The sequence below is a fragment of the Jujubicoccus corallicola genome, assembly GCF_047345645.1.
Lineage (GTDB): Bacteria > Pseudomonadota > Alphaproteobacteria > Rhodobacterales > Rhodobacteraceae > JBLEFH01.
In genome coordinates this window covers 110,800-165,718 of the sequence record NZ_JBLEFH010000007.1, presented here as the reverse complement: position 1 = coordinate 165,718, position 54,919 = coordinate 110,800, and the positions used below count along the sequence as shown (strand labels likewise).

The 54,919-nt window shown below is 61.5% G+C and carries 57 protein-coding genes and 1 tRNA gene (2 of these 58 running past the window's edge); 21 read left to right on the top strand and 37 right to left on the bottom strand.

Going from position 1 to position 54,919, the window contains the following annotated elements; genetic code table 11:
- Window positions 1-878, bottom strand: the 5' end (the start) of a protein-coding gene (gene mfd / locus ACMA5I_RS11800; RefSeq protein ID WP_525886473.1) for a transcription-repair coupling factor. Its footprint begins 2,548 nt before the window's first position; the window shows 878 of its 3,426 coding nt (coding positions 1-878); its start codon is at window positions 876-878; the stop codon falls past the left edge of the window.
- Complete coding sequence (locus ACMA5I_RS11795) at window positions 872-1,378, bottom strand: hypothetical protein (RefSeq protein ID WP_525886472.1); 507 nt, start codon at window positions 1,376-1,378, stop codon at window positions 872-874. Before ACMA5I_RS11795 ends, mfd begins: the two co-directional genes overlap by 7 nt.
- A gap of 102 nt (window positions 1,379-1,480) precedes the next feature.
- Between ACMA5I_RS11795 and hemB the strand changes: the two genes are divergently transcribed.
- Together hemB and ACMA5I_RS11785 are read left to right on the top strand one after the other, a co-directional pair.
- Complete coding sequence (gene hemB / locus ACMA5I_RS11790; protein WP_525886471.1) at window positions 1,481-2,473, top strand: porphobilinogen synthase; 993 nt, start codon at window positions 1,481-1,483, stop codon at window positions 2,471-2,473.
- Between the two features lie 60 nt (window positions 2,474-2,533).
- Window positions 2,534-3,163: a YSC84-related protein gene (locus ACMA5I_RS11785; RefSeq protein WP_525886470.1), complete on the top strand. Its 630-nt coding sequence runs from the start codon at window positions 2,534-2,536 to the stop codon at window positions 3,161-3,163.
- 54 nt (window positions 3,164-3,217) lie between these two features.
- Here the strand turns inward: ACMA5I_RS11785 and ACMA5I_RS11780 are convergent, their stop codons facing one another.
- Window positions 3,218-4,075 (bottom strand): NAD(P)-dependent oxidoreductase, encoded by an 858-nt coding sequence (locus ACMA5I_RS11780; RefSeq protein ID WP_525886469.1) that lies wholly within the window; start codon window positions 4,073-4,075, stop codon window positions 3,218-3,220.
- 73 nt (window positions 4,076-4,148) lie between these two features.
- Between ACMA5I_RS11780 and ACMA5I_RS11775 the strand changes: the two genes are divergently transcribed.
- The gene (locus tag ACMA5I_RS11775; RefSeq protein ID WP_525886468.1) at window positions 4,149-6,605 is read left to right on the top strand and encodes a penicillin acylase family protein; all 2,457 of its coding nucleotides are present in this window, start codon (window positions 4,149-4,151) and stop codon (window positions 6,603-6,605) included.
- On the opposite strand, the gene ACMA5I_RS11770 is transcribed toward ACMA5I_RS11775, so the two are convergent.
- From ACMA5I_RS11770 to ACMA5I_RS11720, 11 genes are all read right to left on the bottom strand, one after another.
- Window positions 6,606-7,826, bottom strand: coding sequence for an aminotransferase class V-fold PLP-dependent enzyme (locus ACMA5I_RS11770; protein ID WP_525886467.1), 1,221 nt, complete (start codon window positions 7,824-7,826; stop codon window positions 6,606-6,608).
- On the bottom strand, window positions 7,823-8,410 hold the full coding sequence (locus ACMA5I_RS11765) for a hypothetical protein (RefSeq protein ID WP_525886466.1): 588 nt from the start codon (window positions 8,408-8,410) through the stop codon (window positions 7,823-7,825). The genes ACMA5I_RS11770 and ACMA5I_RS11765 overlap by 4 nt, the downstream gene beginning before the upstream one ends.
- Window positions 8,407-8,961 (bottom strand): YIP1 family protein, encoded by a 555-nt coding sequence (locus ACMA5I_RS11760; protein ID WP_525886465.1) that lies wholly within the window; start codon window positions 8,959-8,961, stop codon window positions 8,407-8,409. The genes ACMA5I_RS11765 and ACMA5I_RS11760 overlap by 4 nt, the downstream gene beginning before the upstream one ends.
- Complete coding sequence (sufD, locus tag ACMA5I_RS11755; protein ID WP_525886464.1) at window positions 8,948-10,210, bottom strand: Fe-S cluster assembly protein SufD; 1,263 nt, start codon at window positions 10,208-10,210, stop codon at window positions 8,948-8,950. Before sufD ends, ACMA5I_RS11760 begins: the two co-directional genes overlap by 14 nt.
- Window positions 10,211-10,966: a Fe-S cluster assembly ATPase SufC gene (gene sufC / locus ACMA5I_RS11750; protein WP_525886463.1), complete on the bottom strand. Its 756-nt coding sequence runs from the start codon at window positions 10,964-10,966 to the stop codon at window positions 10,211-10,213.
- Window positions 10,953-11,747, bottom strand: a complete 795-nt coding sequence (locus tag ACMA5I_RS11745; protein WP_525886462.1) for an FkbM family methyltransferase — start codon at window positions 11,745-11,747, stop codon at window positions 10,953-10,955. Before ACMA5I_RS11745 ends, sufC begins: the two co-directional genes overlap by 14 nt.
- Window positions 11,748-11,807: 60 nt before the next feature.
- A complete protein-coding gene (locus tag ACMA5I_RS11740) occupies window positions 11,808-12,077 on the bottom strand; it encodes a hypothetical protein (RefSeq protein ID WP_525886461.1) in 270 nt (89 codons plus the stop codon).
- Entirely contained in the window at window positions 12,070-12,255 is a 186-nt protein-coding gene (locus ACMA5I_RS11735; protein ID WP_525886460.1) for a hypothetical protein, read from the bottom strand. The genes ACMA5I_RS11740 and ACMA5I_RS11735 overlap by 8 nt, the downstream gene beginning before the upstream one ends.
- Before the next feature lie 62 nt (window positions 12,256-12,317).
- Complete coding sequence (sufB, locus tag ACMA5I_RS11730; protein WP_525886459.1) at window positions 12,318-13,835, bottom strand: Fe-S cluster assembly protein SufB; 1,518 nt, start codon at window positions 13,833-13,835, stop codon at window positions 12,318-12,320.
- Window positions 13,832-14,878: a cysteine desulfurase family protein gene (locus tag ACMA5I_RS11725; RefSeq protein ID WP_525886458.1), complete on the bottom strand. Its 1,047-nt coding sequence runs from the start codon at window positions 14,876-14,878 to the stop codon at window positions 13,832-13,834. Before ACMA5I_RS11725 ends, sufB begins: the two co-directional genes overlap by 4 nt.
- A complete protein-coding gene (locus ACMA5I_RS11720; RefSeq protein WP_525886457.1) occupies window positions 14,875-15,333 on the bottom strand; it encodes an Rrf2 family transcriptional regulator in 459 nt (152 codons plus the stop codon). Before ACMA5I_RS11720 ends, ACMA5I_RS11725 begins: the two co-directional genes overlap by 4 nt.
- Before the next feature lie 153 nt (window positions 15,334-15,486).
- Between ACMA5I_RS11720 and ACMA5I_RS11715 the strand changes: the two genes are divergently transcribed.
- Entirely contained in the window at window positions 15,487-16,137 is a 651-nt protein-coding gene (locus ACMA5I_RS11715) for an alpha/beta hydrolase (RefSeq protein ID WP_525886456.1), read from the top strand.
- Between the two features lie 114 nt (window positions 16,138-16,251).
- Here ACMA5I_RS11715 and ACMA5I_RS11710 read toward each other — a convergent pair whose 3' ends face one another.
- Window positions 16,252-17,325, bottom strand: coding sequence for an anhydro-N-acetylmuramic acid kinase (locus tag ACMA5I_RS11710; RefSeq protein ID WP_525886455.1), 1,074 nt, complete (start codon window positions 17,323-17,325; stop codon window positions 16,252-16,254).
- Window positions 17,326-17,392: 67 nt separating this feature from the next.
- Between ACMA5I_RS11710 and tyrS the strand changes: the two genes are divergently transcribed.
- Complete coding sequence (gene tyrS, locus ACMA5I_RS11705; protein ID WP_525886454.1) at window positions 17,393-18,622, top strand: tyrosine--tRNA ligase; 1,230 nt, start codon at window positions 17,393-17,395, stop codon at window positions 18,620-18,622.
- 53 nt (window positions 18,623-18,675) lie between these two features.
- Here tyrS and ACMA5I_RS11700 read toward each other — a convergent pair whose 3' ends face one another.
- The 5 genes from ACMA5I_RS11700 to ACMA5I_RS11680 are packed head-to-tail and all read right to left on the bottom strand — an operon-like array spanning window position 18,676 to window position 21,718.
- Window positions 18,676-19,227, bottom strand: coding sequence for a peptidylprolyl isomerase (locus tag ACMA5I_RS11700; RefSeq protein ID WP_525886453.1), 552 nt, complete (start codon window positions 19,225-19,227; stop codon window positions 18,676-18,678).
- The gene (locus ACMA5I_RS11695) at window positions 19,217-19,708 is read right to left on the bottom strand and encodes a peptidylprolyl isomerase (protein ID WP_525886452.1); all 492 of its coding nucleotides are present in this window, start codon (window positions 19,706-19,708) and stop codon (window positions 19,217-19,219) included. Before ACMA5I_RS11695 ends, ACMA5I_RS11700 begins: the two co-directional genes overlap by 11 nt.
- A gap of 54 nt (window positions 19,709-19,762) precedes the next feature.
- Entirely contained in the window at window positions 19,763-20,266 is a 504-nt protein-coding gene (gene coaD / locus ACMA5I_RS11690; protein ID WP_525886451.1) for a pantetheine-phosphate adenylyltransferase, read from the bottom strand.
- 58 nt (window positions 20,267-20,324) lie between these two features.
- Window positions 20,325-20,762 carry a CBS domain-containing protein gene (locus ACMA5I_RS11685; protein ID WP_525886450.1) on the bottom strand — a complete coding sequence of 146 codons (438 nt, stop codon included), beginning with the start codon at window positions 20,760-20,762 and terminating at the stop codon, window positions 20,325-20,327.
- 50 nt (window positions 20,763-20,812) lie between these two features.
- Window positions 20,813-21,718, bottom strand: a complete 906-nt coding sequence (locus tag ACMA5I_RS11680; RefSeq protein ID WP_525886449.1) for a LysR family transcriptional regulator — start codon at window positions 21,716-21,718, stop codon at window positions 20,813-20,815.
- A gap of 90 nt (window positions 21,719-21,808) precedes the next feature.
- Here ACMA5I_RS11680 and ACMA5I_RS11675 point away from each other — a divergent pair, with 90 nt between their 5' ends.
- The 4 genes from ACMA5I_RS11675 to mmsB all read left to right on the top strand — a co-directional run bounded on the left by ACMA5I_RS11675 (window position 21,809) and on the right by mmsB (window position 26,486).
- On the top strand, window positions 21,809-23,308 hold the full coding sequence (locus ACMA5I_RS11675) for a CoA-acylating methylmalonate-semialdehyde dehydrogenase (RefSeq protein WP_525886448.1): 1,500 nt from the start codon (window positions 21,809-21,811) through the stop codon (window positions 23,306-23,308).
- A 118-nt stretch (window positions 23,309-23,426) separates the two neighbouring features.
- Window positions 23,427-24,578: an acyl-CoA dehydrogenase family protein gene (locus ACMA5I_RS11670; protein WP_525886447.1), complete on the top strand. Its 1,152-nt coding sequence runs from the start codon at window positions 23,427-23,429 to the stop codon at window positions 24,576-24,578.
- Window positions 24,571-25,617: a 3-hydroxyisobutyryl-CoA hydrolase gene (locus tag ACMA5I_RS11665; protein WP_525886446.1), complete on the top strand. Its 1,047-nt coding sequence runs from the start codon at window positions 24,571-24,573 to the stop codon at window positions 25,615-25,617. The genes ACMA5I_RS11670 and ACMA5I_RS11665 overlap by 8 nt, the downstream gene beginning before the upstream one ends.
- Complete coding sequence (mmsB, locus tag ACMA5I_RS11660) at window positions 25,614-26,486, top strand: 3-hydroxyisobutyrate dehydrogenase (protein ID WP_525886445.1); 873 nt, start codon at window positions 25,614-25,616, stop codon at window positions 26,484-26,486. The genes ACMA5I_RS11665 and mmsB overlap by 4 nt, the downstream gene beginning before the upstream one ends.
- A gap of 66 nt (window positions 26,487-26,552) precedes the next feature.
- On the opposite strand, the gene ACMA5I_RS11655 is transcribed toward mmsB, so the two are convergent.
- From ACMA5I_RS11655 to ACMA5I_RS11645, 3 genes are all read right to left on the bottom strand, one after another.
- Window positions 26,553-27,041, bottom strand: a complete 489-nt coding sequence (locus ACMA5I_RS11655; RefSeq protein ID WP_525886444.1) for a hypothetical protein — start codon at window positions 27,039-27,041, stop codon at window positions 26,553-26,555.
- 126 nt (window positions 27,042-27,167) lie between these two features.
- Complete coding sequence (uvrA, locus tag ACMA5I_RS11650; protein ID WP_525886443.1) at window positions 27,168-30,002, bottom strand: excinuclease ABC subunit UvrA; 2,835 nt, start codon at window positions 30,000-30,002, stop codon at window positions 27,168-27,170.
- A 127-nt stretch (window positions 30,003-30,129) separates the two neighbouring features.
- Window positions 30,130-30,702: a lytic transglycosylase domain-containing protein gene (locus ACMA5I_RS11645; RefSeq protein ID WP_525886442.1), complete on the bottom strand. Its 573-nt coding sequence runs from the start codon at window positions 30,700-30,702 to the stop codon at window positions 30,130-30,132.
- A 299-nt stretch (window positions 30,703-31,001) separates the two neighbouring features.
- Here ACMA5I_RS11645 and ACMA5I_RS11640 point away from each other — a divergent pair, with 299 nt between their 5' ends.
- Window positions 31,002-31,514: a single-stranded DNA-binding protein gene (locus ACMA5I_RS11640; protein WP_525886441.1), complete on the top strand. Its 513-nt coding sequence runs from the start codon at window positions 31,002-31,004 to the stop codon at window positions 31,512-31,514.
- 56 nt (window positions 31,515-31,570) lie between these two features.
- Here ACMA5I_RS11640 and ACMA5I_RS11635 read toward each other — a convergent pair whose 3' ends face one another.
- Genes ACMA5I_RS11635 through ACMA5I_RS11625 form a run of 3 tightly spaced genes read right to left on the bottom strand, consistent with a single transcriptional unit; the run spans window position 31,571 to window position 33,506 of the window.
- Entirely contained in the window at window positions 31,571-32,545 is a 975-nt protein-coding gene (locus ACMA5I_RS11635) for a glutathione S-transferase family protein (protein WP_525886440.1), read from the bottom strand.
- Between the two features lie 13 nt (window positions 32,546-32,558).
- Window positions 32,559-32,873, bottom strand: coding sequence for a GNAT family N-acetyltransferase (locus ACMA5I_RS11630; RefSeq protein WP_525886439.1), 315 nt, complete (start codon window positions 32,871-32,873; stop codon window positions 32,559-32,561).
- Between the two features lie 48 nt (window positions 32,874-32,921).
- Window positions 32,922-33,506: an NADPH-dependent FMN reductase gene (locus tag ACMA5I_RS11625; RefSeq protein ID WP_525886438.1), complete on the bottom strand. Its 585-nt coding sequence runs from the start codon at window positions 33,504-33,506 to the stop codon at window positions 32,922-32,924.
- 187 nt (window positions 33,507-33,693) lie between these two features.
- Between ACMA5I_RS11625 and ACMA5I_RS11620 the strand changes: the two genes are divergently transcribed.
- Both ACMA5I_RS11620 and ACMA5I_RS11615 read left to right on the top strand, forming a co-directional pair.
- Window positions 33,694-34,290, top strand: a complete 597-nt coding sequence (locus ACMA5I_RS11620; RefSeq protein ID WP_525886437.1) for a hemerythrin domain-containing protein — start codon at window positions 33,694-33,696, stop codon at window positions 34,288-34,290.
- An 85-nt stretch (window positions 34,291-34,375) separates the two neighbouring features.
- Window positions 34,376-35,197: an aldo/keto reductase gene (locus tag ACMA5I_RS11615; protein WP_525886436.1), complete on the top strand. Its 822-nt coding sequence runs from the start codon at window positions 34,376-34,378 to the stop codon at window positions 35,195-35,197.
- 79 nt (window positions 35,198-35,276) lie between these two features.
- Here the strand turns inward: ACMA5I_RS11615 and guaB are convergent, their stop codons facing one another.
- The 4 genes from guaB to metF form a co-directional block, all read right to left on the bottom strand.
- Window positions 35,277-36,731, bottom strand: coding sequence for an IMP dehydrogenase (gene guaB, locus ACMA5I_RS11610; protein WP_525886435.1), 1,455 nt, complete (start codon window positions 36,729-36,731; stop codon window positions 35,277-35,279).
- A gap of 39 nt (window positions 36,732-36,770) precedes the next feature.
- Window positions 36,771-37,511: an SAM-dependent methyltransferase gene (locus ACMA5I_RS11605; RefSeq protein ID WP_525886434.1), complete on the bottom strand. Its 741-nt coding sequence runs from the start codon at window positions 37,509-37,511 to the stop codon at window positions 36,771-36,773.
- Window positions 37,508-38,614, bottom strand: a complete 1,107-nt coding sequence (locus tag ACMA5I_RS11600) for a Ppx/GppA phosphatase family protein (RefSeq protein WP_525886433.1) — start codon at window positions 38,612-38,614, stop codon at window positions 37,508-37,510. Before ACMA5I_RS11600 ends, ACMA5I_RS11605 begins: the two co-directional genes overlap by 4 nt.
- A gap of 101 nt (window positions 38,615-38,715) precedes the next feature.
- Entirely contained in the window at window positions 38,716-39,564 is an 849-nt protein-coding gene (gene metF, locus ACMA5I_RS11595; RefSeq protein ID WP_525886432.1) for a methylenetetrahydrofolate reductase [NAD(P)H], read from the bottom strand.
- Between the two features lie 122 nt (window positions 39,565-39,686).
- On the opposite strand from metF, the gene ACMA5I_RS11590 reads away from it, so the two are divergent.
- The 5 genes from ACMA5I_RS11590 (at window position 39,687) to ACMA5I_RS11570 (ending at window position 44,371) form a co-directional block, all read left to right on the top strand.
- The gene (locus ACMA5I_RS11590) at window positions 39,687-39,983 is read left to right on the top strand and encodes a virulence factor (RefSeq protein WP_525886431.1); all 297 of its coding nucleotides are present in this window, start codon (window positions 39,687-39,689) and stop codon (window positions 39,981-39,983) included.
- Window positions 39,980-40,903, top strand: coding sequence for a dihydropteroate synthase (locus tag ACMA5I_RS11585; protein WP_525886430.1), 924 nt, complete (start codon window positions 39,980-39,982; stop codon window positions 40,901-40,903). The genes ACMA5I_RS11590 and ACMA5I_RS11585 overlap by 4 nt, the downstream gene beginning before the upstream one ends.
- The gene (locus ACMA5I_RS11580) at window positions 40,860-42,875 is read left to right on the top strand and encodes an ASKHA domain-containing protein (RefSeq protein ID WP_525886429.1); all 2,016 of its coding nucleotides are present in this window, start codon (window positions 40,860-40,862) and stop codon (window positions 42,873-42,875) included. Before ACMA5I_RS11585 ends, ACMA5I_RS11580 begins: the two co-directional genes overlap by 44 nt.
- Before the next feature lie 46 nt (window positions 42,876-42,921).
- A tRNA-Gly gene (locus tag ACMA5I_RS11575) sits at window positions 42,922-42,995 on the top strand.
- An 83-nt stretch (window positions 42,996-43,078) separates the two neighbouring features.
- Window positions 43,079-44,371, top strand: coding sequence for an esterase-like activity of phytase family protein (locus ACMA5I_RS11570; RefSeq protein WP_525886428.1), 1,293 nt, complete (start codon window positions 43,079-43,081; stop codon window positions 44,369-44,371).
- A gap of 55 nt (window positions 44,372-44,426) precedes the next feature.
- On the opposite strand, the gene ACMA5I_RS11565 is transcribed toward ACMA5I_RS11570, so the two are convergent.
- Window positions 44,427-44,972, bottom strand: a complete 546-nt coding sequence (locus tag ACMA5I_RS11565) for a DUF992 domain-containing protein (protein WP_525886427.1) — start codon at window positions 44,970-44,972, stop codon at window positions 44,427-44,429.
- Between the two features lie 157 nt (window positions 44,973-45,129).
- Between ACMA5I_RS11565 and ACMA5I_RS11560 the strand changes: the two genes are divergently transcribed.
- Window positions 45,130-46,737, top strand: a complete 1,608-nt coding sequence (locus ACMA5I_RS11560; protein WP_525886426.1) for a peptide chain release factor 3 — start codon at window positions 45,130-45,132, stop codon at window positions 46,735-46,737.
- Here ACMA5I_RS11560 and ACMA5I_RS11555 read toward each other — a convergent pair.
- The 3 genes from ACMA5I_RS11555 to ACMA5I_RS11545 form a co-directional block, all read right to left on the bottom strand.
- The gene (locus ACMA5I_RS11555; protein ID WP_525886425.1) at window positions 46,734-47,387 is read right to left on the bottom strand and encodes a hypothetical protein; all 654 of its coding nucleotides are present in this window, start codon (window positions 47,385-47,387) and stop codon (window positions 46,734-46,736) included. The two genes, ACMA5I_RS11560 and ACMA5I_RS11555, sit on opposite strands and share 4 nt — an antisense overlap.
- A gap of 143 nt (window positions 47,388-47,530) precedes the next feature.
- Window positions 47,531-47,875: a dihydrodipicolinate reductase gene (locus tag ACMA5I_RS11550; protein ID WP_525886424.1), complete on the bottom strand. Its 345-nt coding sequence runs from the start codon at window positions 47,873-47,875 to the stop codon at window positions 47,531-47,533.
- A 54-nt stretch (window positions 47,876-47,929) separates the two neighbouring features.
- Window positions 47,930-48,769 carry an arsenate reductase/protein-tyrosine-phosphatase family protein gene (locus ACMA5I_RS11545; protein WP_525886423.1) on the bottom strand — a complete coding sequence of 280 codons (840 nt, stop codon included), beginning with the start codon at window positions 48,767-48,769 and terminating at the stop codon, window positions 47,930-47,932.
- 61 nt (window positions 48,770-48,830) lie between these two features.
- Here ACMA5I_RS11545 and ACMA5I_RS11540 point away from each other — a divergent pair, with 61 nt between their 5' ends.
- From ACMA5I_RS11540 to ACMA5I_RS11530, 3 genes are all read left to right on the top strand, one after another.
- Entirely contained in the window at window positions 48,831-49,793 is a 963-nt protein-coding gene (locus ACMA5I_RS11540) for a DMT family transporter (protein WP_525886422.1), read from the top strand.
- Between the two features lie 126 nt (window positions 49,794-49,919).
- Window positions 49,920-51,410, top strand: a complete 1,491-nt coding sequence (locus ACMA5I_RS11535; RefSeq protein ID WP_525886421.1) for a DEAD/DEAH box helicase — start codon at window positions 49,920-49,922, stop codon at window positions 51,408-51,410.
- An 84-nt stretch (window positions 51,411-51,494) separates the two neighbouring features.
- Window positions 51,495-52,343, top strand: coding sequence for a VPLPA-CTERM sorting domain-containing protein (locus ACMA5I_RS11530; protein WP_525886420.1), 849 nt, complete (start codon window positions 51,495-51,497; stop codon window positions 52,341-52,343).
- A gap of 29 nt (window positions 52,344-52,372) precedes the next feature.
- On the opposite strand, the gene ACMA5I_RS11525 is transcribed toward ACMA5I_RS11530, so the two are convergent.
- The 3 genes from ACMA5I_RS11525 to ACMA5I_RS11515 all read right to left on the bottom strand — a co-directional run.
- Complete coding sequence (locus ACMA5I_RS11525; protein ID WP_525886419.1) at window positions 52,373-52,942, bottom strand: NADPH-dependent FMN reductase; 570 nt, start codon at window positions 52,940-52,942, stop codon at window positions 52,373-52,375.
- Between the two features lie 184 nt (window positions 52,943-53,126).
- Window positions 53,127-54,797 (bottom strand): ribonuclease J, encoded by a 1,671-nt coding sequence (locus ACMA5I_RS11520; RefSeq protein ID WP_525886418.1) that lies wholly within the window; start codon window positions 54,795-54,797, stop codon window positions 53,127-53,129.
- 8 nt (window positions 54,798-54,805) lie between these two features.
- Window positions 54,806-54,919 carry the end of a type III pantothenate kinase gene (locus ACMA5I_RS11515; protein WP_525886417.1) on the bottom strand. 669 nt of this gene lie beyond the right edge of the window, so the window shows 114 of its 783 coding nt (coding positions 670-783); its start codon lies off the right edge, out of view; it ends in the stop codon at window positions 54,806-54,808.

Genomic DNA, 54,919 nt, shown 5'->3' with positions numbered 1-54,919 from the left:
CGCGTCTGATATTGCGTCGCGATTTCCTCGCTCCGCGCCGCGCGCATCGCCGGGATCTGGTCGTCCAGCGTCACCGGCGCGCCCGGCAGGAAGGTAAACAGCGTCTCCAGATCTTCGTAAAAATAGCCGAGCCAATGCTCCATGCCCTGATGCTTGCGCCCGGCGGAGACCGCCTCATAAAGCGGGTCGCTCGCTACCTGCCCGAAGGCGGTGCGGTAGTTTTGCCGAAACCGGGTGATCGTCTCCTCTTCAAGGATCACTTCGGAGACCGGCGCGAGCGCGATCTGCTTGACCGTCTCGCCGCTCCGCTGCGTCACCGGGTCGAACCGTTTCGCGGCATCCAAGACGTCACCGAAAAGATCGAGACGGATCGGCTGTTTCTCCCCCGCCGGGAAAATGTCGATGATGCCGCCACGAATGGCGTAATCGCCGGGCTCCATCACGGTCGGCACCTGGTTAAAGCCCATGCGGACGAGATAGGCCCGGAGCGCCGCCTCGTCGATCCGGTTCCCGACGCTCGCGGTGAACGAACTGCCGCCAACCAACTGACGCGACGGCAGTTTCTGCATCGCCGCCCGCAAGGGCGCGATGATCACCGAAGGTCGGTCCCACCCTTTCGCCAGTTGCGCCAGCACCGCCATCCGCGCCGCCGACACGCTCGCATTTGGCGAGACGCGGTCATAAGGCAGACAATCCCACCCCGGAAAGCGCAGCACGGGCAGATCGGGCCGGAAAAACCGCAGGCTCGCCTGGACGGCGGCCATCCGCGCCTCATCCCGCGCAATATGCAGGACCGGACCCTTTGTGTCCCCGACGAGATCCCCGATCAGTTTGGCGTCAAACCCTTCCGGCGCACCGCCAACCAGCGTCCTTACCATAAAAATTGCCCCTGAAGATGAAACAGCGCCAGGATCAGCGCGAAGGTGAATCCGATGGTGAGAATGACGCTGTTGCCGCGCCGTGTCCGCTCCAGCGCGTCAAGCAGGGCCGGTCCCTCCAGCCCGCGCCGCGCCGTGCGCCGCCCGCGCCAGCGCGCCAGCAAAAACGGGATCAGAAGGAGCGACAGTGCTTGCCCCATGGGCGCGCCATAGATCCAGCCGATCACCCAGAAGAGCGCGAACACAAAGGCGATGACTCCGGCGAAAAACCAGCCCGCGCTCTCCCACACCGCGCGGATGCGGGCGGTCTGCGCCTCGGCCAGCGCCTCGGCGCGGCGCTGCCAGACCGGGTCACGCTTGGCCTCGGCGATCACATCCGCCGGCACCCCGCAGACCCGCGCCAGCCCGTCATGGATCAGATAGATCCACAGCGCCCAATACCAGATCGAGGCGAAGCTCTGCTCCGTCCAGATTTGCATCAAAATATCGCGGAAGGTCATGGTGATCTTTCAGACTGCGGGTCGAGACGGCATGTAACCCGGCGCGCCGGGTGATTGCAATTGCCGCGCGAGGCGGGCAAAGGGGAGGAAAAGGAGATTGTCATGGCTCACTTCGCCCCCTTCCCGCTCGCCCGTGGCCGCCGCCTGCGCCGGAATGCCGCGCTGCGCGCCATGGTGCGTGAGACGGCGCTGACCCCCGGCGATCTCATCTGGCCGATTTTCGTGCGCGAGCAGGAAGCGCCCGCCGCGGTCGCCGCCATGCCCGGCGTGACGCGCTACACCGTGGAAGGTGCGGTGAAAGCGGCGGCGGAGGCGGTGGCGCTCGGTATCCCCTGCATCGCGCTTTTCCCCTACACGCCCGAGACGCTGAAAACCGCCGATTGCGCCGAGGCGTGGAACCCTGAAAATCTCGTGAACCGCGCGACCAAGGCGATCAAGGCGGCGCACCCGGATCTCATGGTCATGCTTGACGTGGCGCTCGATCCCTATAACGCGCTCGGCCATGACGGGATTGTCGAGGACGGCGTGATCGTCAACGATGCCAGTCTGATGGCGCTGGAAAAGCAGGCGCTCTCCCATGCCGAAGCGGGCGCGGATATTCTCGGGCCGTCGGACATGATGGATGGCCGCATCAAGGTCATCCGCCACGCGCTTGAGAATAATGAGTTTTCAGACACCGCGATCATGGCTTACAGCGCCAAGTTTGCCTCTGCTTTCTATGGCCCGTTCCGTGATGCCGTCGGTGCGTCCGGCGCGCTCAAGGGCGACAAAAAGACCTACCAGCTCGATCCGGCCAATAGCGATGAGGCGCTGCGCGAGACCGCGCGGGACATCGCCGAGGGTGCGGATATGGTGATGGTCAAGCCGGGGATGCCCTATCTCGACATTTGCCGCCGCGTGAAATCTGAGCTGGCCGTGCCGACCTTCGCCTATCAGGTCTCCGGCGAATATGCGATGATCGAGGCGGCGGCGCAAAATGGCTGGATTGACGGCGAAAAAGCGATGGTCGAGAGCCTGATGGCGTTCAAACGGGCCGGTTGCGACGGGATTTTAACCTATTTTGCCCCTCGAATGGCCGCGCTTTTGAACGGTTAGACTTGGCCGCGCGGTCTTTGCCGTGGTAATGTCCGGCCCATAAAAATAACGGAGCAGGACATGAGCAGTTTAACACGGCGGGGTTTTCTCGCGGCGGGCGGCATGGCGGCAGCGGGCGCGGTTGCGGGCTGCACGCAGACGGGCGGCCCGAATTTCCCTTCCCTTTCAATGCCAACCGCACCGGCTTTGACAACGCCAGAGCTTCCGGCGCTTGGCAATCCTGACAAGCGTCTGGTCGATGCCAAGGTCGATATCGGCATCAAGCAGATGCGCAACCTCGTGCCCGCGGCGGAGCCGCTGATCGCGCAGGCCAAGGGCATTCTGATGATGCCCGATGTGACCGAGGCCAGCATGATGGTCGGCGGCTATTACGGCAATGGCGCGCTGAATATCGGCGGCGCGAATGTTGCCTATTATCAAATGGTTGGCGGCAGTTTCGGCTTTCAGGCCGGGGCGCAGAAACTCGCCCATGCCCTACTCTTCATGACCACGGAAGGGCTCTACCGCTTCCGTCAGGGCTCTGGCTGGACGGCGGGCGCGGACCTCAAATATGCGCTTTTCAACAACGGCATGACCGTGGGCGCCGAGAGCAGCAGCCTCTTCGCACCGGTCTATGCGATCGTGTTCAACCAGCGCGGGCTTTTGGGCAGCGCGAGCATTGATGGCGTAAAATACACGCGCTTTGGCTGAACTTTTAAAGCACGCCGCAACCTGCCGATCTCAAACGCAGATTGCGGTGTGTTTTCACTTGGTTAACCGGCGCATCAGGCTGGACGTGTCCCAACGATTGCCGCCAAGCCCCTGAACATCCTTGTAAAACTGATCGACCAGCGCGGTCACGGGCAGCGCCGCGCCATTGCGCTCACCTTCGGCAAGGCAAATCGCCAGATCCTTGCGCATCCAGTCCACCGCGAAGCCGAAATCGAACTCGTCGGCGAGCATGGTTTTGCCGCGATTCTCCATCTGCCAGCTTCCCGCCGCGCCTTTGGAGATCACGTCGATGAGTTTTTCCCCGTCGAGCCCGGCCTTGGCGGCGAAATTCATCCCTTCGGAGAGCGCCTGCAACAGCCCGGCGATGCAGATTTGATTCACCATCTTCGTGAGCTGGCCCGACGCCACCGGCCCCATCAACACGCAAGACCGCGCAAAGGCGTCAATCACCGGCTGGGCGCGGTCGAAATCCGCTTGCGCGCCGCCACACATCACGGTCAGCACACCGTTTTCCGCACCGGCCTGCCCGCCGGAGACCGGCGCGTCGACAAAGCCGACACCGCGCGAGGCGGCTAGCTCGCCCAATTCCCGCGCCACTTCCGCCGACGCCGTGGTGTGATCGACAAAGAGCGCGCCCTTCTCCATCGCCTCAATCGCGGGGATGGCCACCTCGCGCAGATCGTCATCATTGCCGACACAGCAAAACACGATCTCCTGACCCTTGGCCGCGGCTTCGGGCGTGGCTTCAGCGCGGCCGCCATGCTCTTTCACCCACGCCTCCGCCTTCGCGCCTGTGCGGTTATAGACGGTCACCTCATGGCCCGCCGTCGCCAAATGCCCCGCCATGGGCGCGCCCATGACCCCCAAGCCCAGAAATGCCGTCTTCACCATGTCTTTCCCTTAAGTAAGCATTTACCTCTCTCCCCACCTATCGCAAAACAGAGACAAATCAAACGGAGGCGATATGCGGGCGGTGTTTAATTGGGTGTTGCGGCTGTTCTTGCTCGTGACGGTTCTGATCGCCGCCGCGATTGGCCTCGCCTATTATCTGGCGAGCCAGAGCCTGCCCGATTACTCGCGCGACATGATGTTTGAGGGGCTGGACGCGCCTGTCGAGATCGTCCGCGACACCTATGCCGTCCCGCATATTTTCGCCGAGAGCGATCACGATATTTTCTTCTCGCTCGGCCTTGTCCATGCGCAGGACAGGCTCTGGCAGATGACCATGCTGCGGCGCACGGCGCAGGGTCGGCTCTCGGAGATGTTCGGCAGCGAGACGGTGGAGATCGACCGGTTCCTGCGGACGGTCGATATTTACGGCGCGGCGAAGGATGCGCTGCCCGACCAAAGCCCGGAAACCCGCGCGGCGCTGGAGGCTTATGCGGACGGCGTCAATGCGTGGATCGCGACGGTGCAGCGCGATGCGCTTGGCCGCGGCGCGCCGGAGTTTTTCCTCTTCGATGCCGACATCGCGCCCTGGACCCCGACGGACAGTCTCGCCATCCTCAAACTGATGGCGCTGCAAATGACGGACAGCGCGAAATCCGAGGTCCTGCGGGCCAAGCTCCTGCTCTCGGTCGATGCGCAGAGGGCGCGGGATCTGATGCCGGACGGCCCCGGCCCTGGTGTGATGGACATGCCTGATTTCGCGGCGCTTTTCCCGGAAGGCTGGGAGGTCGGTCCGGCGCCGAGCCGCCTTGCGCTCGACCCAATCCCGGACCGGACTTTCGCGGGGGCCTCCAACGCCTTTGCCGCCGCACCGGCGCGCACGGCGGGCGGCGGCGCGCTGCTGGCGTCGGACCCGCATCTCGGCCTCTCCGCGCCCTCGATCTGGATGCTCGCCCGGCTCGAATTTCCCGACGGGCCCGTTATCGGCGGCACTATTCCAGGGATGCCAGTAGTGCTGGTCGGGCGGAACAACAGCTTTTCCTGGGGCCTCACAACCGCCTATTTCGACGATCAGGATCTCTATCTCGAACGGCTGACCGAGGATGGCGGCGATTATGTCACGCCGGACGGGATCGCGCCCGTGGGCGAGCGGCTCTCCATCATCCGCGTGAAGGATGGCGAGGATATCGAGCATGTCACCCGCTCCACCCGCCACGGGCCGATCCTTGAGCCGCAAATGTATGATGTGGGCGATGTGACCCCGCCGGGCCATGTGATGGCGCTGAGCTGGACGGCGCTGACCTCGCCCGACCGCTCCATGGATGCCGCCGTGCAGATGATGCGGTCCAAATCGGTCGCGGAGGCGCGGCGCATCGGGCGCTTTCAGGTCGCACCGGCGCAGAATGTCGTGATGGCCGACGCGAATGGCAATATCGCGCTGCAAGCCGTGGGGGCCGCGCCGCAGCGCAACGCCAATATGAGCTCGCAAGGGCGGATTCCGGCACCCGGTTGGCTTCCCGAAAACGATTGGGAGGGGATGCTGCCCTATGATCTCAACCCGGCGACGCTGAACCCCGAAAGCGGCGCGATTGGCAACACCAACAACAAAACCGTGGACCGGCCCTTCCCTGAGCATATCGCCTATGATTGGGGGGACGCCTACCGGATCCTGCGTTTGGAGCGGCTGATGCAGCAGCGCGAATTCCATTCGCAGGCGAGCTTCATCGAGGCGCAAACCGATGTGGTGAGCCAGCCCGCTCGGACACTGCTGCCGCTCATCGCCCGTGAGCTCTGGTATCAGGACGAGGCGGCCGAGGATGGCAGCGAGGATGCGCTGCGCCGCGATGTGCTGGAGCGCTTGGCGGACTGGACCGGCGGGATGGATGCCCATGCCCCGGAACCGCTGATCTATGCCGCCTGGACCCGCGCGCTGCAAAAACGGCTGATCGAGGATGAGCTTGGCCCGCTTTGGGAAGAGTTCAACATGCTCGATCCGCTCTTCATGGAGCGGGTGTTCCGCGATGTCGATGGCGCGTCAACCTGGTGCGACATTCAGCAATCCACCCGCGTCGAGACCTGCGCCGAAATGTCGAGCCTTGCCTTGGACGACGCGCTTCAGGAACTCACCGAGCGCTATGGCGGCGATCTCGAAAGCTGGCATTGGGGCACCGCGCATCAGGCGTTTCACAAGCATCAGGTGCTTGGCGATGTGCCGCTCGTCTCGTGGGTGGTGAATATCTTGCAGGACACGCCCGGCGGCACCGGCACGCTCCAGCGCGGCAAGATCGCGGGTGACGGGCCGAACCCTTACTATAATGTCCATGCGGCGGGCTATCGCGGGGTTTATGATTTCTCGGACCCCGATGCCTCGGTCTTCATCATCTCGACCGGGCAGAGCGGGCATTTCCTGTCGCGCCATTACGACGATCTCGCCCCGATCTGGCGGCGCGGCGAATATCTGCAAATGTCGCTCGATCCGGCCATCGCGCGCGGCGGCGCGATTGGCACAAGCTGGCTCACCCCGGCGGAGTGATCAGGCGAAGAGGTCATAGCAGGTGGTCAGCGCATCCGCGAGCGCGTCCACCTCTTCGCGGGTGTTATACATCCCGAAACTCGCCCGGCAGGTGGCACTCACGCCCAGATGCTTCATCAGCGGCTGCGCGCAGTGATGCCCGGCCCGGACGGCAACGCCCTTCTTGTCGAGAACCGTCGAAATATCATGGGGATGCACGCCGCCCTTCATGGTGAAGGAGAAGATCCCGCCCTTGCCCTGCGCTTGCCCCTGAATGTCGAGAAAATCGAGATCATTGAGCCGCGCGGAGGCATATTGCGCCAGCCCCGCCTCATGGGCCGCGATGTTCTCCATCCCGACCGCGCTCATGTAATCAATGGCCGCGCCAAGCCCGATGATCGGCACGATCGGCGGCGTCCCGGCCTCGAATTTATGGGGCGGCTGCGCATAGGTGATCGCGTCCTCGCTCACATCCTTGATCATGTCGCCGCCGCCCATGAAGGGCCGCATCTCGCCGTAGCGCTCCGGGTTCACGTAAAGCGCACCGGAAGCCGAGGGCCCGTAAAGCTTGTGGCCCGTCACCGCGTAGAAATCCGGCTGGATCGCGGCCATATCGATCGGCATATGCACCGCCGCTTGCGAGCCATCGATCACCGTGACGATCCCGCGCGCCCGCGCCTCGGCGCAGATCGTGGCGACATCGACCACCGTGCCAAGCGTGTTCGACATATGGGTGAGCGCGATCAGCTTGGTATTGGGCGTGATCGCGTCGATCACCTTCTCCGCCGGCAGCGAGCCATCCGGCTCCGGCGCGACCCAGTTGATTATGATGCCATGCCGCTCACGCAGAAAATGCCACGGCACGATATTGGCGTGATGTTCCATCACCGAAATCAGGATCTCGTCGCCGGGCTCAAGATTGTCCACACCCCAGCTTTGCGCGATCAGGTTGATCGCAAAGGTCGTGCCGGTGTTGAACAGCACCGCCTCTTCGGGCGCATTGAGAAACCGCGCGAGCTTCCCGCGCACCGCCTCATATTTGCTCGTCGAGACATTGGAGAGGTGATGCAGGCCGCGATGAACATTGGAATAGGTCTCGCCATAGCCCTCGGCCACCGCATCGAGCACCGCCTGCGGCTTTTGCGCCGACGCGCCATTGTCGAGATAGACAAGCGGCTTGCCGTTGATTTTCGACGCAAGGATCGGGAAGTCGCTGCGGATGTTTTGGACGTCATAGGTCATGCGGCGACTCCGAGCAGGCCGCCGATCATACCGACCAGCAGTTGGAAAAGAATGGAAAACCCAACAAGTCCCAAAAAGACGAGCAAGCGATTTTTGAAATCATGCAGCGCGGCAAGGAAGCTTACCTGTATCCAGAACATCCAGATAGCCATTGCGATGATGAAGGGGAAAAACATTCCCGTCGCGCCAAAACCGCCCAGAATCGCTGAGAGAACGATGAAGGGAATGACAATCAAGAGGCTCCAGATAAACAGCCAGATCCGGTGTTTCCACGCCTGATCGAAGGTGCCTGTGCCGGAAAACAACCGCGCCGGTATAAAATATTCAAAAAACGATTGGACGGTAAAACCAACGAACATCCCGATGCAGGCGATGAGAAGCATCGGCAGTCCCATCTGCATGGCTGAGCCGTCCTCGATGGGAATCTGAACGACCGCAAGGATCATGGCGATGACAACCGCAATCAACGCCGTCGCCAGCACCAGCGCTTCACGGCTCGCGGGCCAGTGCCGCACAATCCGGCCCGCCTCCAGCGGATCGCGGGCGGTGAGTTTCACAAGTTGCCAAAAACCGATCTGCGTCATGGGGTTGCTCCCAATTGTGCAAGGATTAACAGAGCCGCGCCGAAGATGAAGAGCACGCCGAAAACGCGTTTATGGCCGAAATTTTCGACCTCCGCCAGCGTGCCGCTCCAGAGCCACGCGAAACCGAGCCCGGCGAAGAGGTTGACCCCGGCTGCGATGGCGGTCTGGCGGGTCAGCGCGGTGAGAAACAGGAGTGGGATCGCGCCGATCAGCGCCCAGAAGAGCGCCGCGCGGGCTTCGAAATAGCTGCCCTGCCCGCCAAAACGGCGCGCGATGAGATGGGACAGTCCCGCCAGCGCGTAGAGAAAGAGCGGCGCGAAGAAGAGCGCCGCCACGAAACGCGCGCCGAGGAAGGCCGTGAGGTCATGTCCGCCCTCGCGGGCAAGCGCGATGCCAGCGGGCATCCCCGTCAGAAATTGCAAAAGGCAAATGAGGTAAACAAAGAAAAGCAGCCGTTCTTCGGTGAGAACGGGCAGACGGGCCCGCAGGCTTTCACCCGGGGCCCGCCAAATGCCGGGAATCGCGGCGAGAAAGCTCTCAGACCGCGTCATCCGCCATCCAGTCCACGATCTGCTCGCGCATCAGCTCTTGCAGGTCTTCATCGGCAATCTCGGTGATCGCCTCATCGACGAAAGCACGGACCAGCATGTTCTCCGCATCCTTTTTGCTCACACCGCGCGAGGTGAGATAGAAAAGCTGCGTCGGGTCCACCGCGCCACAGGTCGAGCCATGCGAGCAGGCCACATCATCGGCGTAAATCTCCAGCTCCGGCTTGGCGAGGAACTGCGCCCGCTCGTCCAAAAGAAGACCCTGCGATATCTGATACCCATCGGTTTTCTGCGCATCGGGCTGGACGAGGATCTTGCCCTGAAACACGCCCTTCGACGTCTCCCGCAGGACCTTCTTGAACACCTGACGACTCTCGCAATCCTGCGCGTCATGGGTGATGAAGATCGTGTCGTCCTGACTGTCCGACGCCGCAATCAGCGAGGCGCCCGCCACATGAGCGTTGGCATTGTCGCCATTGAGGGTAAACACCGCCTCGTTCCGGGTCATCGCGCCGCGATGCACCAGCGTGCAGCTTTTCACCACGGTCTCTTCGCCAAGCTCGGCAAAAAGCGCCGTCGAGACGAGCCGTTCCTTGGTGCCCGACTGTGTGCGCAGATGGTGCAGCTCCGCCCGGTCCGCGACATTCGCCTCGATCACGACATTGGAGCGCGCGCCCGCCTGACCGTATTCGAAAAGGGTCAGCGAGGCGCCCTCGGCGATGTCGACGAGGTGATGCAGACGCACATCCTTGCCTGCGCCGCTCGTCTCATAGCGCAGCGCAATCGGCTTTTCTGGCGTTGCGGTGACGCGCAGCGCGACACCTTCCACCGCCCGCGCGGTGTTGAGCGCAGCGAGCGGACGCGGCACCGGGTTCTGCCCGCGCGCCTCCAGCTTGCCGTAAAGCCCCTTGGCCCAGCGACCGGCATCTTTCAGCAAGGTTACCTCGACGCCGGTGCCGGAGAGATCATCCGATTTCTCCGCCGAAAACCGGCCATCAACGAAACAGATGGTCAGTGCGTCCACCGTGCCCAGACGGTCCGAAGGGACGATCTGGCGGCCTTTCGGCAGTTCCGGTTTGACGAGCGGGCCGGGATTGGTGAAGCGCCAATATTCGTCGCGCCCGACCGGGCCGCCCATGGCGGAAAGGCGCTGCGTGGCGTCCTCCACCGCTTCCTCCATCCAGTCCGCGGGCGAAATCTGGTCGGCCAGAAGCGCCTGTGCGAGTTCTCTTTTGGGTGCAGAAACAGCCATTTACACAGCCTCTTTCAGAATGTCCGCATAGCCGTTCTTCTCGACTTCGAGCGCCAGATCCGGCCCACCCGATTTCACGATCCGGCCATCCGCCATAATATGCACGACGTCGGGGGTGATGTGGTCGAGCAGGCGCTGATAGTGCGTGATCACGAGGAACCCGCGATCCGGGCTGCGCAGCGCGTTCACACCTTCGGAAACGAGGCGCATCGCGTCCACATCGAGGCCGGAATCGGTCTCGTCGAGGATGCACATTTTCGGCTCCAGAACCGCCATTTGCAGGATCTCGTTCCGCTTTTTCTCGCCGCCCGAGAAGCCGACATTGACCGGACGCTTGAGCATATCCGCATCGATATTCAGCTCGGCTGCCTTCTCGCGGATCATCTTGAGGAAATCCGGCGCGCTCACTTCCGGCTCACCGCGCGCCTTGCGCTGTGCGTTAAGCGCCGTGCGCAGAAACGTCATGTTGCCCACGCCGGGGATCTCGACCGGATATTGGAAAGCAAGGAACAGACCCGCCGCCGCGCGCTCTTCCGGCTCCGCCTCCAGCAGATCTTCGCCGAGCAGCGTGGCCGACCCGTCGGTCACCTCATACCCGTCACGGCCCGACAGCACATAAGACAGCGTCGATTTGCCCGAGCCATTCGGCCCCATGATCGCATGCACCTTGCCCGCCTCAACCGTCAGGTCAACGCCTTTGAGGATCTGCTTGTCCTCTTCCTCAAGTTTCACATGCAGGTTTTTAATTTCTAGCATCTCGTCCCTCCTTCGGGGTGATCATAAAGTTTTCGTTGACCGCGTAATGACGGATGCGCTCGGCAATCTCATAGTCATTCGCCTCGACCCATTCAAAGAATGCGTCCGAGCTGCGGTCTCCGATTTCGATGAAAATGTTGGGGCGGCGGTCGCTGATGGTGGCCTCAAGCCCCTCCAGAACGTCCATTTCCGCGCCTTCGACGTCGATCTTCAGAAAATCGACATTGCGATCTTTCAGGGCGTCATCGCCGCGAATGACGGAGACTTCGCCGCCGCCGACATTTGCGCGCACGATCCGCCCGCCGCCAAGGTTGTTGGGGTTCCAATGCATGGCCAACCCCTCATCAACCGTGTTCGACAAGCCGTAAGTCAGAAAGCTGAAATCCACGATCTCCATCATCCGGTTGAGGATGGCGTTGTTGATGTAGATTTCCTGCGCGATTGGATTTGGCTCAAACGGGATCACCTTTGACGCGCCAAGGATCTTCGCGGCGTAGACACTGTGATTGCCCACATTCGCGCCGATATCCGCAAAAACGCCACCCTTCGGGAAGTATTTTGAGAACAGCGCCAAGTCCTTATGCTCGAAGAAATGCGACCCAAGGTGGAGTCTCTGAACCAGGTCGCGATCATTCACGACGTTGAACATGACTTCCACACCATCGCTCTCGAACACCGAGATCTGCCCTGGCAGAAGTTTCATCCGGCCGCGGTGAAAATAGGTGCGAAGGGCACGGGACGCGTCAAAAATCGGCGTCTCGTCAACTTCTTTTGTGCTCATATCAACGTCTTGGCTCATATCGGTTCCGGTGGTGGGATTTGCCGCGCAGAGGGCCCCCGCTCAGCCTTTTTTCTGATCCTCGGCCATGATCTCTTCGACGGAGGGGCCGGTCAGGATCGGCTCGTACCAGCCAAAGAGATTGGCGATGAAATTGTGGATCCAGTGGAAGATCGCGCCGAAAATCGCGGTCTTGATGATCGCGCTCAGACCAGCGCGCCAGACGACCTGATCCTCAAGCACGATCCCGGCGCCGAAATTCAGGATGAAAAACACGATTACCGCGATGATCGTCGGGCCCCAGATGGCGTTTTTGTTGCGAATGTCAGCCATTTTTCTCGCTCTTTTCCTTGTTGAAGCCGTCTCGCGATCGCGATTGCCAGTTGATCGTATGAACCACCGCCGAGATCATCAGCAGCACCCCGCAAATCCAAGTCACGCCGAAGACAAGCATCCATTCCTTCCAGTTGAGAAATTCGAACCGAATGGCGGCAAAGAGAAGCCCCAACATCGGCGTGAAGACGATCGCGCCAACTGTTGCATAAAGAAATATCCCTTTGCCGTCCCTTGGGATCACCCCACACTGCCTTCGAGGCTGATGGCCACGAGTTTCTGCGCTTCGACCGCGAACTCCATGGGCAGCGCCTGAAGCACTTCCTTCACGAAGCCATTGACCACGACCGCGACGGCCTCTTCCTCATCCATCCCGCGCTGGCGGCAATAGAAGAGCTGGTCGTCATCGACCTTGGAGGTGGTCGCCTCATGCTCGACGCGCGACGAATGGTTCTTCACCTCGATATAAGGCACGGTATGCGCACCGCACTGATCGCCGATCAACAAGCTGTCGCATTGGGTATAGTTGCGGCTGTTCGTCGCTTTCGGGTGCATCGAGACAAGGCCGCGATAGGTGTTCTGCGCCTTGCCCGCCGAGATCCCTTTCGACACGATCCGCGAGCGAGTGTTCTTGCCCAGATGGATCATCTTGGTGCCGGTATCCGCCTGCTGCATGTTGTTGGTGATCGCGATGGAGTAGAACTCGCCCTGCGCCTCGTTCCCGCGCAGGATGCAGGACGGATATTTCCAGGTCACGGCCGAGCCGGTTTCCACCTGAGTCCACATCACCTTGGCGCGGTCCTCGCGGCAATCGGCGCGTTTGGTGACGAAGTTGTAGATCCCGCCCTTGCCGTTTTCATCGCCCGGATACCAGTTCTGGACGGTGGAATATTTCACTTCCGCATCTTCCAGCACCACGATCTCGACAACCGCTGCATGAAGCTGGTTGGTGTCGCGCATCGGCGCGGTGCAGCCTTCGAGATAAGACACATAAGCGCCCTTCTCGGCGATGATCAGCGTACGCTCAAACTGGCCGGTGTTTTCCGCATTGATGCGGAAATAGGTCGAGAGCTCCATCGGGCAGCGGGTGCCTTCGGGCACATAGACGAAGGAGCCGTCCGAAAAGACCGCCGAGTTCAGCGCCGCATAGAAATTGTCGCCCTGCGGGACCACGGAGCCGAGATATTTCTGAACAAGCTCAGGATATTCGCGGATCGCTTCGGAGATCGAGCAGAAGATCACGCCCGCGCGCTTCAGCTCTTCCTGAAAAGTCGTACCGACGGAGACAGAGTCGAACACCGCATCCACCGCAACCTTGCGCCCTTCCGCCGGGGCTTCGCCCGCCCCTTCAACGCCCGCCAGAATCGCCTGTTCTTTCAGCGGGATGCCAAGCTTTGCGTAGGTCTCCAGAAGTTTCGGGTCGACCTCATCGAGGCTTTTCGGCTTCTCGGTCATGCTTTTGGGCTGCGCGTAATAATACTGGTCCTGAAAATCCGGCGTCGGGTAGTTCAGCAGTGCCCAATCCGGCTCTTCCATTTTCTTCCAGCGCTCGAACGCCTCCAAACGCCAGTTCAGCATCCATTCCGGCTCGCCCTTTTTCTCGGAGATCAGGCGGACGATATCTTCATTCAGGCCCTTGGGGGCATATTCGGTCTCGATATCCGTATCGAAGCCATATTTATACCGGTCGCCGACGGAACGCACCGCATCCACGGTTTCCTGATCGACACCTTCTTTGACCTTATCCATCTCGGTCATGCGACCTCCTTCTTTCGGCGGCTCTTGAACCGCTCATATGCCTGTCGCCACGCGGTGATGAAACCCTCGATTTCATCTTCCGTGGTTTCCCATCCTATCGAGACGCGGATGGCGCTGCGCGCCTGCATCTCATCGAATCCCATTGCGTTCAGCGTGCCGGAGACTTGCGTCTTGCCGCTGGAGCAGGCGGTGCCGGCGCTGATCGCGTAGCCCGCCAGATCCATCTGCATCACCTGCGTCTCACCGACCCAACCGGGGGTGATCATCATGCTGGTGCCGGGCAGCCGTTTCTGGTCCTTGCCCACACAGATGATCTCTGGCGCGATCTCTTTCAACCGCGATTCCAAATGATCACGCAGGGTTTCGAGCCGCGCGGGCTCGCCGGTTTCGAGATCACGCACCGCCGCATCGAGGGCGGCAGCCATGCCAACCGCGCCGAGGATATTCTCGGTCCCCGCCCGGCGGCCCATTTCCTGCCCGCCGCCACGAAGCTGCGCCGCCACTTCCGTGCCTTGGCGCAGGATCAGCGCGCCGATCCCTTTCGGCCCGCCGAATTTATGCGCGGAAATGCAGGCCATTTCCGTGCCCATCCAGTTGAACGCGACCGGCAGCTTGCCCGCCGCCTGCACCATATCGGTGAAGACCAGACCCTCGCGCGGGGTCTGCACGATCCCGGTCTCGCTGTTGACGGCCTGACGCACCTGAACCGCGTCGCTGATCTGGCCGTCCGGGCCAACCGCATCGAGATGCTCGCACCATGTCCAGACGCAAGGATGTTCCGCCTTGGTGCTGGTATAACCTTTACCCTTGAGCGCCAACGCCGCCGCTTCCGTCGCGCCGGAGGTGAAGACCACATCGGCACCATCCGCGCCAAGCGCGGTCGCGATCCGGCGGCGAGCGTCTTCCATCAGCCCTTTGACCGCCCTTCCCTCACTATGGACGGAGGACGGATTGCCCGTGACATCCATCGCCGAGAGCATCGCCGCTTTCGCCTCAGGGCGCAGCGGCGTGGTCGCATTGTAATCAAGATAAGCGCGGCTCATTCGTCCACCATCTCCACGAAATGCGGCACGGCGGGGCAAGGCGCCATCTGGTCTTTCGCCACATCCGACAGACGCGTCTGGTGCAAAAACACATAGACCGTGGCGGAAAGCTGCTCCCACAAACGATCCGTCTGGGTCTGCTCCAGAGTGCCGCCTGTCGCACCGCTCGCGCCCGCGCCGCGTTGCAAGGCGCTCATGGTTTCATCCACCGCTTCGAGAATTTCAGAGACACGAATCGCCTCGGGCACCCTCGCCAGGCGGTAGCCGCCCCCGGGACCGCGCACACTTTCCACGATCCCGGCGCGCCGGAGCCGCACAAAAAGCTGTTCGAGATAGGCGAGCGAGATATCCTGACGTTCCGAAATTTGCGAGAGCGTGACGAGATTCTCGCCGCCATGATGCGCGAGATCCGTCAGCGCAATCATCGCATAACGGCCCTTGGTGCTCAGTTTCATCGTTAACGTCCTCGCTCAGATTGACGAATGGAGCCCGAATGTTTAACTCATGCGACGATTATCGGGGGACCTCGCAGTTTCTGGAATTGTTCTAAATTATTGCGAGACAGGCGTCAACAGCACCCGACTAAAAGTGTAAGGATCAGGAGCGCAATGCCCGAAGTGATTTTCCCCGGCCCGGCGGGCCGTCTCGAAGGCCGGTATCATCCGCAAAAAGCCAAAGACGCACCGATCGCCGTGATCCTCCAGCCGCATCCGCAATTTGGCGGCACGATGAACAACAAGGTCGTCTATAATCTGCACTATGCCTTTCACCGCATTGGCTTTTCTGTGCTGCGCTTCAATTTCCGCGGCGTCGGCCGGAGCCAGGGCGAGTATGATCAGGGCACGGGGGAGCTCTCCGATGCGGCCTCGGCGCTCGACTATCTGCAAAGCATGAACCCGGCGGCGAAACATTGCTGGGTGGCGGGATTTTCCTTCGGCGCGTGGATCGGGATGCAGCTCCTGATGCGCCGCCCGGAAATCAGCGGCTTCATCTCCGTCGCGCCGCCCGCAAAGACGCATGATTTCAGCTTCCTCGCGCCCTGCCCGTCTTCGGGTCTGATCATCAATGGCGCGGAGGACAAAGTGTCCGCCCCCGAAGATGTGCGCGGCCTCGTCGACAAGCTGCGCCAGCAAAAGGGCATCACGATTTCCCATGAGGAAATTCCCGGCGCGGGCCATTTCTTCGACGATCATATCGAGGATCTGACGGATCATGTGGAAAGCTATGTCTCGCGGCGCTTGACCGAAACCACGCGCTGAGCGCCCTCAGATCTCAAGGTGAAAAGGCCCGGATAACGCATTCCGGGCCTTTTCTCTTCAAGGAGACTGACGAAACTGCTCGATACACCTCATCTCTATTAACTATAACACAGTTTAGGATTCGGTTAATTGCCCTGAGATAATGCCGCCGCTGGTCGGGGTGCGCACCCCGGTCGATCCGGGCGCGGAGGTCGGCAAGCCAAGCGCCACGCGTGCGGCGAGATAAGCAAAGGCCTGCGCCTCCAGCATGTCGCCATCAAGCCCGACATGCTCGACCGCCACCGCCGGCACGCCGGAGAAATCCGCGATCATCCCCATCATCGCCGCGTTTTTCCGCCCGCCGCCGCAGACCAGCCACCTTTCGGGCCGCGCCGGCATATGCTCCATCGCGCGGGCCACGCAATGGGCGGTAATGGCGGTGAGAGTCGCCGCGCCATCCTCATCCGAAAGCCCGTCCGTCACCTGCATCAGCCCGTGAAAATCATTGCGATCCAGCGACTTCGGGCCGGGTTTGGCGAGATAGAGATGCCCGTCGAGATCGCCAAATATCCCCTGCGCCACCCGCCCGCGCGCCGCGAGACGGCCCTCTTCGTCAAATGCCTTGCCCTGGCGCTGCGTCATAAAATCATTGAGGAGCGCATTGGCCGGGCCGGTGTCGAAGGCGATCAGCGCGCCCTCCTCTTCCGGGGCCGGTTTGCGTGGATCGAGCCATGTGACATTCCCAACCCCGCCAAGATTGAGGAAGGCCACGGGCGCCTCCGCCCCGATCTTGCGGGCCAGCGCGAAATGGTAAAACGGGGCGAGCGGCGCGCCCTGACCGCCTGCGCGCACATCGGCGGTGCGAAAATCCCAGACGACCGGAACGCCAAGATCAGCCGCCAGCGCTTCGCCATCGCCAAGCTGAAAGGTAAAGGGCGGCGCATGGTTGAGGGTTTGGCCATGAAAGCCGACAAGCTCCGCCTCGGGCAGAATCCGCACCGCCTCGACATGCGCCGCGCGGATCATCGCCTCCAGCGCGGGCGCTGCGTCCCACGCCCCCATCCCGGCACGGATCGCGGCGGTTTCATCTGGCGAGAATGTCCGGCTCGCCACCTTCAGAAAATCGATCCGGTCCCGCCCATCCGTCTCGATTAGCGCCGCATCGACGCCATCCGCAGAGGTTCCGCTCATCAGACCGATCACCCGCATCCGCAATCCCTTCCCTTTTGCGTCCAAAGCCCCTAAAGGTCAGCCACCAAATTGATGAGGTGACGCGATGACATTCAAGCCCAAAAGCGGATTTTTGAACGAAATGATCACGCGCGGCTATATGCAGGACTGCACGGATCTCGAACATCTGGACGCAGCGCTGATGGCCGGCACCGTTCCCGGCTATATCGGCTTCGATGCGACGGCGAAATCGCTCCATGTCGGCTCCCTCATCCAGATCATGATGCTGCGTTGGCTGCAAAAACACGGGCATAAGCCGGTTGTTCTGATGGGCGGCGGGACGTCGAAAGTGGGCGATCCGAGCTTCCGCGACGAGGCGCGCGGGCTGATGACGATGGATGTGATTGCCGAAAACAAGGCGGGGATTGCGTCGGTTTTCGAGAAATACGTCCAGTTTGGCGACGCAGATTCTGATGCGGTGATGCTCGACAATGACGAATGGCTGGGCGGGCTCAACTATCTGGAATTCCTGCGTGATATTGGCCGCCATTTCTCGGTCAACCGGATGCTGAGTTTCGAGAGCGTCAAGCAGCGCATGGAGCGGGAGCAGTCGCTCTCCTTCCTCGAATTCAACTACATGATCCTGCAAGCCTATGATTTCATGGAGCTAAATCGCCGCTACGGCGTGAAGCTGCAAATGGGCGGCTCGGATCAATGGGGCAATATCGTTAACGGGATCGACCTGACGCGCCGTGTTGATGGCAATGAGGTCTATGGCCTGACCTCGCCGCTGCTGACCACCTCGGACGGCAAAAAGATGGGCAAATCGCAGGACGGCGCGGTCTGGCTCAACGCGGATATGCGCAGCCCTTACGAGTTCTGGCAGTTCTGGCGGAACACGACCGATGCGGATGTCGGGCGGTTCCTCAAGCTCTATACCGAACTGCCGGTGGACGAATGCGAGCGGCTCGGCGCGCTTGGCGGCTCCGAGATCAACGACGCGAAGATCGTGCTGGCCAATGAGGTGACGACCCTTTGCCACGGCGCGGAAGCCGCGCTGGCGGCGGAAGAGACCGCGCGCGAGGTGTTCGAGAAAGGCGGCGTTGGCGGGGATCTGCCAAGCGTTGCGCTTCCCTCGGGCGAGATCAGCGTCGCGCAGCTTTTCGTGCAATCGGGGCTGGTGAAGTCCGGCAAGGAAGCCAAGCGCCTGATTTCCGAAGGTGGCGCGAAGATTGACGATGTTCAAGTGAACGATGCCGGACAGATGGTTGATCTCAAACAGCAAATCAAGCTGAGCGCGGGCAAGAAGCGCCACGCGCTGGTGACGCCCGAATAACAAAAAAGCCCCGCGAAATTGCGGGGCTTTTCACTTTTAAAGTGGCGGCTAAGTTATTCAACAACTGTCACAGTTTCCATAAAGTCCGGCTCATCGACCGTACCATTGCGGGCCTGATCCCCCTTGGCGATCTGATCGACCAGCTCCATGCCTTCAGTCACATAACCGACGACGGTATATTGCCCATTCAGATACGGCGCTTCATCGAACATGATGAAGAACTGCGAGTTGGCGCTGTTCTGATCCGCCGCGCGCGCCATGCCGACCGCGCCGCGGGTGAATTCGCCGCCAAATTCCGCATCGAGATTCGGTAGATCGGAACCGCCACGGCCCGCACGGCGCGGATCATAGCTGTCGATCCGGCCAAACTGCACGTCGCCGGTTTGCGCCATGAACCCGTCGATCACCCGGTGAAAGGCAATCCCGTCATACTCACCCGAACGGGCCAGCGCGACGAGGCGTTCGGCATGGCCAGGCGCGTTTTCGGAATCGAGCTCGATGGTGATCTGCCCCTCAACCTCACCGCCAAGATCGATGAGCAGAGACGGCTCGGCAAAGGCAAGGCTCGGCGCGGCGAGGGCTGCGAGAACGAGATTACGCACCATCGCCGCCCACGGTTACGCGGATCATCCGATCGGGGTTCGCAGGCGGCTCGCCGCGCTGGATCTTGTCCACGAATTCCATGCCGCTCGTGACCCGGCCCCACACGGTATATTGCCCGTTCAGGAAATGGCCCTCATCGAACATGATGAAAAACTGCGAATTGCCGCTATTGGGGTTCGACGAGCGTGCCATGCCGCAGACACCGCGATCAAAGGGCAGCTTGGAAAATTCCGCCGGCAGATCCGGCTGGTCCGATCCGCCCGTCCCGGCGCGGCGCAGGTTGAACCCGTCCTCCATGTCGCCATTCTCCACATCGCCGGTCTGGGCCATGAAGCCGTCAATCACGCGGTGGAAAGCCACATTGTCATATTCGCCCGCTTCCGCCAGCGCCTTGATGCGCTCAACATGTTTGGGGGCCACATCGGGCAGCAGTTCGATCTCGACCGTGCCATCCTTGAGTTCGATAAACAGTTTTTCGCTCATGGTTTCTCCTTCTTCACATCGCAGATAAGGGTCAGGAGGTCTGAGGTCAAAGCCTTAGCTTTGATGAATCCCGAATTTCTCATGCAGCGCGTCGCGCACATCGGGGGTCACGAAGGGGGCGATATCCCCGCCAAGCCGGGCGATTTCCTTCACGAGACGCGAGGCGATGGCTTGATAGCGCGTGTCGGACATGAGGAACACGGTTTCAATATCGCTGTTCAGCTCGCGATTCATGCCCACCATCTGGAATTCATATTCGAAATCCGCCACGGCGCGCAGGCCGCGAATAATGAGATCCGCCCCCACATCCTCGGCGCAGTGCACCAGCAGATTTTCGAACGGATGCACGACGATCTCGACGCCCTTTTCCTCGGCAATCGGCGCACATTCGGCCTCGACCATCGCCACGCGCTCCTCAAGGCTGAAAAGCGGCCCCTTGTCGCGGTTGATCGCCACGCCAATCACCAGACGCTCCACAAGGCCCGCCGCACGGGTGATAATGTCCTTATGGCCGAGGGTGATCGGGTCGAAGGTGCCGGGATAGAGACCTGTGCGCATGAGTTCCTCGCTTTAATTCTCTGGAAAGCAATATGAATTTGACCGCGAGGTCAAGCGATCAGCGACCCGAAAGCATGTCGGTCATGGCCTGGTTCTCGGCCTGGATCTCGTCGATCCGCGCCTTGACCACATCACCGATGGAGACGACGCCTTTCAGCTCGCCGTCCTGCACGACGGGCAGGTGGCGAAACCGGCCATCGGTCATCATCCGCAGCACCCGCAGGAGCGACATGCCTGGCTCGCAGGTCTTGACCTCTTTGGTCATCAGGCTTTCCACCGGCTCGCTCAGGCTCGCGCCGCCGGTTTTGCCGATCTCGCGCACGATGTCGCGCTCGGACAAAATGCCTTCCAGCGTTTTGCCATCTTCGGTCACGACCAGCGCCCCGATGCGGTGTTCGGACAGCACCTTGGCCGCATCCTCCACGCTGTCCGATTTCTTGACGGTGATAAGATCACGGCCGCTTTGACCGGAAACAATGTGTTGGACCAACAGCATGGACGCCTCCTCAACAGTTTCAAAAAGATTGGGCCGCAGGCGGATTTGTGTCAATCCCCCGTGAGGTCCCCGGCAATCGCGCGCCCGATTTCGCGGGCGAGATCCGTGGCAAAACGGCTGAGCGCGCGGGCCCGCACGTCGTCGGCATGGCGGATCATGTAGTAATGGCGCGAGATGCTGATTTTATCGGTAAAAAGCTGGGCCAGCCCATCTTCGGGGCGGACCAGAAAATCATGGAGAATGCCCGGCCCGACGCCCGCCTTAACCAATTCATACTGAACCACCGCCCCCGATGCGGCAAAACGCGCGCTCTCGCCGCCTAAGAGGCCGAGATAGTCGAGCGCCTTGTCGAAAATCAGGTCGGGGACATAGCCCACAAGGTCGAGCGCGGCGAGATCTTCGGGCATCTGCACGGGCTGGCGGGCGAGAAAATCGCGGCTCGCATAGCAGTGGAGGCGGTATTCGGTGATCGGGGTGGAAATCAGCCGGTCCGTCTCCGCCGGAGAGACGCCGATGGCCAGATCCGCCTCGCGCTTGGTGAGGTTGACGGCGCGCGGCAGGGCCAGCAGTTGAAATTCCAGCGCGGGATAATCGGGCGCGAGCCGCGCCAGCGCCTTCGGCAGCAGCGCCGTTGCCACCCCATCGGGGGCGCCGATCCGCACTTTGCCCGAGAGCCGCCGCTCGCCCGCATGGCTTTCCGCCTCGATCTCGCGGGCGGCTTTTTCCATGGCGCGGGCGTGGCGGCGCAGCCCCTGCCCGGCTTCGGTCACGCTGTAGCCTTGCGCGCTGCGGGTAAAGAGCCGCGTCGCCAGCGCCGCCTCGAGCGCGCTTATCCGCCGCCCGACCGTCGCCGGATCCACCGCCAGTTGCTTGCCTGCCGCACTCAGGCTCCCCGAGCGCGCCACGGCCAGAAAGATCCGCAGATCATCCCATTTCAGATTGAGGACGTTTTGCATAATTGCAAAAGAGTGCCGCGATATTCCCTCTTCCGCAAGCAGAATTGCACCCCTATCCTGCCCTTAAATCACACCAAACGGGAGGACCCCATGGACGAGATCAGCCATTTCATCGACGGTGAGCGCGTTGCCGGTAAATCGAGCAATTTCAGCGATGTTTTCAACCCGGCCACGGGCGAAGTGCAGGCGAAATGCCCGCTCGCGAGCAAGGACGAGATGGACGCCGCCATCGCCTCCGCAAAGGCCGCGCAAATCGGTTGGGGTGCGACCAACCCGCAGCGCCGCGCCCGTGTGCTGATGCGTTTTGTCGATCTGCTGAACCGCGATATGGACAAGCTGGCGGAGAAGCTCTCCTCCGAGCATGGCAAGACCTTCCCCGATGCGAAGGGTGATGTGCAGCGCGGCCTCGAAGTGGTCGAGTTCTGCATCGCCGCGCCGCATTTCATGAAAGGTGAGTTCACCGATGGCGCGGGTCCGGGCATCGACATGTATTCCATGCGTCAGCCGCTTGGCGTCGCCGCAGGCATCTCGCCCTTCAACTTCCCGGCGATGATCCCGATGTGGCAATTCGCTCCGGCCATCGCGGCGGGCAACAGCTTTATCCTCAAGCCGTCCGAGCGCGATCCCTCCGTGCCGGTGATGCTGGCCGAACTGCTGACCGAAGCGGGTCTGCCCAAGGGTGTGCTTCAAGTCGTCCATGGCGACAAGGATGCGGTGGATGCGATCCTCGACAATGAGGACATCGCGGCGATCGGCTTTGTCGGCTCGACCCCGATTGCGGAATATATCTATTCGCGCGGCTGTGCGAACGGCAAGCGCGTGCAGTGTTTCGGCGGCGCGAAGAACCATATGATCGTCATGCCCGACGCCGATATGGAACAAACCGCAGACGCGCTGGTTGGTGCCGGTTTCGGCGCGGCGGGCGAGCGCTGCATGGCGATTTCCGTGGCGGTGCCTGTGGGCGATGAAACCGCGGACCGTTTGATCGAGGCGCTGAAACCGCGTGTCGAAGCGCTCAAGGTCGGCCCTTACACCGCAGGCGACGATGTGGATTACGGCCCGGTCGTGACCAAGGCGGCGCAGGAGAAAATCCTCGGCCTCGTCGAGACCGGGATCGAGCAAGGCGCGAATCTCGTCGTCGATGGCCGCGATTTCAAGCTTCAGGGCTATGAGGACGGCTTCTTCGTCGGCCCCTGCCTGTTCGACAACGTGACCACCGATATGGAGATCTACCGTCAGGAAATCTTCGGCCCGGTCCTCTCCACCGTGCGCGCGGAAACCTATGAAGAAGCGCTGAAAATCACCATGGACCATGAATATGGCAATGGCACCGCGATCTTCACCCGCGACGGCGACACGGCCCGCGATTTTGCCTCCAAGGTGAATGTCGGCATGGTCGGGATCAATGTGCCGATCCCGGTGCCGCTGGCCTATCACACCTTCGGCGGCTGGAAGAAATCGGCCTTTGGCGATCTGAACCAGCACGGGCCGGATGCGTTCAAATTCTTCACCAAGACGAAAACCGTGACCGCGCGCTGGCCGTCGGGCGTGAAGGAAGGCTCCAGCTTCTCCATGCCGGTGATGGACTAAGCCTCACCGCCACCATTTTGCACCGGGCGGCATTCCCGGCCGGTTGCCCTTCGAGGGTGAAACACTCTCGCAACAATCAGGCGTTACCAAAACGTCAAAACAGGACAGGGAGAGAGATATGGATTTTGCGCTCACCGAGGAGCAGCAGGCCATTTTTGACATGGCCAAGGATTTTGGCCAGACGCGGATCGCCCCTCATGCGCTGGAGTGGGAGAAGCAAGGCACCATCCCCCGCGAGATTTTGAAGGAAGCCGCCGAGCTTGGCTTTGGCGGTCTTTACGTGCCTGAAGAGCATGGCGGCACGGGGCTGACGCGGCTCGACGCGACGCTGGTGTTTGAAGCGCTCTCCATGGCCTGCCCCGCCGTGGCGAGCTTCATTTCCATCCATAATATGTGCGCCGCGATGATCTCCAAATACGGCTCCGAGGAGATGCGCGAGCGCTTCCTGCCGGGCGCGATGACCATGGAAATCGTGCTCTCCTACTGCCTTACCGAACCGGGCAGCGGCTCCGACGCCGCCGCGCTGCGCACCAAGGCGGCCAAGGGCAATGACGGCTACACGCTGAACGGCACCAAAAGCTTCATCTCCGGCGGTAGCTATTCCGACGCCTATATCTGCATGGTTCGCACGGGCGATGCCGGTCCCAAGGGCATTTCCGCGATCATCGTGGAGGACGGGACGGACGGTCTCGGCTTCGGCGCGCTGGAGGACAAAATGGGCTGGCGCGCACAGCCGACCTCGGAAGTGCAGTTCGACGATTGCAAAGTGCCGCTCGAAAACCTGCTCGGCAATGAGGGCGAAGGGTTCAAATATGCCATGGGCGGGCTCGATGGCGGGCGCCTCAATATCGCCGCCTCCGCGCTTGGCGGCGCGCAGGCCGCACTCGACAAAGCCGTGGCCTATATGGGCGAGCGCAAGGCTTTCGGCCAAACGCTCGACCAGTTTCAGGCCCTGCAATTCCGCCTCGCCGATATGGAAATCGCGCTGCAATCGGCCCGTGTGTTCCTGCGCCAAGCCGCGTGGAAATACGACAGCGGCGCGCCCGATGCGACGAAATATTGCGCCATGGCAAAACGTTATGTGACCGACACCGCCTTCGATGTGGCCAATCAGGCCCTTCAACTTCACGGCGGCTATGGCTACCTTGCCGATTATGGCGTGGAAAAACTCGTGCGTGATTTGCGTGTCCACCAGATTCTTGAAGGCACCAATGAAATCATGCGCCTGATTACAGCCCGCGCCCTTCTCAAAGAGGCAGGACATGGCTGACATCAATATTCGCACGGAAGGCCGCGCAGGCCGCATCACGCTCACCCGCGAAAAGGCGCTGAATGCGCTAACTCACGAGATGGCGCTCGCTATCGAGCAGGCGCTCTTGGATTGGCAAGAGGACGACGCGGTCGAGCTGGTGCTGATCGACAGCGCGGGCGACAAGGCGTTCTGTGCGGGCGGCGATATCGTCGGGCTCTACCGGGCCAGCAAAGACGAGAATGATCACGAGACGGGCCGCAAATTCTGGCGCGACGAGTATCGGATGAACGCGCTGATCGCGGGCTACCCGAAACCCATCGTCGCCATGATGCAAGGCTATGTGATGGGCGGCGGCGTCGGCATCGGCGGCCATGCGGCGCACCGCGTGGTCTGCGAGTCGAGCCGGGTCGCCATGCCCGAGGTCGGCATCGGCCTGATCCCCGATGTGGGCGGCTCCTACCGGCTCGCGCAAGCGCCGGGACGGGTCGGTGAATATCTCGGCCTGACCGCCGGGCAGATGAACGCTGCCGACGCGATTTACGCCGAATTTGCAGATGATTTCGTGCCTTACGAGAGATGGGACGATCTCAAGACCAAGCTGATCGAGACTGGCGATCCTGCCGTGATCTCCGACTTCTCCGCCGAGCGTCCGGCCCGCACCCTGCCTGATGAGGCGTGGCTGGAGACGCATTTCAGCGGCGGCGATCTCAAGGAGATTCTGACCTCGCTGGAAGGCGATGAGGAGAAACCGGAGCTCGCCGAACGCACCGTCGAGAAGATCCGCAGCATGTCGCCGCTCTCGCTCGCCTCGACCCTGTCGCTGGTGCGCGAGGGCCGGACGGGCTGCATCCGCGACGCGCTCCGCCGGGAATATCGCTTCACCTCCCGCGCGCAGGAGCATGGGGATTTTGACGAGGGCGTGCGCGCCAAACTTGTCGACAAAGACGGGGCGCCGCGCTGGTCGCATGACCGGCCCGAAGCGGTCACCGAAGATGAAGTCAACGCCATGCTGGCCGCGCCGGACGATGGCGAACTGGAGTTGCCGGAGGTATCATGAAGATCGGATTTATCGGACTTGGAAATATGGGCGGCCCGATGGCGCGCAATCTTGCGGTGGCGGGTCATGAGGTCGTCGGGTTTGACGTCGCTGCACCGATGCCCGACGGCGTGAGCAAGGCCGAAACCGCCGCCGAGGCTGCGAGCGGCCGCGATGCGGTCATCACCATGCTCCCGAATGGCGAGATTTTGCGCAGTGTTTACGATGAGATCGTGCCTGTTGCGGCGGACGGCACGCTGATGATCGACTGCTCGACCGTCGATGTCGCCTCCGCCCGCGCCGCCGCCGAGATGGCGGAAAAGGCCGGGCTCAAACCCGTCGATGCGCCGGTCTCCGGAGGGATCGGCGGCGCGGATGGCGGCACGCTGACCTTCATGGCGGGCGGCAGCGACGCGGCGATGGCGGAAGCGCGCCCGCTTTTCGACATCATGGGCCAGAAAGCGGTGCATTGCGGCCCATCCGGAAACGGTCAGGCGGCCAAAATCTGCAACAACATGATCCTCGGCATCTCGATGATCGGCGTCTGCGAAGCCTTTAACCTTGCGGAAAAGCTCGGCCTTGACCCGCAGGCTATGTTCGACGTGGCCTCGACCAGCTCAGGCTCCTGCTGGTCGCTCAACACCTACTGCCCCGCCCCCGGCGTCGGCCCGACCTCGCCCGCCGATAACGATTACAAACCCGGTTTCGCGGCGGATCTGATGCTCAAAGACCTGCGCCTCGCGCAACAGGCGGCGGAAAATGCGGATGCGGACACGCCCATGGGCAAAGCCGCCACGGATCTCTACGCGCAATTTGTCGAAAATGAGGACGGCAAGGGCCGCGATTTCTCCGCTATGCTGCCCCGCTTCCAGGCGCGAAGCCGCAGCTAACGGCCTGATAGCCAAATAAAAAGGGCGGGATCACACCCGCCCTTTTTCTTTTATTCGCAAGAGACCTTACTCGGTCAGACCCTCTTGAGCGACCTCAGCGTTCTCTTCAGCGGCCTCTTCCATCGGGGTTTCTTCGGCCGGCATTTCCGTGACAGCGGGCATGCCCATTGCGTTCACATCCTGCCATTCGCCATCCGGCGCCGCGCGGTAGCGATCGACCGCGAACGCCCCGGCATTGGTGTCATACATCATCTCGCGGGTCTCATCGCCGCGCGACGCGACGACCGCGATCAGGCCCTCCTGCTCGGCGACGGTTTCAACCGCGAAACCCTGCGCGGTGAGCTGCGAAGCAATGCTCTCGGTCGTCGCAATCTGGCTCTCGGGGATGTTGGCGAGCTGCTCGGCAAGGGTTGCGACCTCTTCCGCCGACTGTGGTTCCATCGTTACAGCACCTTCGGGAACGGCGTCTTCGATGGTGTTCGTGTCCTGCGCGAAGGCCGCGCCGCCAGCCAACAGACCTGCCAGAAGAGCCGTCGTTTTCACTCCGTTTTGCATCTTGGAACTCCTTATGTTCACTTAAGCAAGACGAAGCTAACACTCATAAGAAGCAGTGCCAGATGCCGCGGCCTCACGGTCCTGTCACATGGCAAAAAATTGCGCATTTACTACGTACAATTTTACTTAAAGCATCTCTTTTAAGTAACTGCCCGTGTGGCTTTCTTTCACCTTTGCAACCTCTTCTGGCGTGCCCGTCGCGACGATCCGCCCGCCGCCATCGCCGCCCTCGGGACCGATATCGATGATATGGTCCGCGGTTTTGATCACATCGAGATTATGCTCGATGACGATCACCGAATTGCCCTGCTCCACCAGCTCATGCAGCACTTCGAGCAGCTTGCGGACATCCTCGAAATGCAGCCCCGTCGTCGGCTCGTCAAGGATATAGAGCGTCCGCCCCGTAGCCCGTTTCGCAAGCTCTTTCGACAGCTTCACCCGCTGCGCCTCGCCGCCCGACAGCGTCGTCGCCTGCTGGCCCACCTTTATATAGCCAAGGCCAACGCGCATCAGAGTCGTCATTTTTTCCCGGATGGACGGCACCGCGTCGAAGAATTTCTCCGCATCCTCAACGGTCATATCCAGCACATCCGCGATGCTTTTGCCCTTATATTTGATCTCCAGCGTTTCCCGATTGTAGCGCGCTCCCTTACAGCTTTCACAGGTCACGTAAACATCGGGTAAAAAATGCATCTCGATCTTGATGACACCGTCGCCCTGACAATTCTCACAGCGCCCGCCCTTCACATTGAAAGAGAACCGCCCCGGCTTGTAACCACGCGCTTTCGCCTCCGGCAGCCCCGCAAACCAGTCGCGGATCGGTGTGAAGGCGCCGGTGTAAGTCGCTGGATTTGAACGCGGAGTCCGGCCGATGGGGCTTTGGTCAATGTCGATGACCTTGTCGAGATGCTCTAGCCCCGTCACCTTGTCGCACGGCGCAGGTGTCTGGCGCGCACCGTTGAGCCGCATGGACGCGGTTTTGAAAAGTGTTTCGATGGTTAGCGTGGACTTACCGCCGCCGGAAACCCCCGTAATACAAGTGAAATTCCCAAGCGGAAATTCTGCGGTCACGTCCTTCAGGTTGTTCCCGGTCGCACCATAAACCTTAACGGATTTCCCGTTCCCCTTACGCCGCTCCGCCGGAATCGGGATCGAACGTTTCCCCGTAAGATACTGACCCGTAATGCTTTCCTTGGACTTCGCGATCTGCTTTGGCGTGCCTTGCGCGATCACTGAACCGCCATGGACACCCGCGCCAAGGCCGATGTCGATCACATGATCAGCCTCACGGATCGCCTCCTCATCATGTTCGACGACAAGCACCGTATTGCCTTGATCCCGCAGGTTTTTCAGGGTCGTCAGCAAGCGCCCATTGTCGCGCTGATGCAGCCCAATCGATGGCTCATCGAGCACATAAAGCACGCCCGTCAGCCCCGAACCGATCTGGCTGGCGAGACGAATCCGCTGGCTCTCGCCGCCCGACAGCGTGCCGGAATTGCGCGCAAGGGTGAGGTAGTCGAGGCCAACATTCACAAGGAAACCAAGACGTTCGCGGATTTCCTTCAAGATGGCGCGGGCGATCTCATTCTTCTGGGGGCCGAGTTGGTTCGGCACCTCATCGACCCAGTCCAGCGCCTCGCGGATCGACTGCTGAACCACCTCGCCCACATGCAGCCCGGCGATTTTCACCGCACGCGCTTCCTCGCGCAGACGGTAGCCATGGCAGACCCCGCAGGGGCGATTATTCTGATAACGTTCAAACTCTTCGCGGACCCAGTTCGAGTCCGTCTGGCGGTAACGGCGCTCCATATTCGGGATCACGCCTTCGAAAGGCCGCGTCACTTCGTAAACGCGCCCGCCCTCGTCGTAACGAAACTTAATCTTCTGATCGCCAGAGCCGTAGAGAAAGACCTGTTTCACCTCATCGGGCAGATCCGCCCAAGCGGTCTTCATTGCGAAACCGTAATGCTTTGCAAGGGCTTCGATAGTTTGGGTGAAGTACGGCGATTTCGAGCGCGCCCAAGGGGCAATCGCGCCCTTCAGCAAGGTTAACGCGCCGTCCGGCACGATCAGCCGCTCGTCGAAAAAGAGCTCGACGCCGAGACCGTCACAGGCGGGACAAGCCCCGAAGGGTGCGTTGAAGGAGAAGAGACGCGGTTCAATCTCGGGAATGGTAAAGCCCGACACCGGACAGGCGAAATTCTCTGAAAACGTCGTGCGCTCCGGCTCACCTTCCCGCGGCGCGGTTTCCAGAATCGCGATCCCGTCGGCGAGGTCCAGCGCTGTGCGCAGACTGTCAGCGAGCCGCGTCTCGAGACCTTCCTTCACCACGATCCGGTCGACCACCACATCAATATTATGGCGGAATTTCTTGTCGAGTTTTGGCGCGTCGTCGATTTCGTAGAATTCGCCATCCACCTTCACGCGCTGGAAACCCTGTTTCCGAAGTTCCTGAAATTCCTTCTTATATTCGCCCTTCCGGTCGCGGATGATCGGGGCCAGCAGATAGGCGCGGGTGCCCTCCTCCATCGCCATGATCCGGTCCACCATGTCGGAGACCTGCTGCGCCTCGATGGGCAGGCCGGTCGCCGGGCTGTAGGGCGTGCCAGCGCGGGCGAAGAGAAGGCGCATATAGTCGTAAATCTCGGTCACGGTGCCTACGGTCGAGCGCGGGTTCTTCGATGTGGTTTTCTGCTCAATCGAGATCGCAGGCGAGAGGCCCGAGATGTGATCCACATCGGGTTTCTGCATCATATCAAGGAATTGCCGCGCATAGGCCGAGAGCGACTCGACATAGCGGCGCTGCCCTTCCGCATAGACCGTATCGAAGGCGAGCGAGGATTTGCCCGAGCCGGACAGCCCCGTGATCACGACAAGCTTGTCGCGGGGGATGTCGATGTCGATGCCTTTGAGATTGTGTTCACGCGCGCCGCGAATCTCGATATTTTTCAGCTCGGCCATGCCTGCCTCCGTTAACCTCGCCGTAACTTAGGCAGATGTCGCGTGGATTCCAACGGGAAAGAACGAAAAAGGAACAAACAAAAAGCCGCCCGAAGGCGGCTCTGTGCAGTCTTTTGGGTAAGTTTGCTTAACGGCCCAAAATTTTAACGACGTAGTTCTGCGTCTCACGGAAGGGCGGGACGCCGCCATATTTGATCACATTCTGCGGGCCGGCATTGTAGGCCGCCAGCGCCAGGCGCCAGTCGCGGAAGGTGTTGTATTGCATCGCGAGATATTTCGCGCCGCCATTCAGGTTCTGCTGCGGGTCCCACGGGTTGGAGACGCCGAGCATCCGGGCGGTGCCGGGCATCAGCTGCGCGAGGCCCATGGCACCGACATGGGAGCGGGCGCGCGGGTTGAACGCCGACTCAGCCTGCACCAGACGCAGGAAAATCGACTCGGGAATGCCGTAGCGCTGCGCCGAGGCGCGGGCCATCTGGACATAGGCATTGTTGCTGCCACCGCGGATCACAGCGGGCGGCACCGTCATGGTGTTCGTCGCGCCGGGAACCAATTCGGCCCGTTTGGAGTTGTATTGGGTAGCAAGCCGACCAGAGATCAGCATGTTCGCCGTGGAAGAAATACGTGACTGCGCCTCTGCGATCCCGGCGGTTGCCAGAGTCAGAACCAGCGCGATCAGCGTGAGTTTGCTCGATTTCATAAATGCCTCTTTTGCTTCGGCCCGAGAGCGGTTGTGTGGCCCAGTGGACCGATTCGCGCCGGAGGATCTCACGCCCTGTCCCGGCTGTTTAACGATACTCTTAAACGAATCGCATAATCAGAAACTAACCGAGAAGCTGCTGATTTTCCAAGACTCGATATCATCACGTTTCACGGGCCCCTCACGGGAGGGTGATATGGGCGAATACTTGCCGATGTATTAACGAGGCATTCTTGGCGCTCGGGCTTGCGTTATCGGCGCTGAAAGATATGGTCGCGCAAAATCGTATGGAGGACGGCATGGCCGGAAGCGTAAACAAAGTGATCCTGATCGGGAATCTCGGGGCCGATCCCGAAGTGCGGACCTTCGGCAATGGCGGGCGCGTGGCGAATCTGCGCGTCGCGACCTCAGAGAACTGGCGCGACAAGAATACCGGTGAGCGCCGGGAGCGCACCGAATGGCATCAGGTCGCGATCTTCTCCGAAGGGCTGGTTCGGGTCGCGGAGCAATATCTGCGCAAGGGCTCGAAGGTCTATATCGAAGGAAAGTTGCAAACCCGTAAATGGCAGGATCAGCAGGGCAATGATCGCTATTCCACCGAGGTTGTGCTGCAAGGGTTCGACGGCACGTTGACCATGCTCGACGGGCGCGGCGAAGGCGGCGGCGGTCAGGGTGGCGGTTACAACCAGGGCGGCGGCAACTATGGTGGCGGCGGCGGTGGCGGCTACAGCCAAGGCGGCGGCCAGGGCTCGTCCGGCCAGCAGGGCGGCGGCAATTATGGCAATGATATGGATGACGAAATCCCGTTCTGAGGAACGCGTCATAACACATTGAAAAGGGGGCGTCTCGGCCCCCTTTTCGTGTTCACTTATCCGCGCCCGTGCGGCTCGCCCCATTCGATCACCGGGTTGATCGGGATGATCCGATGCGGGTTAATTGTCTCGTGGCTGTAGTGATAATGCCGGACGATATGGTCGAAACTCACCGTCTCTGCGATGCCGGGGATCTGGTAAAGCTCCCGCGTCCAGCCCCAGAGATTGGGATATTCGCGAAGCCACGCTCGGTTGCATTTGAAATGCGTGTGATAGACCGGATCGAAGCGCACCATCGTGGTGAAAAGCCGCCAATCCGCCTCGGTCAGCCGGTCGCCGGTGAGGTAACGTTTTTCAGCGAGAATCCCCTCCAGCCAGGCAAGACTGTCGAAAAGCGGGCCGACCGCCTCGTCATAGGCCTCCTGACTGGTCGCGAACCCGGCTTTGTAAACGCCATTGTTCACCGTGCTGTAAATGCGCTCGTTCAGCCGCTCGATCTCAGGGCGTAGATCCTCGGGGTAATAATCGTCGTGATTGCCCGTCAAATCGTTAAGGGCGCTGTTGAGCATCCGGATGATCTCGGCGCTCTCATTGCTGACAATCGTGCCGCGCTCCTTGTCCCAGAGCACCGGCACCGTCACGCGGCCAGACGCCTTCGGGTCCGCCTTGAGGTAAACGTCGCGCAGATACGGCAGGCCGAAGAGGTCATCGCCGGTCGCGCCGGGATAATCCGAGCGAAACTCCCAGCCCTCCTTGAGCATATCGGGATGCACCACGGAGACGGAGATATGATCATTGAGCCCCTTGAGCGCGCGGAAAATCAGCGTTCGATGCGCCCACGGGCAGGCCAGACAGACGTAAAGATGATAGCGCCCGCTCTCGGCGGGAAACCCGCCCTCCCCCGACGGCCCTGGCGATCCGTCCTTGGTGATCCAGTTCCGCCAGGCCGTCGTCGTGCGTTTGAACCGCCCGCCGGTGCTTTCGGTGTCATACCAGACGTCCTGCCAGACGCCGTCCACAAGTTGTCCCATCTCGCCTCGCTCCTTACGGATCTTCGCCGGGTTTCGTGGTGAAGAGATCCGCCCAGTCCGGGTGTTTCGCATATTGCTTGCGGATGAAGGAGCAGACAGGAACGATCTTGAAACCCGATGCCCGCGCATCCTCCAAAAGGTGATCGAGCAGCGCCTTGGCCACCCCCTTACCGCCCATTTCCTCCGGCACACCCGTGTGGTTGGCGCTGATCACGCCCGCGCGCGGCTTGGTGTAGGTGATCTCAGCCTCCGCCGCGATCCCGTCGACCCGAGCGACATAGCGGCCCTTGGTCTCGGCGTCTTCCTTGGTGATGGTGATCTCGCTCATCGCCTGTCTCCTCTCGTGAATGTGGGCGGCCCGAAGCCGCCCCTGATCTTACGCCTCGCGGGCGGCTTTTGTCGCGTTGGTCCACCAGACCAGCTCGTCCAGCATCGCGGTGAGCGACGGCTCCAGCACGTCATGCACTTCGCTCATCTCGCCATTGCCGCCGAGCGGGGAGACCTTCATGAACTCGCCGCCGCCCAAGTGAACCGCATTGCGCAGCGGCACCATTTGCAGCTCCACGCCAATCAGACGCAGATGCTCGATCGCCCGCGCCGCGCCGACACCGCCATAGCCCATGGCGGCCATCGGCTTGCGGGTCCACTCCTTATAGGCTTGATCCAGCGCGTTTTTCAGGGCGCCTGTGATCGAGTGGTTATATTCGGCGGTCAGAAAAATATAGCCGTCGAACTCGGCGAGTTTGTTCTGCCACGCCACCGCATTCTCATCCTCGCTCGGCATCCAGGCGTTCGAGGCTTTCTCGGCGAAAAACGGCAGGTTGAAATCACGCAGGTCCAGCAGTTCAAACTCCAGATCATCGCGCTTCTGCGCATTTTCCAGCAGCCATTTCGCGGGCTTATCTGCAAAACGCGCCTCGCGGGTGGAACTGATGATGATGGCAATTTTGGGGGTGCTCATGGTGTCGTCCTTTGTTGGGGGCGGTAACGCCCGGAAATTCTGTCTGACCCGAAGCTAACTTCGATCAATGTTCCGAACCAGCCGACAGAAGGAGAACCCCATGTTCGCCCTTGCCGAACACCCTGCCCTTGCATGATCGCTCAAACCGGCCAATCTATGTGCAAACGCCCTTTCAAGGAGCCCCCAAATGGACGACACTCTCACCCTCGGCGCGCGGGATGGCTGGCCCGAAGAGCTGCTGTTTCTCGCGCAAAAACATCCACCTGACACATGGCAGGGCCATCCCGGCCTGCTCGGCACGGGCGAGATCTGGCTCGGCAATCACCTCTATTTCCGCCAGATCGCCAGCAAGATCGCGGCTGAGTTGGAGCGCCTGCAAAATGACGGCGAGACCAGCTATGACAGCGGTCCGGCGCTGCATCGCCATCTTTACAGCCTGCTCAGCGGTCTCGATGCGCATCACTCGGTGGAGGACAATCACTATTTTCCCGTCTTTCAGCAGGTTGAGCCGCGCCTGATCCGCGCTTTTGAGGTGCTGGATGCCGATCACCACCTGATCCATGACGGTCTCGACCATCTCGCCGCGACGACCGAGGACAGTCTGCGCCGCCTTGGCCGCAGCGAGGGCGTGATGACCAGCGATCAGCACTACGCGGTCGATGCGCTTGCGGATGCGCTCAAAAGCTTCGATCCGCTGCTGCGCCAGCATCTCGATGATGAGGAGGAGATCGTTATTCCCCTCATCCTCGAACGGGCGGAAAACGATCCTGAATTCGGCGCTTAACCGCTTGAAATCTGGCACATGCCTTTATTCCGCGCTGAGGATGCCTAGCTGTTAACCAACGCTAAAGACGTGAAAGGAGCGACTTATGTCCATTGAATTGATTGGACCCGCGAAGATCCCCTCCATCGGTTTCGGCACCTTCGAATTGCCTGATGAGGAGACCGCGAAACTCGTGTCGGCGGCGCTGGCCGAGGGCTATCGCCATATCGACACGGCGCAGGTTTACAAGAATGAAACGGGTGTGGGCAAAGGGATCGCGCAGTCCGATGTGCCGCGCGACCAGATTTTCCTGACGACGAAAATCTTCCCGGACCATTTCGCGCCCGACGCGTTTAAAACCAAGCTCGACGAGTCGCTGTCCCGCCTTGGCACCGACTATGTGGACCTGCTGCTCCTGCATTGGCCGTCCAAGGATGTGCCGATTGCGGACACGATGGGCGCGATGAATGACCTCGTCGCGGCGGGCAAGGTCCGCCATGGCGGTGTGTCGAATTTCACCATCGCCATGATCGATGAGGCCGAAGCCGCGCTCGACACGCCGCTCGCCGCCAATCAGGTCGAGGTGCATCCCTTCATTCCGCAGGAAAAGCTGCTGAAGCATCTGGAATCTAAGAATATTCCGTTTGAGGCTTATTCCCCGCTCGCGCGCGGCAATGTCATGAAGGACGAGACGCTGAAAGCAATCGCGGCGGATCATAACGCGACGCCCGCGCAGATCTCGCTCGCCTGGATCCTGTCGAAACCGAACGCGGTCGTGCTGCCGAAAACGGCCACGCCGGAGCGCCTCGCGGGCAACCTTGCGGCAGCGGAGATCAAGCTCAGCGACGAAGAGATCGCGAAAATCGACGCGCTCGTGCGTCCCGATGGCCGCATCATCTCGCCGGGTTTCGCGCCAGATTGGGATTGAGCGCTGTCTTAAACTAAGATCAAAACGCCCGCTTCCTCCACTTGAGAAACGCGGGCGTATTTCTTGATTTCAAACGCTTTTACGCGCGGCGGTAATTCGGCGCTTCGCGCGTGATCGTCACATCATGCACATGGCTCTCGGACAGCCCCGCATTGGTGATCCGAACGAATTTGCAGCCTGTGTTCATCGCCTCGACGGTCGCATTGCCGGTATAGCCCATGGCCGCGCGCAGGCCCCCGACGAGTTGGTGCAGCACCGCGCCAACCGCGCCTTTATAGGGCACCTGACCCTCGATGCCTTCGGGGACCAGCTTGTCGGAACTCGCTTCTTTCTGGAAATAGCGATCCGCCGAGCCGCGCGCCATCGCGCCGACAGAGCCCATGCCGCGATAGGATTTATAGCTGCGGCCTTGGTAAAGGATCATTTCGCCCGGCGCTTCGTCGGTCCCGGCCAGCACGGAGCCGACCATGGTGACCGCTGCGCCCGCCGCGATCGCCTTGGCAAAATCGCCGGAGAATTTAATGCCGCCATCGGCGATCACCTTATGGCCCGTCTTGGCCGCTTCCATGGCGCAATCATTGACGGCGGTGAGCTGCGGCACGCCCACCCCGGCGACGATCCGCGTGGTGCAAATGCTGCCCGGCCCGATGCCGACCTTCACCACATCCGCGCCAGCCTCGATCAGCGTCCGCGTTGCCTCGGCGGTTGCGACATTGCCCGCGACGATGGTGATCTCGGGCCGCGCCGCGCGCAGCTCCCGCACCGAGTCGGCGACCCCTGCCGAGTGGCCATGCGCCGTGTCGATCACCACCATATCGACGCCCGCATCGACCAGCGCGATGGAGCGCTCAAACCCGGACGGCCCCGTGGTCGACGCCGCCGCGACGCGCAGACGCCCCAGATCATCCTTGCAGGCATGGGGGTTCAGCACTGATTGTTCCAGATCGCGCAAGGTCAAAAGGCCCGTCAGGCGACCATCGGCATCGGTGATGAGCAGCTTCTCGATCCGCCGCGCCCGCATCATCTCGCGCGCCTCGTTGGGGTCCGCCGGCTCGCGCATGATCGCGAGGTTGTCCGAAGTCATCATGGTGTGGACCGGCGTGCTCTCATCGCTCGCGAACCGCATATCGCGATTGGTGACGATCCCGACCACGCGGTTCTCGTCATCCACCACCGGAAATCCGCTGATTTTATACTGCTCTTTCAGACGGTTGGCGTCCGCCAGCGTCTCATTGGGGCGCAGGGTTTTCGGATCATAGACCACACCGCTCTCGAACCGTTTCACCCGGCGCACCTGCCGCGCCTGCTCCTCGACCGACAGGTTGCGGTGGATCACGCCGATCCCGCCCGCCTGCGCCATGGCAATCGCCATATCCGCCTCGGTCACCGTGTCCATCGCCGAGGACATCAGCGGAATGTTGAGCGTGATCTTATCCGTCAACGGGCTGCGCGTGTCCGCCGTCGAAGGCATGACCTCGCTCTTCCCCGGAACCAGCAAAACATCGTCGAAAGTCAGTGCCTCACGAATATCCATATCGTCCCCCGATTGGCTCGTTATTGGCACTTTCCTATTTCACAGATGGTCGTCCATGGAAAGCCCTTGCGGCAGGTTGCGGCCATGAAATCCGGTCGCGACGACGAATTTTTCCGAGCTGTCCTTGCGCGAGCTTGGCGGTTTGACATGCTGGACCTTGTCGAAATTCTGCTTGAGCAGCGACAAAAGCCCCTGCTCCGCACCGCCTGCCAGCACTTTGGCAACGAATGTGCCGCCCTCTTCGAGCACATCGAAGGCGAAATAGGCGGCGGCTTCCACAAGGTTGATGATCCGCAAATGGTCCGTCTGCTTGTGACCCGATGACGCAGCGGCCATGTCGCTCATCACCACATCCGCCGGGCCGCCAAGCCAGGCCTTCACCTTGTCGTCCGCCCCTTCTTCAAGAAAATCGAGCTGGTAAATCTCGGCCCCTTCAATCGGCTCGACTTCCTGAATGTCGATCCCGACGATCTTTCCCTGTTTCGAGCTTCGCTTCCCGAGCGCGTTGATCTTCGGCACGGCCACCTGACACCAGCCACCGGGAGCGCAGCCGAGATCCACCACCCGCGCGCCGGACTTCAGAAATTCGAATTTCTCATTCAAATCCAGAATCTTGTAGGCCGCACGCCCGCGAAAACCATCGCGCTTCGCTTGCGCCACATAGGGATCGTTCAACTGCCGCTCCAGCCAGCGGGTGGAGGACAGCTTCCGTCCCTTGGCGGTCTTCACCTTCACAAACAGATCGCGCTGCCCGCGGCCGGATGTCTTTTTCTCGCTCATTTGCGTTCTCCCGCAGCGTTCATCATCGAAAATAACATGCCCTCGCGCAGACCGCGATCCGCAACCGAGAGCATATCGGTCGGCCAGAGGCGCAGCAGCGTTTGCAGGATCGCCGCGCCGGACATGATCAGTTCCACCCGATCCTTACCGATGCGCGGGTCGCGCCGCCGTCCTTCGGGGCCAAGCACGAGGAATTCCCGCACCACCGCGTCGATCTCGTCGCCGGTCATCTGCATCCCGTCCACCAGCTTGCGGTCGTAACGGGTGAGGCCGAGATGCGCCGCGCCGACGGTCGTGACCGTGCCGGAGGTGCCGACGATCTGGAATTTGCCATTTCCGATCCGCTCCTCGCCATCCTCATAAGGCGCGAAATCCGCGACATGCTCCTCAAAGAGCCAGCTCATCAGCGCGAAGCGCGCGCCGTCATCCTCAACGTCTTTATACCGCTCGAAAAGGGTCGCGACCCCAAGCGGCACCGAAATCCAGTCCACCAGCCGCGCCTCATTGGGCCCCGGCACATGGCGGCGCGAGAAGCGCAGTTTCAGCATCGCCTTCACGCGCTTTTCCGGCGCGACATGCGACAGGTCCACCCAAACAAGCTCCGTCGAGCCGCCGCCAATATCGACGACCAGTACCTGCTCGCTTTCCGGGCTGACCAGCGAGCCGCAGGAAATCACCGCAAGCCGCGCCTCTTCCTGCGGGCGGATCACCTCCAGCCGCAACCCGGTTTCCTTCTGGACCCGGCGCAGAAATCCCTTGCCATTCTTGGCCCGGCGGCAGGCTTCCGTCGCCACCAGCCGCTGGTTCGTGACCCCGGCCCGCTTGAGCTTCCCGGCACAGACATGCAGCGCCTGAACCGTCCGGTTTTGCGCGTCGCGGCCGATAAAGCCCGTTCGCTCCAGATCTTCACCCAGACGCACGGATTTCGAAAACGCGTCGATGATCTTGAACCCCCGGCCATCCGGCTCGGCGATCAGCATCCGACAGCTGTTTGTGCCCAGATCCAGCGCGGCATAACGCGTCCGCACTCTCTTTTTTTGTGCGCGAGACCTGCGCGAGCTCTGGGCCAGCTCGGCATGTCCCCCGTCACCTCTCGGTGCCATCTCAGCACCTCATCTTTCGTTAACGCCCATGGCGTTTGAGATCAGAGTAAGGCGTTCACGGGGAAGGTTCAAGCGCTCTAAATCAGAGGCTTACTCATCTTTCAATCTTTGGTAAATCCGAGCCCGCGCGCCACGCCCCAGGTCAGATCGGGGTTGTTGAGCGTGTAGAAATGAAGGTGCCGGACGCCCTCGCGCATCAGCTTTTCCGCCTGCGACACGGTGGTCGCGATCGAGAGATCCCGGTCGGTCTCGCGGCCTGCAAAACGGGTCTCCATCCATGTCGGAATCCGCGCCCCGCATTTGCGCGCAAAGCCCGCAGATTTGGTGAAGTTTTCAATGGTCAGCAGCCCCGGCATGATCTCCGCCGTGATGCCCGCATCCGCCGCCTTGTCGCGGAAACGCAGAAAATCCTCATTGTCGAAGAAGAACTGCGTGATGACATGGGTCGCGCCCGCATCGGTCTTGATCTTCAGCGCCTCGACATCCGCATCGAGCGAGGCCGCTTCGGGATGTTTCTCGGGATAGCCGCCGACCGCGATATCGAGCGGCCCAAGGCTGCGCAGCGCCGCCACCAGCTCCGCCGCCGAGGCAAACCCGCCCGGATGCGGTTCCCATTTTTCCGCGCCCTTGGGCGGATCACCGCGCAGCGCCACAATGCCCGTGACCCCCGCCGCCAAATAATCCCGCGCGACCTCCAGCGTCTCTTCCTTAGTCGCGCCCACGCAGGTCAAATGGCCCGCAATGTCGAGCTCGGTATAGCGCGACAGTTCCTTGATGATCCGCGTCGTCCGCTCCCGCGTCGTGCCGCCCGCGCCATACGTGACTGACACGAACCGCGGGTTGAGCGGCGCCAAACGGACCACCGACTTCCACAACCGCGCCTCCGCCGCATCGGTCTGCGGCGGGAAAAATTCAAAGGACAGGCTCGTCTCGTCGGTTTTCGGGGTCATGTCGGCTCCTTTGCTTCAGGGCGATATTTCCTCTTGAGCGCCCCCTGTCAATGCACCCGCCTTGACATTTTGCGCTGCAAAAGGGGAAATGCCGCCAGATTCCCGGACCATTGGAGCCCCTTATGCCCGATCTGACGATTGTTTATTGGCGCGATATTCCCGCGCAGGTTCTGGTGGGCCGCGGGCGCAAGGCCGAGAAGCGCCAGCTCACGGAGCGGTTCGAGCAGGCCATTGACCGCGCCGCCATGAAAACCGGTGCGCGGGACAGCGATGCCTACTTGGCCGAATGGCGCAAGGCCAAGGAAAGCGTCGAGGGCAATCCGGCCGAGATTGCGGATCAGGTTGCCGCGCGGCTCGAAGCCGAATATGACCAAGAGCGACTGAAGACTCTCATCGCCGCTGAAGGACGTGAAGAATGACCCGCACCGTATTGGAATCGAAAACGAAATCCGCTGTCATCGGCTTTGGTGAGGCGTTCTGCGTCATTGGCGAGCGCATCAACCCCACAGGCCGCAAGAAACTCGCGGCGGAGCTTGAGGCGGGCGATTTTTCTACTGTTGAGGCCGATGCCGCCGCGCAGGTCGCCGCAGGAGCCAATGTGCTCGATGTGAATGCGGGCGTGGTCTACAACTCGAACCCCAACCCCAATGAGACCGAGCCGCCGTTGATGCGCGAAATGATCCAGCGCGTTCAGTCCCTTGTGGATGTGCCGCTCTGCATCGACTCTTCGGTGCCCGAAGCGCTGAAAGCCGGTCTTGAGGTCTGCGAGGGCCGTCCACTGGTCAATTCCGTGACCGGCGAGGAAGAGCGTCTCGAACTCGTGCTGCCGCTCATTGCGAAATACAAGGTGCCGGTGGTCGCGATCTCCAATGACGATACCGGAATTTCCGAAGACCCTGATGTGCGTTTCGCGGTCGCCAAGAAAATCGTCGAACGCGCCGCCGATCACGGCATCCCGGCGAGCGATATCGTCGTGGATCCGCTTGTCATGCCGATTGGCGCGATGGCGACGGCGGGCCAACAGGTTTTCGCCCTCGTCAACCGTCTGCGCGCGGAGCTTGGCGTGAACACCACTTGCGGCGCGTCCAACGTGTCCTTCGGCCTGCCGAACCGCAGCGGCATCAACGCGGCCTTCCTGCCCATGGCGATGACCGCCGGGATGACCTCCGCCATCATGAACCCGCTTCATGAAAACGAGATGAACGCCGTGCGCGCTGCCAATCTCCTGCTCAACCAGGACGCCCATGGCGCGGGCTGGATCTCCGCCAACAAGGCGCCCGGCGAAGCGGGTGCGCGTGGCCGCGGCGGGCGTGAGGGTCGTCGGCGTCGCCGTGGCTGACCCGCTCGTCATTTTCACCCCCTCGGGCAAGCGCGGGCGCTTCCCGGTCGGCACCCCTGTGCTGACCGCCGCGCGCAAACTTGGCGTCGATCTCGACAGCGTGTGCGGCGGGCGTGGCATCTGTTCCAAATGTCAGGTGGAGCCCTCTTTCGGCCAGTTTCCCAAACATGGGGTGACGGTCGAGAAAGACGCGCTGTCGCCATGGAACAAGGTCGAAGCGCGTTATGATGAAAAGCGCGGGCTGAAACCGGGGCGGCGGCTTGGCTGTCAGGCGACGGTGCAGAGCGATGTGGTGATCGACGTGCCCGCGGAGAGCCAGATGCACCAGCAGATCGTCCGCAAGGATGCGACGGTTCGCGACATCACGCTCGATCCGGTCCTCAAGGCGCATCCCGTCACGCTCCCGGCGGCGAACATGGATGATCCGACCGGCGCGGCCGAACGTCTGCGCCTTGCGCTCGGCGCGCCCGATCTGCGGATCCCGCTGGCTTTGCTCACCAAACTCCCTGCCACCGACAAGCCCGCAGACCTGACCGCCCTCACCCATGGCGCGGATCTCATCGACATTCTGCCCGGCCATGACGCGCCGCATCTCTACGGCCTCGCGGTCGATCTCGGCTCGACCACCATCGCGGCCCATCTCTGCGATCTGAGCACCGGCGCGGTGCTGGCCTCGGCGGGCATCATGAACCCGCAAATCCGCTTCGGCGAAGACCTCATGTCCCGCGTCTCCTACGCCATGCTCAACGAGGGCGGCGCAGCGGAAATGACCCGCGCCGTGCGCGCCTCGATGAACACGCTGATCGAGAAGCTGGCGAAAGATGCGGGGATCACCCACGCGGATATTCACGACATCACGCTGGTGGCGAACCCCGTGATGCACCACCTTTTCCTCGGCCTCGACCCGGTCCCGCTCGGCCAGTCGCCCTTCGCGCTGACCGTGACCGAGGCGCAGGATCTGCCCGCCGCGGATGCGGGGCTGACGCTGCACCCGGAGGCGCGGCTCTACACCCTTCCGTTGCTCGCCGGTCATGTCGGCGCGGATGCGGCGGCGGTGATCCTCTCCGAAGCACCGTGGGAGAGCGACGAGATCACGTTGATTGTCGATGTGGGCACCAATGCGGAAATCGTTTTGGGGAACAGCGGCCGCGTGCTGGCCTGCTCCTCCCCGACCGGCCCCGCCTTTGAGGGCGCGCAGATCAGCTCCGGCCAGCGCGCCGCGCCTGGTGCCATTGAGCGCGTGCGGATCGACCCCGAGACCAAACGCCCGCGTTTCAAGGTGATCGGCGATGAGCGCTGGTCCGATGTTGAGGGGTTCGCCGCCCGCGTCACCGGCATCTGCGGCTCCGGCATCATCGAGGCGATTGCCGAGATGCGCATGGCCGGGCTGATCGACGCGTCGGGCCTCATCGGCTCCGCTGAGGAAACCGGCAGCGATGCGATTGAGGCGGATGGTCGCACGGCGCTTTACGTCCTCCATCCCGGCGATGAAAACAGCCCGAAAATCGCGGTGACGCAAAACGATGTGCGAGCCATTCAGCTTGCGAAATCCGCGCTTTATGCCGGGGCGCGGCTGCTCATGGACGAATTTGGCACCGATCATGTGGACCGGGTCCGCCTCGCCGGTGCCTTCGGTGCGCATATCTCGCCGCTTCACGCCATGGTGCTCGGCATGATCCCCGATTGCGCGCCGGAGCGCGTCACGGCGGTTGGCAATGCGGCGGGCACGGGCGCACGGATGGCACTCCTCTCGCGCGCCTCGCGGGCCGAGATCGAAGCGCGGATCAAGGACGTGACCAAGATCGAAACCGCCATCGCGCCGCGGTTTCAGGAGCATTTCGTGGCCTCGAACCACATCCCGCACGCCACCGCGCCCTTTACCGAACTCAATCAGCGCGTGACCCTGCCGCAGCCCAGCTTCTCCGCCGGCTCCGGCCCGCGCAAATCCCGCCGCCAGGCGCGCAGCCGCTGAATTTCGCTTGACCCTTTCCGCCGCGCGCCCTAATCAAAACGGCGTTGCGGGTGTAGCTCAATGGTAGAGCAGCAGCTTCCCAAGCTGACGACGAGGGTTCGATTCCCTTCACCCGCTCCAATCCTCCCAAAGCCGATAAACCGTCATGTTGGCGTCACATCCCGGCGCTAAAGCGAAGGCCTCATAATTGTCTGGAGGCTTCGATGATCCGTTCCGCTCTTTTCCTTCTCGCCGCAACTGCCCTGCCCGTCATGGCGCAGGAGGTGCCGGAGTTTCCGGCAACGCTCAAGGCGCACGCCCAGCTTCCCGCGCAGAGCTTTGTGACGCCGCCCGAAGATGCGCCGCGCTATTTCGGCAAATCCGGGCGGTTCACCGGCGAAGGCGGTCGCAGCGAGGCGCTTTACAGCATCTTTGACGAGAACACGGGGCTTTCGCGCCCCTTCCCCGGCCAGCCGCTGCAAGGGTTTTCCGGTATTCGCTCCCTCGGCAACGACCGTTTTCTGGTGCTGACCGATAACGGTTTCGGCGCGAAGGCCAATTCCGCCGATGCGCTCTTGATGTTCAACGAGATGGAGATCGACTGGGAGACGGGCCGCGTCATGCCCGCGAAAACCGTGTTCCTCTCCGACCCGGAGCGCAAAGTGCCCTTCCCGATCATCAATGAGACAACTAACACACGCTATCTCACCGGCGCGGATTTCGACACGGAGTCGATCCAGCCGGTCGGCGACAATTACTGGATCGGCGATGAGTTTGGGCCTTGGCTCCTTGAGGTGAACGCGGAAGGCGTCGTGCAGCAGGTCGTCGCCACCGAGCCGGGCGGCGAGTTGCTCCTCTCGCCGGACAATGCCGCCGTCGCCACGCCGAACCCCGGCAGCCCGCTCGAAGGCGTCAGTTCCATGCGCTCGGGCGGCTATGAGGGAATGGCGGTGTCCGAAGATGGCGCGACGCTGTATCCGCTCCTCGAAAAGCCGGTGATGACCGAGGACGGGCCGGAAATGATCGATGGCACGCCGGTGCTGCGGATGTTTGAATTTGCGCCGGAGAGCGGTTGGAGCGACACCGTCCGCTATTATCCGCTCGAAGATGCCTCCCACGCCATCGGGGATTTCAACATCATCGGCGGCACGCGCGCCCTGATCATCGAACGCGACAGCAATCAGGGCAGCGAGGCCTTCTCCGATGCGCCCGCCGCGTTCAAGCGCATCTATCTGGTGGATCTGGAGGATCGGGGCGAGAATGGCGTCCTGCGCAAAATCGCCTCCATCGACCTTCTGAACATCGAGGACCCGGACGGGATCGCGCCGCGCGGCACGGAAGATGGCGTTTTCACCTTCCCCTTCGTGACCATCGAGGATGTGGACCGGGTGGACGAGACCACCATCGTTGTCGCCAATGACAACAATTTCCCGTTCTCCGTGGGCCGTGAAGAGGGCCGCGCCGATGATAACGAGTTCATCCTGCTCGATGTCGCGGACTTCCTGACCGCCGAATAAGAAAAAGGCCGGGGCGATGATCCCCGGCCTTCTCTCACCCACCTATGCGCAGTGCTTATTGGTTCGCAACCGCGCCCACATATTCGAGCGTGAACTGCTCAACACCAGCCGCGATGCCGAGACCTTCCGAGGTCTGGGTCGAGGCGGGCTGAAGCGTGATCGCGTCACTCGAACCGCCGACCAGCACGCGCGCGCCCGCACCAAGGCCAAGCGCCGCATCCGCGCTCACACCCACGTAATTGCCAGCCAGAAGACCCGGCTGATCGCCCCACTCCATCTCGCTGGCGGTGGCGACAACCCATGTCAGACTCTCTGCCGATTTCGCGGTCAGATCCACGCCGATCTTGTTGATCGTGCCGGTGTAAACCTGATCCTGACCTTCATCGCCTGCGAAATCAAAGACACACTGATAGGTCTTTTCGGAGACCACGATGGCATTGGTGCCGCCGGTCAGATCGCAGCTGAGCGTCCCCGCTTCGATTTCGCCCTGCACTTGGTTGCTGGACACATCGGTTTCCTCACCCGGAACCGAATTGGTGTTGCTGCAGGCCGCGAGGCCGAGGGCCGCGCCAAAGATCGTCGTCGTCAGAAGAGCTTTCATGTTGTCCTTTCCGGCGCACGGCACGGACCGCACACCCTTTTTCTGTTGCGGGGGTCCAACGTCGCGCTGCGCCAATGGTTCCAAAAACTTTACATTTCGGCAGGATCCCGCCCGCCTGCACACTTGTCGGCGGCCCCGTCCCGCGCTAATCAGCGCCATGACCAATCGCGACCATAACCAACCCGACCTGCCGCCCGAGATTGCCCGCCGCCGGACCTTTGCGATCATTTCGCACCCGGATGCCGGCAAAACGACGCTGACGGAGAAGTTCCTTCTTTATGGAGGCGCCATTCAGATGGCCGGACAGGTGCGCGCGAAGGGCGAAGCACGGCGCTCGCGGTCGGACTTCATGCAGATGGAGAAGGATCGCGGCATTTCGGTCTCCGCCTCGGCCATGTCCTTTCCCTACCGCGATTTCTGGTTCAATCTCGTGGACACGCCCGGTCACTCGGATTTCTCGGAAGACACCTACCGCACGCTGACGGCGGTGGATGCGGCGATCATGGTCATCGACGGCGCGAAAGGTGTGGAGAGCCAGACGCAGAAACTCTTCGAGGTCTGCCGCCTGCGCGATCTGCCGATCCTGACATTCTGTAACAAGATGGACCGGGAGAGCCGCGACACCTTTGAGATCATTGACGAAATTCAGGAAAATCTCGCCATCGACGTGACCCCGGCAAGCTGGCCCATCGGGATGGGCCGCGATTTCCTCGGGGCCTATGACATGCTGAACGACCGGCTGGAGCTGATGGACCGCGCGGACCGCAACAAGCGTGCGGAGAGCATCAAGATCAGCGGGCTGGATGACCCGGAGATCGAGAAACACATTCCGCCTGAGCAATTGGAGCAGCTTCGCGAAGAGGTCGAGATGGCCCGCGAACTGCTACCCCAGTTCGACCGGCAAGCCTTTCTCGACGGCACGCTGACCCCGATCTGGTTCGGCTCCGCGATCAACAGTTTTGGCGTGCAGGAGTTGATGAACGGCATGGGCGATTACGGCCCGCAGCCGCAACCGCGCCCCGCCAAGGAGCGCGAGATCAGCCCCGACGAGAAGAAAGTCACCGGCGTCGTCTTCAAGGTGCAGGCCAATATGGACCCCAAGCACCGCGACCGCGTAGCCTTCGTGCGCCTCTGCTCGGGCCACTTTAACCGCGGGCAGAAACTCCTTCATGTGCGGTCGAAAAAGCAGATGGCCGTCACCAATCCGGTCCTCTTCATGGCCAATGATCGCGAGCTTGCGGAAGACGCCTGGGCGGGCGATATCATTGGCATCCCGAACCACGGCCAACTTGGCATCGGCGACGCGCTCACCGAGGGCGAGGCGCTGCATTTCACCGGCATCCCCTCCTTCGCGCCGGAACTCCTGCAATCGGTCCGCGCGACGGACCCGATGAAGGCCAAACATCTCGAAAAGGCGCTGACCCAATTTGCCGAGGAAGGCGCGAGCAAGCTCTTCAAACCGATGATCGGCGCGGGCTGGATCGTCGGCGTCGTCGGCGCGCTGCAATTCGAGGTGCTGGCGAGCCGGATCGAATTGGAATACGGCATCCCCGTGCGCTTCGAGCCGACGCAATTCACCTCCGCCCGCTGGGTCTCCGGCCCGGAGGCGGCGGTCGATAAATTCGTCAACGCCAACAAGGGCCACATCGCGACCGACCATGACGGCGACCCGGTCTACATGACCCGCCTGCAATGGGACATCGACCGCGTCGAGCGCGATTATCCGGAGCTGAAGCTGACGGCGACCAAGGAGATGGTGGGTTAAATCCCGCCGGTCAGCCCGCGCGAGAGCATTCCGGGCAAGCCCTTCGAGAACACCTCCCTGAACGAGGCGAAAAACCGGGCGCGATCAAGGGCGGCCGTGAAATCCTTAAACGCCTCGTCTCGGGCGTTGCTATAATCATGGTCGGGATCGTCCTTGAGATAGCCTTCCCAGCTTGCCTTGGCGGCGGCGGAAATCTCCAACATACATTTCTGCGCGCTCGCGGGCGTCGGTTCCTTCGGCTTGATCCGCAGCAAGCGCTCGTCTGAGAAGCGGTTGAACAGCAGGAACAGCGGCAAGTCCTGAAATTCATCATCCAGAAATTGATGACAGACCATGTAAAAGGATTGCTCCGGCGTCTTGGTCTCTTCGGTAAATTGCGGAAATTGATCCTGCCAGCGGGTCATCGGGTCGATCTGGGCCGGGTCTATCAGAGGACGCGCGCCCATGAACATGGATTTGGGCTTTCGTTCCGCCGCGAGGTGATAGAACCCCATATGCCGACCCGTCATATGATCGAGCGCGGTATTCGCATTCCTGAAATGCGCATAAATCTCCGGATGCGTCGTCTCACCATACAGAAAATAGGCGAAAAACTGCGGCGCACGCTCCAGCTTGGCCTGCGCCTCCTCATCAAGAATTTCATCTGCCATAACCATCCTCCCCGAGCGCAAAATATCACGTTCGAGGCGGTTTTTCGCTTTAAATATCCGCAGATGGCGGCGGCGAGAGGATCAAACCTCCTTTCCGCGCATACGAATTAAAAAGAGACATAGCCGCGAGAGGCGAAGCTCCCTCACTCAATCGCCAATGTCGCTGTATCCCCCTGCCCTTGTTCGGCCTGAAAGGTCAGGCGGTTGTCGCTCAGGGTCACGGTTTGGCAGTCATAGCCGAGGGAGTCGCCGCTGAAGATAAGCTCGCGGCAGAAATACGGACCATCCCAGGACCAACTCCCACCCACATCGCCGCCAAAGGCGCTGCCGGTGATGCGGCCATCGGCGAGCACATTGAGGCTCACACCGAAGCGCGTCAGGGTTTTGCCCTCGACCAGCGAGAAGAAACTCGTGCGGTCCTGCACGGCTTGTTGCGCGGCGGCGGTGCCCGCCATGGCGAGGGCGATCAGCAGATAAACATGTTTCATGCCCTCACCTTAGCAGACCCGCCGCAAAGCGCGCATCACAATCGCTGGACCGGTTCACACATCCTCGCGGCTGCGCCCGATCTCGTCGACCTGCGCTTGCAGCGAGGTGCGGTCGAGCGTGGCGATTGGCAGAGAGGCGAAGATGGAGATGCGGTTTTTCATGGCCCCAAAGGTCCGCTGGAAGGCGAGCGCTTTTTCCGCGTCGGTCCCTTCCACTTTGGCCGGGTCCGGCAGGCCCCAATGGCCGCTCACCGGCTGACCCGGCCAGACCGGGCATTCCTCATTCGCCGCATGGTCGCAAACGGTAAAGACGAAATCGAATTTCGGCGCGCCGTCAACCACGAACTCATCCATGTTTTTCGACCGCAACGCGCTTACGTCGTGGCCCGCCTCTTTCAGCATTTGCATGGCGAACGGGTTCGGTTCGCTCGCGGGCTTGGTGCCGGCGGAATAGGCGTTGAACTTGTCCCCCGCATCATGGCGCAGCACGGATTCGGCGATGATCGAGCGCGCCGAATTGCCGATGCAGATGAAGAGGACGTTGTATTTGCCTGAACTCATGGTGTTTTCTCCTGTGGGAAGGTCTGGATCCGGCGCGCAGATCACGAGCGGGCGGCCCTTGCAGCAGCCCAGGAACAGGTCGCGCGTCATCTGCTCCACGCCCTCCATGGCGATGGTGTAATGGCGCGAGGTGCCGTGGCGGGTCCCGGTGATCAGCCCGGCATGGGTGAGCGAGGTGAGCAGCGCCGAAAGCGTGCTGGCTTTGAGGTCGAGCGCCGCGGCGATCTCGCCCGCAGGCACGCTGTCGGGGTAGCGGCGCATCAGCAGACGGAATACGGCGAGGCGCGGTGCGTGGCCAAGGGCCGAGAGCTGGTCGATCAATTCAATTTCCATATTTCACGAAATATCGAAATAAAGAGATTCGGGGAAGCGTTTTCTGCGCCGCCCGCCCGCCATGATCCCGCTTGACTTCCCGCCCGCGCGGGTCCATCGCCTGCCGGGAACCATTCCGGGACGCATCATGACCCTCACCATTTACCAATTTGCGGCGCTTGGCGCGGCGCTCTGCTGGGCTTTTGGCGGCATCATCTCGGCCCGCGCGGTCGGGGAAATGGGCGTGATGCGCTTCAACGCGCTGCGCCTCGTCTCCATCGCGCTCATCGCCGGGGTCTGGGTGATTGCCAGCGGACGGCATGAGGCGATCACGGCATGGATGGTCGGGCCGATCCTGCTCTCGGGTTTCATCGGGATTTTCCTTGGCGACACGCTGCTCTTCAACTGCATTCGCCGCATGGGGCCGCGCCGCACCGCCGTTCTCTTCGCCACCAACGCCCCGATGGGCGCCCTGCTCGGCTGGCTCTTTCTGGGCGAAACCCTCCCCGGCAGCACGATCCTGGCTATCGCGATCATCATGGCCGGCGTGATTATCGCAATCGTCTTCGGCAAACGCGCCTCGGCGGTGCATGAGTGGGAAAGCGTGAAAGGCCCGATCTGGGTCGGCGTTGCGCTTGGCCTGCTCGCCGCGCTCGGTCAAGCCGTCGGCGCGATCTACGCCCGGCCCGTCATGGCGGCGGGCGCGGACCCGTTTACCGTCATGGCCGTGCGTGCCGGAATCTCGGGCCTCGCGCTTGGCGGGCTGACCGCCGCCCTGCCCCGCCTTGCCGGGCCCAGCCAATTCTCTCCGCGCGGCATCATGTGGACCGTGATCTCCGGAATCGTCGGCATGGGCATCGGCATGAGCCTCCTGCTCTTCGCCCTCGAAGGCGGCAATGTCGGCGTCGTCACGACCCTCTCGGCGACCACCCCGATCCTCGTCCTGCCGCTCCTCTGGATGACCACCAAAGAGCCACCCGCACCCGCCGCCTGGCTCGGCGCGTTTTGCGTCGTGATCGGCGTGGCGATCCTCGCATTGGCATAACAATCACGTTTCGCGGCGGAAATGCTGCCAAATCCACTGCAAAGATTGACAAAGACGTGTTAAACCTTCTAACGCGAAGCATCGTTGCACGGGGTGTGGTGCGACTTTTGACTTTTTAGGTGTGCATTGACCAAATTTAGCGATCTCGATCTCGACCCGAATGTGCTGAAAGCCATTGACGAAGCGGGGTATAAAGAGCCGACGCCCATTCAGGCGCAGGCCATTCCGCATGCGCTCAAGGGCCGCGATATTCTGGGGATCGCGCAGACGGGGACGGGCAAGACCGCCTCTTTCGTGCTGCCGATGATCACGCTGCTCGCCAAGGGCCGGGCGCGGGCGCGTATGCCGCGCAGCCTCGTGCTGGCGCCGACACGCGAGCTTGCGGCGCAGGTCGCCGAGAATTTCGAGATCTACACCAAGCACATGAAGCTGACGATGGCGCTTCTGATTGGCGGCACCAGCTTCAAGGATCAGGACAAGCTGATCGACCGCGGCGTCGATGTGCTGATCGCGACACCGGGCCGCCTGCTCGACCATTTCGAGCGCGGCAAGCTGATGCTGACCGGTGTGCAGATCATGGTGATCGACGAGGCCGACCGGATGCTCGATATGGGCTTCATCCCGGATATCGAGAAAATCTTCAAACTGACGCCCTTCACGCGCCAGACCCTGTTTTTCTCCGCCACCATGGCGCCCGAGATTACCCGCGTGACGGACACCTTCCTGCACAATCCCGAGCGTGTCGAAGTCGCCCGTCAGGCGACCGCGAGCGAGACGATCACGCAATATCTCGTGGAGCACACACCGTCCCGCAAAGACAAGCAGGCCGCAGAAAAACGCGCCGTTCTGCGCGCGCTCATCGAGCAGGAAGGCGACAAGATCCAGAACGGGATCATCTTCTGCAACCGCAAGCGCGACGTGGATATTCTCGCCCGCTCGATGCAGAAACACGGGCTCGATGCGGCGGCGATCCATGGCGATCTCGACCAGTCGGTCCGCACGGCGACGCTCGACAAATTTCGTGGCGGCGAGCTGCGTTTCCTCGTGGCCTCCGACGTGGCGGCGCGCGGTCTCGACGTGCCCGCCGTCAGCCATGTGTTCAATTACGACCTGCCGACCCATTCGGAAGATTACGTCCACCGGATCGGCCGCACGGGCCGCGCGGGCCGCGACGGCACGGCGTTTTCCATTGCGCTCCCGGCGGATGAGAAATATCGCGACGGGATTGAGAAGCTGATCGGCAAGGAAATCCCCCGCAAGGAGTCGCCGCTCGCCAAAGGCAAGCCGGAGACAAAGACGGAAGACAAACCCGCCGCGAAGCCGAAGCCCGAAGGCAAATCCAGCCGCGGCCGCCGGTCCGCCAAGGACAAAGATCAGAAACAGGCCGACGCAGCGCCCCGCGAGGAGCCCAAAGCCAAGCCCGAGCCGCAGCGCGAGCGCACCGAGCAACGCAGCCGCGACGGCAATCGCGGCGGGCGCGGTGGACGCGGACGCCGCGATGGCGGCGGCCCCTCCCCCAAAGGCTTCGGCGACCACGTCCCCAGCTTCATCGTGGCGGATCTAGCGAAGGCCAAATCCTCCGTCAGCGTGCGCCGCGGCAAGGATGACGAGGGTTAATTCGCCCCAAGCCGCGAGAAAACTTGCTCCCCAAATCGCAATTCCATAGGCTTTAACACGTTTAAAGCTATGGAAGGGTGATCCATGGGACAGATTTATGTTTCCCGTTTCTTTATAACTGCTTGCAGCGCGACGCTGATGTCAGCCGTGCCTGCTTTGGCGCTGACATATTCTTACAATGCAGACGAAACGATTGAGCTTTACGCGCATGACGCGGATGAAAGCGCGGGCAATGTCTGGAGCGAAAACGGCGGACTCTATCGTGTCGTCAATGATAGCGATGCACGGTACATGCATTTTACGCCGCTTGATGGCGGCACATTTACGCCCGAAAGCATCTATATTGAGAATCTTCGCGACGATAATGTCGAATTGGATGTTGTGACTTCTTGGGGAACAGAACAACCTGATCAGGAGCTTATCGACTCGGGCTACTATGAAGTTATCGGGATCGATCATGAAATAAAGCTTCTGCCGACCGGAGAGTGGGTGGATTACTGGTATGGCGGTTGGGACAAGATCTATCCGGACCCAGATGCGCTTCCTTCACTGATAACGGCCACCCAGCACACCACAACTTATTGGAACGACACATCTATCCAAGGATATCGCGACGGAAAGCTCGTGGCCTCGGATGATCTTCCTCTCGCCAGCGGAGACTGGGTCGGCACCTATACATTCTCAGACGCGTTTCAGGATATCGACAAGCTGTATTTCACCGCCAATCACAACGCGAATGCCAGTTATCTCATTGATCCGAAACCGGGCGAGCATTGGTGGATCACAAGTAGCAATTATTTCGACGCGACTTATTACATGAGCGACTTCCAAGCGACCTATAACATCGCGCCGGTGCCACTCCCCGCGAGTGGGTTGGCGTTTGTTGCCGCTCTGGCGTCTTTCGGCCTCTACCGGCGCAAACCGCGCGGTTAAAAAAAGGGGCCGCGAAGGCCCCTTTTTCATCACGCCTCGCGCATCGTCTTCAGCGCGGTGCCCCATTTGTGGAGCTCATTGAGAACGCCGGTGGCGCCTTCTTGCATCTGGTCGTTGGCGTTCACCTTGCCGTCTTCACCGAGGAATTGCGGGTAGAACGGCACCGGGATGCCTTGGGCGATCGGCGCAACGTTGAGGGCCGCGAGCAGCGTGCGCAGGGTTTCTGCCGCGCGCAGGCCGCCGGAGACGAAGCCGTAGCTCAGAACCGCTGCCGGCTTGCCATACCATTCCAGCGCCAGATACTGGATCGCGTTGACCAGCGAGGATGGCGGGAAATAGTCATATTCGGGCGTCACGAAGATGAACGCGTCGGCGTCGTCCACGATTTTCGCCCAAGCCTTGGTGTGCTCGTGCTGATAGTCCTGCGCGCGCGGGTGGTTCGGCTCGTCCATGACCGGCAGGTCGAGTGCGCCAAGATCCACCAGTTCCACGTCGAATTTGCCGTGCTGGCCCGCAAATTCATGGATCCATTCGCCAAAGGCCGGACCCACGCGGCCCGGACGGGTGCTCCCGATAATCACTTTCAATTTCAAAGCCATAGTCTTTCCTTTCCACGCGGCGCCGCCCTGCGGTCCGCCTTTTTCTTCCCCAACGACATAACAATTTTGCAGCGCACAACAACCGAGAAGCGCCGGATTTCTGTTCGCGGCTGGCAAAAGCTGGTTTCCAAAAAAGAAAACGCCCGCCGGGTCGGGCGGGCGTCTTGCGATCAGACGTCTAAGATCAGTCGAACATCATCCGGTTGATCATCACCTCGATCAGCGGCTTTTTCCCGGTGCGGTCTTTCACGACCCGGTTCACCGTTTTTACCACAAGGCTCTCGACCGCATCATCGGAGCGCAGTTTCTTGCCCTTGGCGGATTGCATCGCGTCCTCGATCTCGCTCTCCAGTTCTTCGGCAAGCGGCTTGCCGGAGGGCATCGGAACACCGTGCAATTCGGCCCAGACCCCATCGACCGGCGCGCCCTGCTCGTCGATCACGAGGTTCACCACGACCAGCCCGCGCAGCGCCATTTGCAGACGCTGGCGCACCACGCCGTCCATCGCGCCGATCAGAACATCGCCGTCGAGATAGGTGCGGCCGGTTTCGATCCCGTCCACGATCTTGCCCTTGTCGCCGGTCAGATCGACCATGGTGCCATTCGGCGCGATGATCCCCTGACGGCCCTTATCGGCGGAAATCTCGGCATGTTCGCGCAGATGGCGGTGTTCCCCATGCATCGGCACGACGATCTGCGGCTGGAGAATATCCTGAAGCTTTTCAATGTCCGGGCGGTTGGCGTGGCCGGAGACGTGATAGCGCGTATCGCCGTCGCCATAGCTGTGGACGCCAAGCTCGGAAAGCTGGTTCTTGATATAGGCGACGCCAAGCTCGTTGCCAGGGATGGTTTTCGAGGAGAAGAGGAACATATCCCCCTCATCGAGGCTCAGCCCCATATATTTGCCGCGCGCGAGCTGCGCGGAGGCCGCGCGGCGTTCGCCTTGCGAGCCGGTCACGAGCAGCATGAGCTGGCCGCGCGGGATATTTTCGGCATCGTCCACATCGGTGAGCGGCGGAAAGTCGGTCACGATATTCGAGCGGCGGCCCGCATCGAGCATCACATTCATCGCCCGGCCCAGCATCACCACCTTGCGGCCCGCATCCACACCGGCCTGCGCCAGCGTTTTCAGGCGCGCGATGTTGGAGGCAAAGGTCGTCGCGACCACCATGCCCTGCGCGGATTTGATGAGGTCGGTCACATGGGGCTTCAGCGTCGATTCCGAGCGGCCCGGCTCCTGGCCGAACACATTGGTCGAGTCGCAGACAAGCGCCTTGATGCCGCCCTCGCCGATTTGGCGGAACATCTCTTCGTCCCACGGATCGCCGATGACCGGATCGCGGTCGATCTTGAAATCGCCGGAGTGGAAGATCTTGCCCGCCGGGGTCTCGATCAGAAGGCCTGAGGCTTCCGGGATCGAGTGGCTGATCGGCACGAAGCTGACCTTGAAGGGGCCGACCTCAATGCTCTCGGGATAAGCGGGCGCGACATTGATCCGCTCGATATCCCCGCCAACGCGCTCCATTTTGTTCCGCGCAATCAGGGCGGTGAAGCGGCGCGCCCAGATTGGGCAGCGGATTTTCTCATGCAGGATGCCAACCGCGCCAACATGGTCCTCATGGGCGTGGGTGATGAAAAGGCCCTCAAGCTGATCGGCCCGCTCCACCGCATATTTCGGGTCGGCCATGATCAGATCGACGCCGGGGGTCGTGTCCATATTCGGGAAGGTCACACCGGCATCCACCATGATCCAGCGCTCCTTGCCCGGTGCGCCATATCCGTAGAGATACATATTCATACCGATCTCGCCCGCCCCACCGAGGGGCAGGTAAACCAGCCGTTCTTTATCGCTCATACTTTATCCTATTTGTTATATTCAGCGATGAGCCAGAGCCCGTGGAGGGTCAAATCCAGCTCGGTATTTGCAAGGAGATCTGTCCCTTGCGCGAAGAGGGATGAAAGCCCGCCGGTCGCAAC

Bases quoted from the DNA above. Each gene is read 5' to 3' on its own strand.
- ACMA5I_RS11795 (WP_525886472.1), bottom strand. From the start codon at position 1,378: ATGACCTTCCGCGATATTTTGATGCAAATCTGGACGGAGCAGAGCTTC.
- hemB (WP_525886471.1), top strand. From the start codon at position 1,481: ATGGCTCACTTCGCCCCCTTCCCGCTCGCCCGTGGCCGCCGCCTGCGC.
- ACMA5I_RS11785 (WP_525886470.1), top strand. From the start codon at position 2,534: ATGAGCAGTTTAACACGGCGGGGTTTTCTCGCGGCGGGCGGCATGGCG.
- ACMA5I_RS11780 (WP_525886469.1), bottom strand. From the start codon at position 4,075: ATGGTGAAGACGGCATTTCTGGGCTTGGGGGTCATGGGCGCGCCCATG.
- ACMA5I_RS11775 (WP_525886468.1), top strand. From the start codon at position 4,149: ATGCGGGCGGTGTTTAATTGGGTGTTGCGGCTGTTCTTGCTCGTGACG.
- ACMA5I_RS11770 (WP_525886467.1), bottom strand. From the start codon at position 7,826: ATGACCTATGACGTCCAAAACATCCGCAGCGACTTCCCGATCCTTGCG.
- ACMA5I_RS11765 (WP_525886466.1), bottom strand. From the start codon at position 8,410: ATGACGCAGATCGGTTTTTGGCAACTTGTGAAACTCACCGCCCGCGAT.
- ACMA5I_RS11760 (WP_525886465.1), bottom strand. From the start codon at position 8,961: ATGACGCGGTCTGAGAGCTTTCTCGCCGCGATTCCCGGCATTTGGCGG.
- sufD (WP_525886464.1), bottom strand. From the start codon at position 10,210: ATGGCTGTTTCTGCACCCAAAAGAGAACTCGCACAGGCGCTTCTGGCC.
- sufC (WP_525886463.1), bottom strand. From the start codon at position 10,966: ATGCTAGAAATTAAAAACCTGCATGTGAAACTTGAGGAAGAGGACAAG.
- ACMA5I_RS11745 (WP_525886462.1), bottom strand. From the start codon at position 11,747: ATGAGCACAAAAGAAGTTGACGAGACGCCGATTTTTGACGCGTCCCGT.
- ACMA5I_RS11740 (WP_525886461.1), bottom strand. From the start codon at position 12,077: ATGGCTGACATTCGCAACAAAAACGCCATCTGGGGCCCGACGATCATC.
- ACMA5I_RS11735 (WP_525886460.1), bottom strand. From the start codon at position 12,255: ATGTTGGGGCTTCTCTTTGCCGCCATTCGGTTCGAATTTCTCAACTGG.
- sufB (WP_525886459.1), bottom strand. From the start codon at position 13,835: ATGACCGAGATGGATAAGGTCAAAGAAGGTGTCGATCAGGAAACCGTG.
- ACMA5I_RS11725 (WP_525886458.1), bottom strand. From the start codon at position 14,878: ATGAGCCGCGCTTATCTTGATTACAATGCGACCACGCCGCTGCGCCCT.
- ACMA5I_RS11720 (WP_525886457.1), bottom strand. From the start codon at position 15,333: ATGAAACTGAGCACCAAGGGCCGTTATGCGATGATTGCGCTGACGGAT.
- ACMA5I_RS11715 (WP_525886456.1), top strand. From the start codon at position 15,487: ATGCCCGAAGTGATTTTCCCCGGCCCGGCGGGCCGTCTCGAAGGCCGG.
- ACMA5I_RS11710 (WP_525886455.1), bottom strand. From the start codon at position 17,325: ATGCGGGTGATCGGTCTGATGAGCGGAACCTCTGCGGATGGCGTCGAT.
- tyrS (WP_525886454.1), top strand. From the start codon at position 17,393: ATGACATTCAAGCCCAAAAGCGGATTTTTGAACGAAATGATCACGCGC.
- ACMA5I_RS11700 (WP_525886453.1), bottom strand. From the start codon at position 19,227: ATGGTGCGTAATCTCGTTCTCGCAGCCCTCGCCGCGCCGAGCCTTGCC.
- ACMA5I_RS11695 (WP_525886452.1), bottom strand. From the start codon at position 19,708: ATGAGCGAAAAACTGTTTATCGAACTCAAGGATGGCACGGTCGAGATC.
- coaD (WP_525886451.1), bottom strand. From the start codon at position 20,266: ATGCGCACAGGTCTCTATCCCGGCACCTTCGACCCGATCACCCTCGGC.
- ACMA5I_RS11685 (WP_525886450.1), bottom strand. From the start codon at position 20,762: ATGCTGTTGGTCCAACACATTGTTTCCGGTCAAAGCGGCCGTGATCTT.
- ACMA5I_RS11680 (WP_525886449.1), bottom strand. From the start codon at position 21,718: ATGCAAAACGTCCTCAATCTGAAATGGGATGATCTGCGGATCTTTCTG.
- ACMA5I_RS11675 (WP_525886448.1), top strand. From the start codon at position 21,809: ATGGACGAGATCAGCCATTTCATCGACGGTGAGCGCGTTGCCGGTAAA.
- ACMA5I_RS11670 (WP_525886447.1), top strand. From the start codon at position 23,427: ATGGATTTTGCGCTCACCGAGGAGCAGCAGGCCATTTTTGACATGGCC.
- ACMA5I_RS11665 (WP_525886446.1), top strand. From the start codon at position 24,571: ATGGCTGACATCAATATTCGCACGGAAGGCCGCGCAGGCCGCATCACG.
- mmsB (WP_525886445.1), top strand. From the start codon at position 25,614: ATGAAGATCGGATTTATCGGACTTGGAAATATGGGCGGCCCGATGGCG.
- ACMA5I_RS11655 (WP_525886444.1), bottom strand. From the start codon at position 27,041: ATGCAAAACGGAGTGAAAACGACGGCTCTTCTGGCAGGTCTGTTGGCT.
- uvrA (WP_525886443.1), bottom strand. From the start codon at position 30,002: ATGGCCGAGCTGAAAAATATCGAGATTCGCGGCGCGCGTGAACACAAT.
- ACMA5I_RS11645 (WP_525886442.1), bottom strand. From the start codon at position 30,702: ATGAAATCGAGCAAACTCACGCTGATCGCGCTGGTTCTGACTCTGGCA.
- ACMA5I_RS11640 (WP_525886441.1), top strand. From the start codon at position 31,002: ATGGCCGGAAGCGTAAACAAAGTGATCCTGATCGGGAATCTCGGGGCC.
- ACMA5I_RS11635 (WP_525886440.1), bottom strand. From the start codon at position 32,545: ATGGGACAACTTGTGGACGGCGTCTGGCAGGACGTCTGGTATGACACC.
- ACMA5I_RS11630 (WP_525886439.1), bottom strand. From the start codon at position 32,873: ATGAGCGAGATCACCATCACCAAGGAAGACGCCGAGACCAAGGGCCGC.
- ACMA5I_RS11625 (WP_525886438.1), bottom strand. From the start codon at position 33,506: ATGAGCACCCCCAAAATTGCCATCATCATCAGTTCCACCCGCGAGGCG.
- ACMA5I_RS11620 (WP_525886437.1), top strand. From the start codon at position 33,694: ATGGACGACACTCTCACCCTCGGCGCGCGGGATGGCTGGCCCGAAGAG.
- ACMA5I_RS11615 (WP_525886436.1), top strand. From the start codon at position 34,376: ATGTCCATTGAATTGATTGGACCCGCGAAGATCCCCTCCATCGGTTTC.
- guaB (WP_525886435.1), bottom strand. From the start codon at position 36,731: ATGGATATTCGTGAGGCACTGACTTTCGACGATGTTTTGCTGGTTCCG.
- ACMA5I_RS11605 (WP_525886434.1), bottom strand. From the start codon at position 37,511: ATGAGCGAGAAAAAGACATCCGGCCGCGGGCAGCGCGATCTGTTTGTG.
- ACMA5I_RS11600 (WP_525886433.1), bottom strand. From the start codon at position 38,614: ATGGCACCGAGAGGTGACGGGGGACATGCCGAGCTGGCCCAGAGCTCG.
- metF (WP_525886432.1), bottom strand. From the start codon at position 39,564: ATGACCCCGAAAACCGACGAGACGAGCCTGTCCTTTGAATTTTTCCCG.
- ACMA5I_RS11590 (WP_525886431.1), top strand. From the start codon at position 39,687: ATGCCCGATCTGACGATTGTTTATTGGCGCGATATTCCCGCGCAGGTT.
- ACMA5I_RS11585 (WP_525886430.1), top strand. From the start codon at position 39,980: ATGACCCGCACCGTATTGGAATCGAAAACGAAATCCGCTGTCATCGGC.
- ACMA5I_RS11570 (WP_525886428.1), top strand. From the start codon at position 43,079: ATGATCCGTTCCGCTCTTTTCCTTCTCGCCGCAACTGCCCTGCCCGTC.
- ACMA5I_RS11565 (WP_525886427.1), bottom strand. From the start codon at position 44,972: ATGAAAGCTCTTCTGACGACGACGATCTTTGGCGCGGCCCTCGGCCTC.
- ACMA5I_RS11560 (WP_525886426.1), top strand. From the start codon at position 45,130: ATGACCAATCGCGACCATAACCAACCCGACCTGCCGCCCGAGATTGCC.
- ACMA5I_RS11555 (WP_525886425.1), bottom strand. From the start codon at position 47,387: ATGGCAGATGAAATTCTTGATGAGGAGGCGCAGGCCAAGCTGGAGCGT.
- ACMA5I_RS11550 (WP_525886424.1), bottom strand. From the start codon at position 47,875: ATGAAACATGTTTATCTGCTGATCGCCCTCGCCATGGCGGGCACCGCC.
- ACMA5I_RS11545 (WP_525886423.1), bottom strand. From the start codon at position 48,769: ATGGAAATTGAATTGATCGACCAGCTCTCGGCCCTTGGCCACGCACCG.
- ACMA5I_RS11540 (WP_525886422.1), top strand. From the start codon at position 48,831: ATGATCCCGCTTGACTTCCCGCCCGCGCGGGTCCATCGCCTGCCGGGA.
- ACMA5I_RS11530 (WP_525886420.1), top strand. From the start codon at position 51,495: ATGGGACAGATTTATGTTTCCCGTTTCTTTATAACTGCTTGCAGCGCG.
- ACMA5I_RS11525 (WP_525886419.1), bottom strand. From the start codon at position 52,942: ATGGCTTTGAAATTGAAAGTGATTATCGGGAGCACCCGTCCGGGCCGC.
- ACMA5I_RS11520 (WP_525886418.1), bottom strand. From the start codon at position 54,797: ATGAGCGATAAAGAACGGCTGGTTTACCTGCCCCTCGGTGGGGCGGGC.